Raw genomic sequence first — 57,671 nt, 5'->3', positions numbered from 1 at the left:
CATAGCTTGCGGTCCAGGGCGCCGATTTGGCCCAGGCTGCGAACGCGCCGAACTCCGGATTGGCGCGGGTGAACGCCGTCATCGCCTCAGGCTCCTTCTTGCCGGCCGCAACCAGCAGCTCGTGAAACGCCTCGGGCGTGGAAACCGCAAAGAACGGCGGGTTGATCATCGCCATTCGCCACTCCTCGCCGTCCGCCGCCGATATCTGCAGCCCGATGCCGCGCACGCGCACGGTTGCATCCACCGCGTTCGGATCGGCGGTGCCGAGATTGAAACGACCGAGGACCGGATAGCGGCCCTGCGCGAACACCTTGGCGCGGGAGAGCTCCACACCATTCCCGTTCGCTTCGAACGTGCCGGTGAAGCAGATTCCCTTGGCATGGTTCCGCCGGTGTCCGAGTGGCGGGCCGCTCGGCGGCGTCAATGCCGCGATCATCCGATCCGGCGTGAGACGCCCAGGCGAGAGCCAACCCGCGGAGTATGCGAAGGCCGCGGCGCTACAGCCAAGGACGGCTGCAATCAGGATGAGCGATCCAAGGCTCGAACGCTCCAGTCTGCCTGGCAGTTTCATCAGGTCTCCTTGCAGCACGAAGGATGCCTGGCGATCGAACGCGCAGCTCTCCGCTCGAATGACATCAGTTTCCTAGCGGGGCGACGCCGGCGCGATCTTCCCAAACGCACCGTAAATTTCGCGAAGGCACGGCGGTTCACGTCGTTCTCGGCGGCCATCACGAATCCGTTCCGGCGTTCTGAAAACGGCCGCGAGGTCGCGGTCGAACTTGCCGCCGAGGCTGCGGGCAATCCGGATACAACCGCGCGGAATGGGAAGATCGCCCCGATCCATCAAAGCATGCTGATCCCGCAACAAGTTGCAGAACGTTCCGGAGCACGGGGGATGCGGCGCTCACCGAGGCCGCAACGGCATCCGATTGATCAATCGGATGACGTCCCCGGGGCATCCCACTGCAGCGAGAAGCTACGACGCCGAGAGTTCCGCGATCATTGCTTGCGCGCGTTTCAGGTCCGAAGTCTCGAAACCTTCGGTGAATTTGTCATGCACGGACGCAACAACGCGGCGTGCGTCCTCGGCACGGTTCTGACTCATCCTCAGCCGTGCCAGGCTGATCGCCGTTCGCAGCTCCCAGGACAGCGCGCCCTGCTCCCGCGCCACAAGGAACGCATTGTCGAAGGCCTGCTCGGCGGCGGCAACCGAACGGCATTCGCCCGGATGCAGCAACAACTCGCCCTTGATGCGCCAGAGCTCGGCTGCATACCAGCGCTCGTCCCTCGCCTCGCACCTGGCGAGCGCCTGGTCGGCGGTTGCGAGCCCCTGCGACACCTCGCCGGCCTCACCGAGGCATGCCGCCAGTTCGCCGAGTGGTAGCAGGAAGCGCGGCAGGAAGCGCGCCTCGCCCGCCAGCTCGAGCGCCTTGTGAAGCAGCGGCAATCCGGCGCCGACGTCGCCGTTTCGGACCATCACCACGCCGCGGAATGCACGCGCCCAGATGTTCCACAGCCGGATTGGATGACGTTCGGTGTGCTCGATCAGCATCGTGCAATAGCGCTCCGCCGCGCCGAGATCACCGGCAAGGAAGGTGACCGGGCAGGCGCCCTGGCCCAATATGCTGCAGAATGTCAGAGCGTGACCGCTCACCCGCCCTTCCTCGACATTACGCTCGACGACACTCAATGCCTGATCCGGGCGACCGAGCAGCCACAGAATGCGCGCCTGGAAATAATGCGCCGAAGCTCTCAAATCGAAGCGGAAGCGAATGACCTGCGGCTTCGCAGCGAGGTCCGAGAGGCGCGACAAGGTCCGCTGAATGTGATGATGCGCCAGTTTCTGATCTCCGAGAAAGTGCAGCGACGTGGCGAGCAGCCGGTCGGCCATCATCCGGTCGACGGAATTGCTGCAATCGGCCGCGGCCTCGGCGAAACGGTGTGCGAATTCGAGCGCCTTGCGGAACTCGCCATTGTTGAACTGATCGATGCATAGTCCCCAGAGCGCCCGCAGCAGATAGTCTCTGTCGCCGAGTTGTTCGGCAAGCTGCAGGGCCGCAGCCCAGGCAGGCCCGGCCTCCCGTGCTCTTCCGACGCCATACATCAATGCCCAGCCACGCGCGGCCGACAATTGCATGCGGAGCCGCGCTGCGTTGGCGGCGCTCTCGTCGAGGCTGCCCAAGGCCAGTTCGGTCCGCTCGCGGCATTCGGACAGGAGCGACAATTGGACCCATAGCGGAACCGCCGCTGCGGTCAGCGCCGCTCCGATCCGCGCGTCTCCGCCGGGCGAGAACGCCCAGTCGAGGCACGATCGTACGTTGTCGATGTGCCGGCCATAGAAGGCGAGCCACTCCGACTGCGGCTTCACCTCGCTGTCTGCTTCCGCATTCGCGAAGAAGCCGCAATAGTACTTCGCCTGACGGCGGGCCGCGTCGGCAGCTTCTCCGCCGGCATGAAGCTTTTCCATCGCGTAAGCGCGCGTGGTATCCAGCAGGCGATAGTATGGGCGGTCGCCCCTGATGTCGGCGAGGACGAGCGACTTTGCCACCAGATTGGCGAGCTGCCCGGTGACATCGCCGATGTCCTCGCCGGCGACTGCGATCACCGCTTCGAGCAAGAACTCCCCGGCAAATATGCCGAGCCGCCGCAGCAGGCGGGCCTCAGACTCCGGCAGCAGGTCGTAGCTCCAGTCGAGCGTCGCGCGCAACGTCTGCTGCCTCGGCAGCGCCGTACGCCGGCCGGTCGTCAGGAATCTGAACCTGTCGTCGAGAAGGGCGGCGATCTTCGGCGGACTGAGCATCGCCGCGCGCGCCGCCGCGAACTCGATCGCGAGCGGAATGCCGTCCAGCCGCCGGCAAATGGCGGCGACGGCATCGATGTTCTCGTCGTCGGACGCGAAGCTGGAACCCAAGGCCCTTGCTCGCGTCGTGAACAACTCCATGGCGGCATACGCGGATGCTGCGCCGGGTTCGAGCCGGGTTTGGGGCGGCACGCCGAGGGGAGTGACGCGATAGACATGCTCACCATCGATGCGCAGTGCTTCCCGGCTCGTCGCCATGATGGTGGTCTCGGGACAGCGACTGACGATGGTCTCCGCAACCTGGGCCACGGTGTCGACCACATGCTCGCAATTATCGAGAACCAGCAACAATTTCCTGGCACCGATCGCGCGTGCGATGGATTCAGGCGACATCTCTTCGCCTTCGAGCTTGATGCCGAGCACGCTCGCAACGGCGGAGCAGACGAGCCTGGGATCGGACAGCGCGGCCAGCTCGACCAGCAATCGATCCGCGGCAAAGCCGGCCGGCGGTTTTCTGGCGGCATCCAGCGCAAGCGCCGTCTTGCCGATTCCACCGGGGCCGACGAGGCTCACGACTCGATAGGCCGACATCAGCTCCCACAGATGCGTGGTCGCAGCCGTACGGCCGATGAGATTGAATGACGCGTTGGGGATATTGGTCGACGACAGCTGTGCGGGTGCGGCAGATTGTAGCGGGGCGTCCGTCTGCCTGATCTGCCACACGCCCACCAGGCGATAGCCGCGGCCGACCGTCGTGACGAGCATGTCGCGTCCCGAACCAAGGGCCTTCCGGATCGCCGCAATGTGCACGCGGAGTGCACTCTCCTCGACGAAGACGTCCTGCCACACGCGCTCGGTCAGATCGTTCTTGGTGACCAGTTCGCCCTGGGCCTGCGCCAATTCGGCAAGGATCTCAAAGGCACGCCCTCCCAAGGGAACGGGCGCTCCCATCGAGCGCAACTCCCGTCGGGCAAGATCGACTTCCCATTCCCCGCACACATACACGGGTCGCTGGCCTGGCTCAGCCATCATCGACAGCCCCAAGCGGTTCCTGGATCTCGTGCTCAGCCTACCACCAACCTTTCCAAAAAAAACACCTCGCCCGGAAGCCAATTCCGGCGTCAGCCTACGCTAATCATGCTTCGATGCGAAAATCTCAGCAGCCGCGGCAGATCGATCCTTCAAGCATCTTCTCGAGCCGGGCGTCTTCCTTGTCGATGGTCCTGTCCGTGCCGAGCAACGGCCCGCCGATCGCGCGACCGCCGCTCTCGGACGACGAAAGCGCGGTACCGAGCGAGTTCGTCCCGGGCCTGCCGGCACTCGTACCGAGCGCACCGCCGCTCGCCATCGACATCGACGAGCCGACGCCGCCGCGGGCAAGCGCGGCGCCGGAGAGAGCAAGGCAGGTGACGACGCAGAGAAACGAGATCAGTCTCATGGCTGCACTCCCAATTCTGTATGACCTGAATCGAGAACTGGGCGCCGCGCGCGATTTGACCATGCACGATCGCGCGATCGTTTCTGACATCGGTGACAGGATTCCATGCGACACGCACAAGGTATTCGTCGATAGCCTGGGCACCATGTTCTGCACTCGGCCATCTTCTCGCGAGCGTGATGCACGCGCACGGGTTTTGCTCGCAGGGCGACCTATATATCTCGACATAGAAGACAATTTTCGGAAACGCCACCAGCCGAGCAGCGATCCTCGCCAAGCGACCCTCCGCACGAGACAACAATGGAGAATCGCTATGAGCGCATTCAAGATCCTGATCGCTACGGCACTGATCTCAACAGCAACAATTTCATCGGCTTCCGCCGCCTGGTCCTTCGCCGACCAGGAGCCCGCGGCCTATGCCTCGATGTATCCCGACCGCGACGTGCTGAATGGCGGCGCGTTGACGCCGGCAGGACGTATGGGACTCGAGCGCCCCGGTGGCGCCGCCCCCGTATTTGGCGTGGGCCAAGTTCACGGCTATCACTGGCGCCGATGACAAGGCGGAGCGAGCAGACACGATGCAGCCTGCGGATACAGGCAACCATTGTTCGCGAGCTCGAACGGAGCCCGACAGCGTCATGCGCGCGCAATCGCCATGGATATCGCGCGCATGACTCCGTGCAAAGGCGAAAATCATCGTTCGTTTGATACTGCGGATCGAGAGCACGCATACACATGTCTGGCGAGCGAGCCGAGGCGTTCCCGGCGTCGCTTTGTCAAGGAGACGTACGATGACGACACTGAAACTGCTCTCGGCCGGACTGATCGCCGCGGCGATGGTTGCTTCCCCGGCGATGGCGCGCGAAGGCAATACGAATGCGCGCAGGACGAATGCCGATGCCTACGCATCGGCGCAACGTGTTCCGGTCACCTCAAAGCGCAGCTGCGCGCGGGCTCCGGATGTCGGCGCCTATGCAACTGCCCCGTGGCGCCGTCCGCCGTGCGAGCCCACGTCCGGTTACTGAGCGATAGAGCCGGACGAAGCTCCTTCGGCGCGACGCAATCGCACGCACTGAGTCGAAGCGGATCGTCACAGGGACTCGAGGCTTTCCATCTCACGCAGGAAGGAGGAATGGCAGCTCCTCGTGATGCTGTCATTCCTCCGATTCCGATTCGACAAATGCCCGATCGTTCGCTCTGTCTCCGTCGCCGAACGGGCGATCAAGGACCGCCATCAGGGAAGATTGTCGCGACTTGGCAGGACAATGTCGTACGGCAAAGTCCCCGTAGTCTCGAAACCCGCCGCAGCCGCGTTTCGCCATCGGCTGGGCGTGTCACCGGTGAAGCGCCTGAACGTTGTCGTGAAGTGGGCCTGGCTCTGAAAACCCACCGCGAGCGCGATTTCGACAACCGTCATCTCACAATTCCGCAGCAAATCCTTGGCCCGCCGTATCCGCTGTCGCAGGATGAACTCGTGCGGCCTGCAGCCCGTTGCCGCCCGGAACTGCGCAGCGAAATGCATGCGGCTCAAGCCCGCGGCCGCCGCCAGATCCGCCAGCGCGATCTTTCGGCAGAAATGATTGTCGATGTAGTCGAGCACCCGCTTCAGGCGCCATTTCTGCAGCCCCCGGATCGGCCTCTCACTTCGCTCGCCGGGCTTCGACTGCCCCTCCGACTGCAATGCGAACAGTCTGGCGAGGACCGCAAGCCGCAGCGCGTCGGCACAAAGAGCGGTGTGATCCTCCTGCATTCTCTCGACAGCGAGGAGAGCTTTGGACAGGCTTTGAAGCACAGGATCGTCGGACGACGCATCGTGAAGTCCTGCGCCGGCTCCTTTACGGGTGATGAGCGCCAGCCTCGCAGAGCTTAATCGGATCCCGGACGCGGACTGCGGCGGGATTTGAACGTGCAGCCGGCCACGCGCCGAGTCATGCGGTGGCATCCCGGGATGGCGCTGCGGGTGCGCATCGATGGCAATGACCAAGGCGAGTTGCTCAAAGGCTATTGTACTCGCGTCCCGGACCGCGAGGCCATGATCGCGCGCAACGGCAGCATGACCGACCGCATCCGAGAGCGAAGCGAACGACGCCGGTGCGATGGCAAACGGCAACCCCACTCCTCCTTCATCCGCGATGGTCGTTGCCGGGACGTGTCCATCATTCGGTCGTCGCGAGGGTTGGGGCATGATCACGACTCTTGCTGTGTTACTCGGACTAGAAAGGAGGGCTGCGCAGGCCTGGCGTGCAGGCGACGGAGCTCTTCGATTGCGTCGAGGGTAGCAAGGTGAGAACCGCTCGCCAGTTAAGAGACGCAAAATCAGGAATCTTCAGGTACTCCGGTCTTCACGGAACCGCGCATCGGATTCGCAAGGCGGGGAGCGGCGCGATCGGTCGATCTGATCGCTCGATCAATCCATTGGCGATACCGATCATCTCTCGATGCCGCGAATGCAGCACCTGACGGAGTCCAGAATGATGACGATCTAGGTTGCGCTGCTGTGAAGGTGGGCGGCAAAAGCCCTGAGCTCTTCCTCGGCGATCTCCCACCCTGAGTGAGACAGGGTCGCCGGACCCGAGCAGGCCAGAGCGGCCGGACGAATTCCGAAGCACCCGGCGGGAAGTGGAATCGCGATGCTGCGCAGACCTTCGGCATATTCCGAGAGCGTGCTGACGAACCCACTCTCCCGGGCGTGCCCGATGTCCCACATCAGGGACGACAGCGTGGTGCGGGTGTTGGATGCCAGAGCGACCAGTTTGCCGCGGCACAACTCCTCCACCTCGGCATCGGCAAGCTGCGACAGGATCGCCTTTCCGGCCGCCGTGGCGTGAAGCGGCACCTTCTCTCCCAGCATGCACCGCGACGTCAGCGGCGTCGACCCTTGCCTGCTTGCAATGACAACCATCGCGCCGCATTGCAACGCACCGACATCCGTCGTCAGCCGCGTCGCCGCGCTGAGCTCTTCGACCTTTTGAATGACGACGCCGCGGAGCTCGCTCGCCGCGACGTAGACAGACGCAAGCTGCACCGCGAGCACGCCGATGCAGAAGCGATCGTCGCCGGTCCGCTCGAGCATGCCGATTTCGGTCAGGGACACCAGGAAGCGATGCGTCGTACCGTCGTCCCAACCGAGATGGCGCGCGATATCCTGCAGTCTGTAGACCGTGCATGCAGCACGTCCATCGACGACTTCGGGAATGAAGAGCTGGAGCAAGCTGCCGAGCTTCTGAACGGTTGGAACACGAAATCCCCTGCTCTGCGCTCCTCCGTGATCGCGTTTTCCGTTTCCTTCAGCCGCCCCTTCCACTTTCGTCATCTCCGATCGCCGTCACGAATTCGTGTAGCAAACGATCAGTGCGTCGATGCCTCCATCACGTCATGATGGAACGCCGACTACTGAGAAGGTCTTCTTGACACGCCAACGATGTTCCCTGTACGACACACACGCGCATTCACGCTTTCAAATTCTTGCCAAGGATCGGTGATTTCCGGGTGGGTCCATTGCCTTTCACCGGATCACGGCAGTGAAGCTGATCCACGGACCCCCTATGTCGCCTTCACAGGCTGGTCGAACCTACTCTTTCAAGAACTGGCTCATCGATTGCCAGCGCAGGGAACTGAGGTACGACAACATCGCTGTACCGATCGGAAGCCGCGCATTCGAGATCCTCGAGAGATTGGCGGGTTCCGCCGGCCACCTGGTGACCAAGGATGACCTGATCGTAAGCGTCTGGTCAGGCCTCTCCGTCGAGGAGAACACACTGCAGGTCCATATATCCGCGGTCCGCAAGGCGCTCGGCGCGGATCGCGATCTGCTCAAGACGATCTCCGGCCGCGGATATACTCTCGCGGGGACCTGGCGAAGCGGACAGCCGGATCACTTCGCAGCCACACCGGTATCCATCCCGACAGACTTCTCGTTCGCAAGCAACCTGCCGAACACGCACGCGCCTCTCATCGGCCGCGAGGATTGCCTGAACGAGCTGGCCGACGTGTTGTCCGCGTTCCGGGCCGTGACCCTGGTCGGCCCCGGAGGCATCGGAAAGACGAAGCTTGCGGTCGAGGTCGCGCACCGTGTCGCATCCTCATTCGACTATTCCGTTGCGCTGGTCGAATTCGCGACCTTGCAGGATCCGGCACTCGCGATATCCGCGACCGCCCGCGCCTTGAGGCTCGTCTTGAACGACAAGGAAGTCTCGGCCGCGGGCGTTGCCCAGGCCATCGGCTCGCGCCGTCTGCTGCTCGTCCTCGACAATTGCGAGCACGTCATCGACGTCGCCGCGCAGATCGCGAGTGCCGCGCTTCGCTATTGTCCGAACGTCACCGTTCTCGCAACCAGCCGCGAGGCCCTCCGCATCGAGGGCGAATACGTCGCTGCGATCCCGCCGTTGTCGGTTCCCCGTCTGGACGTGCGCGAGCCGGACCTGCTTCTGCAGGAAAGCGCCGTGCAATTGTTCGTCGCTCGCACGCGGGCGTTGCGCACGAACTTTTCTCCTGATGCGGAGGACCTCGTCAAGATCGCGGCGATCTGCCGCCGGCTCGACGGAATTCCGCTCGCGCTCGAGTTTGCAGCCGCCCGGGCCGCAAATCTCGGGGTGGATACCGTATCGCTTCGCCTCGACAAGCGCTTCGAGCTGCTGAGCGGCGGACGCCGTGATCAGCTGCCCCGGCACCAGACGCTACGCGCGACGCTGGACTGGAGCTACGATCTGTTGTCGCCGGAAGAGCAGCAGCTGCTTTGCCGGCTTGCGATGTTTCCCGCCGGCTTCACACTCGATGCAGCCATCGCCATGGTGGACGAAGACGCAGCGCGGCCTGATGTCATCGAGACCCTGTCCAATCTGGTCGGAAAGTCCCTCGTTTCCCTGGATCCATCCTTCGACGGGCGGTGGCGCCTGCTGGAGAGCACCCGCGCCTACGCGCTGGAGAAGCTGGCGGAGGCAGGGCTGGTCGAGCACGCCGCCCGGCGGCAGGCAGACTTTCTCAGGCAGCTCATACAGCCGCCCCGGGGCAGCCCTGCAGCCTCCGACGACTTCTCCCGGCTCGCTCAAGAGATCGGAAACGTGCATGCGGCGTTGGATTGGGCGTTCTCGCCAAGCGGTGATGCCGCACTCGGGATCGCGCTGACGGCGGGATACGTCCCGGTATGGATGCAGTTGCTGTCCTTCGCGGAATGCTCGACCCGGATCGAGCATGCTCTTGCACATTTCAACCCCGAACTGGCCTGCGATCCCGGGCTCAAGGCGCAGCTCTATGTCGCGCTGGGGTTCGCGCTTCTCAACACGACGGGCTCGGCGGATCGCATGAAGGCGGCACTGAACATCGGGCTCGTCCTCGCCGAGGAGCTGCGCGACCTCGAGCTTCAGCTCAAGGCCGTCTGGACGCTGTGGAGCTACAACCTCAATTCCGGCCAATACGGCGCGGCCAAGGACGTCGGCGAGCGATACCTCGAGATCGCGCTGCGCACCGGAAATGCCGCCAACGAGACGGTGGGCCGGCGCCTGATCGGCGCCGCGACGCACTTTTGCGGCGCGCAGGAGGATGCGCGACGTGAGCTGACCCTGTCTCTGGATCGTTCGGCGCATGGGTTGAAGGACGGCACGAACCAGATGTGGTTCCTGCTGAACCAGAGCGTCCTGGCCAAGGCCATGCTGGCGCGCGTCCTGCTGCTGCAGGGAAAGATTGCTCAAAGCAGATCCCTGGCCGCCGAATGCCTCCAGGAGGCGGAGAGCGAGAACGACAAGCTTGCGATGGCATACGCCTTGCGGAATGCCGTCTGTCCGATTGCATTGATGACGCATGATCTCGATGCGGCCGATCGCGCGATCTCGTCGCTCCTGAAGCTCGTCACGCGCGAGGGCATCGCTTTCTGGGCGAGCTGGACATCGTGCCTGAAGGGGCAGCTGCTCATTCTGCAGGGCGAGCATCGCGACGGAATTGCGCTGCTGCGCGATGGATTGAAAGCGCGGGCCGAGAACGGATGGCTGATGCGCAATCCCGAGTTTCTCGGATCGCTCGCCGAGGGCCTGTTCGCGATCGGCGAGAACGCACAGGCCCTGGCCGCCATAGAGGAAGCCCTGAACATGTCCCGGCAAGGCCGGCAGTTGTGGTGCCTTGCCGATCTGCTGAGGATCAAGGGCGAGGTTCTGCTGGCCGAAAGCACATCCGATACCGCCCGGGCGGAAATGCTGTTCTCGGAAGGACTGTCCGTCGCACGAGAGCAGCAGTGCCGCTTCTACGAGCTGAAGGTTGCGGCGACCTGGGCGAGAATCATGGCAGGGTCGAAACGCCGCCAGGCGGCACTCGACCTCGTCGGTCCGCTCAGCGCCCTGTTCGATCCGGAAGTCGATCTTCCCGCCCTCACCTTCGCGCGTGGCCTTGCCGCTAGACCGGGCATCGCTGCATCGCCCGGCGACCGCCCCCCTTCTCCCACCTGCCACTAGACCTTGCAGCGACGTGGTCAGGGCAACTTGTCCCGCACGTTCGTTCAATTCTCGGGACCGCACGCGATGAGCATCTCCAGACGACAGGTTTTGGGCGGCGTCGGCGCGTCATTATGTTCGCCCGCCATCATCCGCGCCCAGGGCACGCGACCGATCAGGATCGGCGAAATCAACTCCTACAGCAGCGCGCCGGCGTTCACGTTGCCTTATCGCCGCGGCTGGCAGCTGGCGGTCGAGCAAGTGAACGCCGCAGGCGGCCTTCTCGGTCGCGAGCTCCAGATCATCAGCCGGGACGATGAAGGCAAGCCGAGCGTCGCGATTCGTGCCGCGGAGGAGCTCGTGCGCAGGAACGGCGTCGATCTCCTGGCGGGGACATACCTGTCGAATGTCGGATTGGCGATCAGCGACTTCGCGCGGCAGAACCGGATCTTGTTCGTGGCGAGCGAGCCGCTGACGGACGCGCTCGTTTGGGATCGAGGACACCGATATTGTTACCGGCTGCGCCCCTCGACATACATGCTGGCAGCCATGCTGGTGGAAGAGGCGGCGCAACTGAAGGCGACACGATGGGTGACGATCGCGCCGAATTACGAGTATGGACATTCCGCCGTCAAATGGTTCACCGAGCTTCTCAGCCGCCGGCGTCCCGACGTCCAGTTCATCGACAGCCAGTGGCCGCCCCTTGGCGCAATCGATGCAGGGGCGGTCGTGAACGCGCTCGCCCAGCAGAAGCCCGAGGCGATCCTCAACGTGACCTTCGGACCCGACCTTGCGAGGTTCGTCCGTCAGGGCAATGATCGCGGCCTGTTCGAGGGGCGAGACGTCGTATCCTTCACGACCGGCGAGCCCGAATATCTGCATCCCCTCGGACAGGACGCTCCGAAAGGATGGATCGTGACCGGTTATCCCGTAACCGAGCCTCTGGGCGAGGCCAACAATGAGTTCGTTGCCGCCTATTCGGCGAGATATGGCGAGGCTCCGACGATGGGCTCCGTGGTCGGCCATGCCCTTATCAGCTCGATCACGGCGCCGATCGAGCGGCTCGGAAGCCTCGACACCGAAATGATGGCCGACGGCTTTGGCAATGTCGGCTTCACGACGCCGTTCGGGCCGGCGAGCTGGCGTTCGATCGATCACCAGAGCACGATGGGTACGTTCGTCGGCCGCACAGCCCTCAAGGGCGACAAGGGTGTCATGGTCGACTGGACTTACCGGGACGGCGGAACGATGCTTCCATCGGACGCCGAGATTCGCAAATTGCGCCCGTCGGCCTGAAGCGCCTGTAGATCCCTCGCAACTTTTGCGTCGCTTCAGGAATCTTCACGGCAACGACAAGGACATGCGCAGCCGCTTGGCTCATGGTGCGGCCCTGACCATGATGGTGGGGGCCGCAGATGATTCCCGAGCCGGATTCGCATGATCAAACGTCTGGCACGTTGCGCGGCGGACCAGGCGCGGGCGGCTCGGCCCGGCCGGTTCTTGCCGAGTGGCAGTTGCGGCGCATCAGAGAGGCGATCGAATCCACCGATACGCCCTGGACGCTGGAAGCCATGGCAGCGCTGGTCGGCATGAGCCCGGATCGCTTCTGCAAGCGCTTTCGCGCCGCGACGGGATTTCCGCCGCATCGCTGGCTGATGCTGCAACGGATCGAGCGGGCCAAGCAACTGCTGGGCGATGGGAACCTCACATTGACCGACATCGCCTATGCCTGCGGCTATGCGAGCTCCGCACACTTCTCGACGAGCTTCGGACGCGCGACGGGCACGACACCGAGCGAATATCGACGGCTGCACGTCCGCGCATAGTTGCGCAGCCCCGGGAGGCGATTATCGCTGCGCCGCGCACTCCTCAGCAGCCCGGCGGCAAGACCGGCGAAACTCCGGGCGTTGGTGCCGCACCTGTTGCGTTGGCCGGCAGCATCATTGCAGGCGACGTCAGATTCATCGTCATCCCTTCCGCGCAGGCCGACGCGTTGGGGCTGGGTGCGACCGCGGCGTTTGGATCGATGCCCGTGCCGCCGGCGTCGGTGATCGCCTGCGGGATCGTACCGGGCGAGGGTCCGGCCGGCACGTCCGCGATCGAGAGCGGCAAGGATGCAGCGCTCACGACAGTTCCGCCCGGCATTGAGCTGCACGCGGTGGCCGCCGCCGTCCCCGCCGGCGCAGCCGCGGAAACTGTCCCGATCGAGCTGGTGTTTTGCCCGATCGGCGGCGCGATCAGCGCCAAACTGCCTGACGCCGCCAATCCCGTGCTCGATACGGTCGGGGTCGCCGGCACAGGCGTCGGTGACGTCGATGGTGGCGCACAGACGACGACCGTACCCGGCGTCGTCGGATTCAGGGCGAGCGGAACAGGTGCCAGCGTGGTGTCGGGCGCGCCCTGTACAGTCGCTGCGGAAAACGGTCCCGGGCTATTGAGCGGTGACGTGACGATCGCGCCCGGCACGGTCGGAAGGTCCATCGCCGTGCTGCCGGTCGTCGCCACCTGGGCTTTGCTGGCAGAGCAGCCGAGCAACAGGGCAGCGAGCGCCGCGCACGCGATCCGGATCATGTCTGCGCCCCCTGGCTTGCATCCTGCTTGCGAATGGTGACCTTGCTGCCCTCAGTCAGATTGACCGGCGGATTGAGCACAACTTGATCGCCGGGGTGCACGCCTTCACGCACTTCTATCGACGTGCCGAAATCCCGCGCGATCGAGACCTTCTGCAAATGAACGATGCCGTTGCGCACGACCGCGACATGAAGGCCGTTCTGATCGAAGACCAGCGCATCGGCCGCAACCGACACCGACGGCGTCTTGCTCGGAATCGACAGCTCGACCGTGCAGTAGATGCCGGGATTCAAGGCGCCGTCCGGATTGGGGACGTCGATCTCGGTCAGCAGCGTACGACTTCCCGGCTGCAACGCGGTGGCGATGCGTGTGACCTTTCCCGGAAAGGTCCGGCCCGGAATCTCGGGGACGCGAATTTCGGCATCGACGCCCGGCGCCACGCCGAAGGCCTCGTCCTGCGGCACGAAGACCTGGGTCCGGATCACGTTCGAATGCATCAACGTGAACATGAAGGTCGACCCAGCCGAGACGAGGCTGCCGTTATCCACGTTGCGTTGCGTGATCACGCCGTCAAACGGCGCCACCACGCGCTGATAGGCCTTCTCCTGTTGAAGCACGCGAATCTGCGCCTCCTGCGCCGCGATGTTCGACTGCGCCACGTTCACGGCCGCCTGCTGCGCGCGCAGGGTGAGACGGTCATTGTCGCCCTGCTGGGCCGTCAACCAGCCCTGCTTGACCAGATTGCTGTCCCGCGCATTGGTGACGTCGGCAAGCTCCCGGCTCGCCTGCGCCTGCTGCAACGCGGCCTGGTTCTGTGCCAGCGTCGCCTGCGCCTGCGCGATTTGCTGGTCGAGCTCCGGCGCGGTGATCTCCGCAAGGAGATCGCCCTTCTTCACGCGATCGCCGATATCGACGTAGCGCTTCTCGATGTAGCCGCTGGCCCGCGCGAAGATGTTCGCCGCTTCGAATGCCGTCGTAGTCGCCGGCAGCGTGACCTTCATGAGGTCGCCGCTGGCACGGACCGTGGCCACCCGAACCTCCGGAATGGCGGTCCTGGCCTGCTCTGCCGATACAGCAAGATCGCGTGCGGCCTGATAGTGCCGCCAGCCGCCGACGCCGAGGCTACCCGCAAGGAGCAGGAGCACGGCGCCGCCGAGCCAGGCGCCGCCGTGCCGGCGCCGTGGCCGCGCGTCCTTGCCGGGCAGCTCCACGATGCGGCCGCTCTCCGGATCAGGCCGGCCGCTCACGTCGTCGCTATTGGTCCGTACGCGAACATCGCTCATTCCGGTTGCTCCTCGAATACGCCGTGCTGAGCCTTGCCGTCATTGCCCTTGCGCAGCCAGGCGAAGAGATATGGCACGATCAGCAATGTCGTCGGCGTCGCGAACAGCAGTCCGCCGATGACGGCGCGGGCGAGCGCTGCGTTCTGTTCCTCGCCCGGGCCTCCGATCGCCATCGGGATCATGCCCACGATCATCGCGGCGGCCGTCATTAGCACGGGACGGATACGCGTGCGGCCTGCACTTAGCGCAGCCCCGAACGCCGACTGCCCCTTCAGTTGTGCCTCACGCGCGAAGGTCACGAGCAGGATGGAATTGGCCGATGCAACGCCGACCGCCATGATCGCGCCCATCAGCGACGGCACGTTCAGCGTCGTCCCGGTGATGAACAGCATCGTCACGATGCCGCAGAAGGTCGCCGGCAGCGCCATGATGACGACGAAGGGATCGCCGAAATTCTGGTAATTCACGACCATCAGCATGTAGACCAGGATGGCGGCAAACAGCAGCCCGATGCCGAGATCGCGGAACGATTGATGCATGCTCTGGATCTGGCCCAGGACCTGGATCGAATTTCCCGGCTGGAGCTGCTTCTGAAGCGTCGAGGTCACCTTGTCGATCTCGGCCGCGACGCTGCCGAGATCGCGCCCCTGCACGCTCGCATAGACGTCGTACACCGGCTGGACATTGGCCTGGTTCAGATTGGTCGGTACGGTCCCGCGCTTGAAGGTCGCGACATTGCTGAGCAGGCCAGGCACCGTCTGTCCGCTTGCGGCCAGCGAGGCCGACACCGGCGTGTTGCCCAGCGCATTGAGTGAATTGGCGCGGTACTCCGGCGTCTGCACGGCCAGATAATAGGGGATGCCCGACGTCGGATCGGTCCAGAAGTTCGGCGAGACCTGGGCGGACGAGCTGAGGCTGACATTGATGTTGGTCGCCACCGTGCTGGCGTTCAGTCCCAGTTGAGCGGCCCGGGTCCGGTCGATGTCGGCATAGAACGCCGGTGCATCCACCTCCTGCTGGAGATGCGCATCGACGATCCCGGGAATTGCAGCGAGGCTCTTCCGCAGTTCCTGCGCCACCGACAGATTGTTGGCGCCGTAGCCGACGGTCCTGATATCGATCTGCGCCGGCAGGCCGAAATTCAGGATCTGGGTGACGATGTCGGCCGCCTGGAAATAGAAGACGTCTTCGGGGAAGGCCTCCGGCAGGACCTGGCGCAGCTTCTTGACGTAGTCCGCGGTCGGCCTGTGGCCGTCCTTGAGCGATACGAGGATCGTTCCGTCGTTCACCCCGATCGTCGAGCCGTCGGTGAAGGCCAGATTGTAGGGACGCGCGGGCAGTCCGATATTGTCGACGATCAGCCCGCGATCCCGGTCCGGAATGACCTGGCGGATCTTGTCCTCGACCGCCTGGAAGATCGCCTCGGTGCGCTCGATGCGGGTCCCGGCGGGCGCACGAACATGGAGCTGAATCTCACCGCCGTCGATCAGGGGATAGAAGTCCCTGCCCACGTAGACGAACATGACGGCCCCGAGGGCCAGCACCAGCACTGCGGCGACCGGCACGATGCTGCGCCGCCGGAGCAGGGTCATCAAGAGCGCGGAATAGCCGTTGCGCAGACGCTCGAAGCCGCGTTCGAACGCGGCCGAGGCGCGCGAAAACAGCCCGGACGGCCTCTCGCCCTCGCCATGGCGCCGCTCGCCCTTCAGCAGCAGGCCGATCGTGATCGGCGTGAGCGTCCGCGACAGCACGTAGGACGCCAGCATCGCGAACACCACGGCAAGGCCGAGCGGCGTGAACAGGTACTTTGCCGGTCCTTCGAGGAATACGACGGAGGTGAAGACGCAGCTGATCGCGAGCGTGGAGACCAGCGTCGGCACGGCGATCTCGGCCGCACCGTGCAGCGTCGCCTCCGACAGCGGCATCCCCTCCTCGGTCCACAGCCGATGCGTGTTCTCGATCGTCACCGTGGAATCGTCGACCAGGATGCCCACCGCGAGCGCCAGCCCGCCGAGCGTCATCGTGTTGAGGGTCTCGCCCAGGAAATGCAGGACGATGAGCGAGGACAGCATCGCGAGCGGGATGGAGATCAGGACCACGAGCGTCGAGCGCCACGATCCCAGGAAGACCAGGATCATCAGCGCCGTGAGACCCGCGGCGATCGCGCCTTCGCGCAGCACGCCGTCGACCGAATGGGTGACGAAGACCGACTGGTCGAACAGCTCGCTGATCTTCAGCCCGGCAGGAGCCGACGCCCGGATCGACTTCAGGGCATGTTTGACACCGTTGACGACGGCAAGCGTCGAGGCGTTGCCGTTCTTGATCACGCTGAGCAGGACCGAGCGATGGCCGTCCTCGCGCACGATGTTCTGCTGGACCTGCGATCCGTCGCGGACCTGGGCGACGTCCTTCAGCAGGATGGTCGCACCGTTCGCGAACTTGACCGGGATCATGTTGAGATCCTTGATCGAGGCGGGCGTCGCGTTGGTCAGAATGGCGTACTGGGTGCCGCCGATCTTCGCCGTGCCCGTCGGCAGCGTCAGGTTCTGGGTGTTCACCGCATTGACGATGTCGAGCGGCGTCAATCCGCGCGACAGCAGCTTGTTCGGGTCGATATCGACCATGATCTGCCGATATTTGCCGCCCGCAGGCGTCGGCAGCGTCACCCCGGGAACGGGAGCCAGCTGCTGCCGAATCCGGTAGATGCCGAAGTCGTACAATTGCTGCTCGTTCAATTTGTCGGACTCGAGGCTGAGCTGCAGCACCGGCACGCTCGATGCATTGAACTGCACGATGACGGGCGGTTGAATGCCCGGCGGCATCAGGGCGCGGATGGCGTTCGTTGCCGAAACGATCTGCGAGATCGCTAGGTCGAGATTGACGTCCGGCTGGAAGTAGATCTTCTGAACCGACAGGCCGTTGAGCGTCTGCGCCTCGATGTTCTTGATGCCGCTGACATTGGCGCTGATCGAGTACTGGCTGTACGTGCTGACGCGCTGCTCCATCTCCGGCGTCGAGAGGCCGGTATAGCTCCAGATCACCGTGACGACCGGAATGCGGATCTCTGGAAAGATGTCCGTCGGCATCGACCAGACCGCGATGCCGCCGAGGAACAGGATCAGGGCCGCGAGCACGTAGAATGTGTGCGGAAACCGGAGCGCGAAGCGGACAATTCCCATGATGACGAATGCCTGAAGCAGTTTGCGCGAAATCTCTGTTCAGATGGCGGCGACGCGCGACCGTTCAAATGAAAACGCGTTCAGCATCGCTGGCGGTTGGCGCAAGGGATGGTGATTGCGTGGCAAGGATGGCGGCGCGCCGGACCTTGGCAAAGGCGCGAATCTCGATTTGCCGAACGCGTTCGCTGGAGATCGAAAGCTCCCGGGCGAGTTGATCGAGTGTCGGAGGATGCTCCGCGAGCCGCCTCGCCTCCAGCACGCGCCGCTCACGCCCCGTGAGGGCTTTCAGTGCAATGCGCAGGGCGCCGGCCCGGCGCTCCGTCTGATCCTGATCGGCAAGGATGGTCTCGGCGTCGCTCGTCTCGTCCACGAGCATGGCCTCCCACTCGGCACCGTGCTCGTCGTCGCCGACCCGAGCATTCAGCGACAGGTCGCCGCGCAGGCGGCCATCCATCTCGATCACATCACGCGCGGACACTTCGAGCTTGACCGCAATCGCCTCGGCGACTTCGGGCGTGAGCCCCGCCATTGCACCGCCGGCGGTCTTTCTCATCTCGCCGCGGAGCCGGAAAAACAGCTTCTTCTGGGCTGCCGTCGTGCCAATCCGGACCAGCGACCAGGAGCGCAGGATGTAGTCGTGAATGGCGGCCTTGATCCACCATGTCGCATAGGTGGAGAACCGCGAGTTTCGGCCTGGCTCGAACCGCGAGGCGGCGATCACGAGCCCGAGATTGGCCTCGGCCATGAGATCGGCGAACGGCAGGCCGTATCCCCTGTAGCTCCGCGCGACCTTGGCGGCGAGGCGGAGATGGCTCGTGACCAGCGTGTTGGCGGCATCAGCGTCCCGCGTCTCCTGCCAGCGGCGCGCAAGCTGCTGCTCCTCTTCGCGCTCAAGCAGGTCGTAACGGCCGATGATCGTGGAATACGCATTGGCCACACCGGCCGATGTTCGCCGGCCCGGCACGTCCATATCGATCTTGCTCAAACCCGCCTGGCGTGTTGGCATCTCATGCTCCCACATTCGAACCGGCGAACGGAGCGTAAGAGGCCTCCGACTGACGGCGCCAGTAAATTGCACTTAACAAGCCTGAATTCGCTTTCAGAGATCACGCCGTGATTTCCGCTTCGCACGCATCGCGCACGACCCTCGCGGTCACATCGGCGCGAGGCTCGCGTGACGCGCGCGAGCCGGATCGGATGCCGCGGCCTCGCGTGATGTCTCCTCCGCCGGGGCGAAGATCTCCACCCGTCCGCCGGGCGCCGGGTAGATGGTCAGACGGAAGCCGTGCAGCTTGACGATGGCGGCGACGAGGCTCAACCCCAGTCCCACGCCCGGCGTGTTGCGCATCTTGTCGGAGCGGTAGAACCGCCGCAGCACCGCCTCGCGCTCCCCCGCGCCGATGCCGGGCCCGGTATCGCTCACGACGACGCGCGCGGCCTTGTCGTCGGACACCAGCGCGAGCGTCACCCGTCCACCGCGCGGTGTGAACTTGACGGCGTTGTCGACGAGATTGGCGATCGCCTCGAACAGCAGGTCCGGGTCGCCCCGCACCTCCGCCTTGCGATCGATGGCGACGCGAAGCTCGACGTCCTTGTCTTCGGCGATGGGTTCGTAGACGTCGCACACCTGCCGCAGGATCTCGTCAAGCGCGACGTCGCCGAATCCGGCGGTGCGGCTGCTGCTCTCGATCTCGGCAAGCCGCAGCAGCGCGGTGATGATCGCGAGCGCCTGGTCGATGCCGGCAATCGCCTTGTCCACGACGTCCTGAAGGTTCTCCAGCGTGGCCGCGTGCGTGCGGCCGCGCTCCAGCGCCAGGCGGACCCGCGTGAGCGGCGTCCTGAGATCGTGGGCGATGTCGTTGCCGACACCGGCCAGTGCGTTGATCGTCGTCTCCATCTCGTCGAGCATGCCGTTGACGATCCCCGCCAGCCGCGCAAACGGGTCATCCGTATTGGTCTGCGGCAGCCGCTCGCGCAGATCGCCGGCCACGATGCGTTGAACATGCCGGTTCACCTGCTCGACGCGGCGCTGGGCGCGGATGCTGAGCCAGGCCCCAGCCAGCAGGCAGAGGCAGAAGGCCGGCAGCAGGCCGAGCAGCAGCGCCTGCCCGACGACGATGGATATCTCGCGCGTCTCATCGACGTTCCGCCCCATCACCAGGATATGGCCGTCGCCGAGCCGCCTGCCGGCAGCCTTGACGACGGCATCGTGAGCGGCCTGCGGCGCGATCCGGGCGAGCCGCACGTTCTGCACCGGCTCGCCGAGATCGAGATGCGGCGGCAATCGCGCGATGTTGCCGGCAAGCCGGGTGCCTGTTCCATCGAACAGGCCGGCATACTGCACGCCCCTGGAATCCTGCTTGAGATGATCGGAGATCGCGTCATTGAGCCGGCCGGGCGGCAGCTCGGCCAGGAAGTTGAGCTGCGTTGCGATCATGCGGTCGGATCGCATGATCAGGTAGTCGTCGATCTTCCAGTAGATGAAGGCGAACAGAGCGGCGACGAACAGCGCCATCGCCGCCGCCACCGCCGCGGCCCAGAGGAAGGTGTTCGAACGGATGAACTCGATCTGGCGCATGATCCGCCGGCCTGTCAGCGAACGCGCAGGATGAATCCCGAGCCGCGAACGTTGTGGATGAGCTGGGTTTCGCCGGGGCCATCGACCTTGTGACGGAGGCGGCCCATGTGCACGTCGATGAGGTTGGTGGTCGCCGGGACGAATTTGTAGTTCCAGACCTCTTCGAGCAGCATCGCGCGCGTCAGCAGCTGATCGCTTCGTCGCATCATGTATTCGAGCAGGCGGAATTCGCGCGGCAGCAGGTCGATCTCGCGCTCGCCGCGCCGTGCGGTCCGCTCGATCAAATCGAGCTCTAGCGGGCCGGCATGCAGCGTCGTCTCCCGGTCGTCGCTCGGACGGCGCAGCAGCGCCTCCACCCGGGCGACGAGCTCGACCAGCGCGAACGGCTTGGTGAGATAGTCGTCTCCACCGACGCGCAAGCCGCGCACCCTGTCATCGACCGCGCCGAGCGCGCTCAGCACCAGCACCGGCGTCCTCACCTGATCCTTGCGCAGGGCCTCGATGACGGTGAGCCCGTCCATTCCGGGCAGCATGCGATCGACGATCAGGGCATCGGGCGAGGATTCGCGCGCGCGGTCGAGACCGCCGATACCGTCGGGCGCCCATCGTACCTCGAACCCACGCTCGGTGAGCTCGGACACGATCGCGTCGGCGGTCTCGGTGTCGTCCTCGATCAGGAGAATCCGCGTCATTGTGCTGGTCCCACGTACTGCGAGACGTTGAGGCCGGCGGCGAGGCACGGGGTCGCTGGTCCGCGACGACATGTTCAATACCCCTCCGGGCCGAACATGCGGGGCAGCACCGTCATGCGACGCGCCGCCGGCTCGTATTGCAGATAATCCCGTGCGGGACCGCGCACCATTAAATAGCGTGTCAAGGACGGACGTGCGGCCGCTGCCGGCGACGGCGCGCGCGCGACCGGATGTACCGTCGCCGTGATCATCTCTCATCTCCAAGCAGCAGGACGCTCCTACAGATATGCCCTTTGGGAGCCCGTTGTTACGCGCCGGCACCGCGAACATTGCCTGTTTGCACGATCGTGCTTGCCGGCAACGCCGCCATCACGGGCCGTTGAAGGCGGGTGAGCAATTCGTGCGTTTGGTTCACGCCCAATCGTACGCACCTTCCTCTCAGGCCGGCCTTGGACTGCCTGCTGTCACACAAGGAGAATCCCAATGACCACTCTCAAGCTGTTGTCGACCGGACTGATCGCAGTCGCCATGCTCGGGGGACCCGTCATGGCGCGCACCAGCCATGCGGTCACGCATCCATCCGCCATGCAAGCCGATCCGGTCGCATCGGAGGGGGTCGTCTATCAGGGCGGCCGCGCCTGCGTTCCGGCACCTCGTGTCGGCGCGTTCGCGACGGCGCCGTGGACCGGCAACAATGTTCCCTGTGAGCCGGGCACCGGCAGCTTCTGATCACGGCGACCTCGCGGCCGGGCGGGCGCCTCGCCCGGCCGTTCGCCGTTCAACGATGCGGGCGGGCCCGATCTCGGGCCCGCCATTGCTTTGCGAAGCGGGCCGGCGATGCGCCGGATCATCTCGTCGATGCGCAAGCGTTGCTCCTGACATCGAATTCAGTGGGACTGCCACGCGAGCTTCCTATCTTCTTTCACGTAGGGCTTGCCGACGGCACGAGGCGCAAGCGAACACATCGGCCGCCGCGCATCCGGACACGAAAGGAGTCCCTCATGAAACGAGCATTGATGATCCTGGCGACAGCGGCGCTTGCCTCCGCTCTGGCTGTCGGAACGGCCGAGGCGCATGGCGGCGGTGGCGGCGGCCACGGCGGCGGCTTCGGCGGCGGAGGCCATATGGGCTTTGGCGGCGGCGGGCATTTCGGCGGCATGGGACATGCCGGCGGATTCGGCGGCGGACACTTCGGCGGCGAGCATCTCGGGTTCGGCGGCCATGTCGGTGGCCTGCGCCAGCACGCGTTTCACAGCTTCGGCCACCACCACGCCGGATATGGATTCTACGGCGCCGATCCGGATTGTTATGACTGGTACGCCTATCATCCCTACCAGCCGCTGCCGCTGAGCTGCAGCTAGGCACTCATGCACGGTGTCGATCGGTCCGGGCCACACAATGTCGAAGTGCCGGCCGATCGCACCGCGCTGGTTCGAATGCGCGGGCGTCGCGACGCGTTGCGAGGCAACACGGCTTCGCATTCTCGCGGCCCATTTCGCCCGAGCTTTGCCTGGTCACTCCACCCTCTTCAAACCAAGAGGGCGCAGGGAAGACCGGGTGCTGACCTCGCACCCGCGGTCCGCTGCGCGAAGATGTAGCGCAAAGGAACCGCACAGCAGCATACAGGTGGTGCCAATCACTCGGCCTTCCCTGCGCGATGGTCGGACGGCTTATGCCGCGCTCTCCCGGGAGCCGAGTTCGTTCTGGCCTCCCTCACTCCCGCGAAATTCACCGGCACCGCGCCGGTTGACGCGATCACCGCCTCCGCAAGAGCTTGACCGTAGCAACGACGGCCAGGACCACACGGTTTTTCCGTACGCGCGGCCCGCCATTTCGCCGCAGTATTCCCAGCTCCGTCGACGGAGCCGAAAACTTACAGACGAGACGAACCTGTCAGCGCCGTTCGTCCACGCGAAGCCCTGGGCACGGAGAGCAATCCGCCCTGCCCTGGCCATTCGCGCCCGACGCTGCTGCGTCCACCGCAAACCCGGCTCGCGAAAATGACGACCACACAATCGCCCCTCAAGGATGAGCCGGGATGGGCGACACATACGACAAATCCGAATTCCGGTAAAGCGAAATATTTTTGCGGGGGAGGGTTGACGGAATGGAGGGTGTTTTGCCCGACAGGCAAGGCAACGGCTCGTAGCCCGGCCCCAATCGACACCGAGACTCCGAATTTCGCTGCGCCAATTTAGGCGCAATCATCGAGACTGGAGCTGGGTCACGGTTATCGAGGCAGCCGTCTCATGCAGGCGTAAGCTGAGCCTGAATTGAAAGGTGTAATGCGGCGGTAATCTCGCCCGCCGACTGTTTGCTTCCTTTCAAGTTGCTGACAGAGTTATGATGACAGGCGCAGATCGATGCGGTGAGGAGAGTCGGGGTACTCCGGTTGGGTTTTGGCTGATCGCTTCCATGACAGGGGGCCTGATTGGTGTGGTCGCGGGACATCGCATATCGCCGCTCACCGCCGCGATAGCCGGCTGCCTTATCGGATCTTTGCTTGGATGGTGGCTGCGGTACGAATGCAGCTTGCTTGAGGATGATGAATGAGGGATCGGTTCGTTGACAGCACCGCTTGGTCCGACAGGCGCGCCTGGGAGAACTGGCGAAGTCGCAGCCATGTTGCGGGTATGGTGCTCACCGGCACACCGTTCTTGTTGTCCGGGATGATCGTCGGCCTTTTCCTGAGCGGGCAGTTCACGAGTGCAGGTCTGGCCTACGTGAGTCTTATCGTGTCCGGTGCTTTCGGATTTTGGCTCTGCGGTCTTTCAACGCCGCTGAGGACGCACGACCCAAGAAGATAGATCCCTCCGATGCACGCAAGACTCCGACCGTGCAAATTGGAGGCCGATCTGTGCACGACGGCGCCTCACTCGCCGATATCGTGACTCGAGCTGCAGCCAACAGGGCGTCAATGGAGGCGCCTGGATCGCAAAGACGTTCCGACAACTGCCCCGGATGCGCTCGTTAATGCGTCGCCGGGGATCGCGCAGCTCGATTCTGGATCAGACGCAGGAGCGTTCCATCCAGATCTATCAAGGCGCCCATTCGTCCACCCCCATCCTGCTCTTCGGGCGGATGAAGGCGGGGATAGCCGCTTCCCTTCTCTTCTAAGCCGGCCGACTTGCACAGCTCGTAGAACTCTGAAAGCTCATCGAGCCTCAGACAGCAGCTGAACCAGCTGGCCAGAGGGTCCAGGCCAGGATGCGCAAAGAACTCCAGCACCACCCGACCGCGATTCAGAATCATCCACTCATCGTCTCGGTACGCAAGGGTAAAGCCGAGCCGCCGATAGAATTCCTGCGTGCGATCGAAGCTGCGTGAGGGTAGATTGGGAATGGCGAGGTCGTTCATTCAGATCACTCTGGGTTTGACGCGCATATCAATCGCTGCGAGGCGCAGCGGGCGGCCTGCCGGCAGATTTTTTCGACCCCTTATCGCCTGGATCGTTGGCCGTGAGCCCAAATGAGCGCGGCCAACCTGACGCGATCCGGCCCGGAAACAATAGACGGCGCCAGTCGAGCCCCACTGCAGGCCGCTCGGAAGTGCGGGGCTGGCGTCACTCGCCGAACGGCCTGCATCTGGCGATGCGCGCAGAGCAGACTAGCGCGACCGCCGAACCTGCCCGGATCGAATGTCAATTTCGTCGTCGCACATTACGGATAGATTACGGAGCTCGCGATCGTATGGGAATTCAGGCACCGGACGATGGACGGCCTCGTCGTCGGTCTGGGTCTATCTGTGGTGCGCGCTATCGCGAAGGCCCATAACGGCCTGGCCACATACAAGGCATCTGCGACCGGCGGCTCAATTTTTGAGATTATTCTGCCTCTCAATGGCGTCAACGATGCCGCGATCCCGGTCGATGCAGCCTGATAGCGGCCAGAGAATAGCATTCAGCCTTTGACGGGTCTCATTGCGCGAACAACCACACCCTCCGGGAGCGAAGATCGACGGAGATCACGTAATACGTCTGCAATCGACATTCGCCAGTCAAGGGGACGGTCTCGTTTCGACAGGGGCGAGAGGGTGTTCTGGCATTCGATGCGGCTCCCCTCTTTGGGCTCCTGGCATTGAGGTAGCGAATAGGGCTCTGGCGCGAGCCGCCTCGGTTCGTTCGCAAACCCCATGATCCAGCCTGCAATGTCAGAGGGTTCTTCTTTGGTTAACGAACGGTCGCATGGAGTTGGATGACGGAGGCAAAGAATGGCCTATTTTCGAAGCCTGTGGCGCGCAGCTCGGCGACAGGCCGACCGGGAGCCAGCCCAGCCGACAGATGGCGGTAATCCTATTGTAATGTTACAGTCATCCTCCAGTGCGCCAGGATCGCCGGAGGAGTTTCTATTGCGACTACTTGTCATCGAGGACGATGAACAGCTGGGACCTTGGTTGAAATCTGAGCTGGCCGGCGCCCTGGGTGGTGCAGATCTCGTCACAACGCTTGACGAGGCTTTGGCGGCGATCTCAGTGCGTCAATTCGACTTGATTGTGGTCGACAGACGTTTACCCGACGGCGACGGCGTCGAGCTGCTTGCGCGACTGAAGCAGTTGCAACCGCGGCCCGGAGTGCTCGTTCTGACGGCGCTTGACGATCCAAACGACATAGCGCGCGCGCTTGACGCCGGAGCTGACGATTATTTGGCCAAGCCTTTCGAACCGATCGAGCTGATCGCGCGCGCCAAGGCGGTCATCCGTCGGCTTCAATTGGATCAAAGAGGCAGGGTAACGGTTGCCAACCTGATGTTCGATTCCACGTCAAGGATGGCTTATGTCGACGGTGAGCCACTCCTCATCCCACGGCGCGAGCTTGCCTTGCTGGAAGCGCTCGCGCGAAGATCCGGGCAGGTCGTTTTGCGGGACACGCTGGAAGCAGCCGCCTACAGCTTTGACGACGAAATCCAGTCGAACGCAATCGATGCGCACATCTCACGATTGCGAAAACGCTTGCGCGACAATGGTTGTTTAGCGAGCATCAAGCCATTGCGTGGACTGGGCTACCTCTTGTGCGACACCAGATGAACCGCATCCGCGGCTCGATCACGCTCATCGCAGCAGCGCTTTTGAGCGTTGTGATCGCCGTTGTCCTAACATGTGTGTTGATCCTGCAGTTCAGTCTTTTGGACGACGACGGCATCTTCGCACATTCAGACGCTGCGACGGCAATCAAGGCCGCGATTGGTCGCGACCAACGCGGAGAGTTGATCATCGATGAGAATAGTACGAAGGCAGCCAAGGTGACGCCAACGCTCCTCGAGTTCAAACGCATGTTTTCGGGCTTTTGGTACGTCATCTCCGATGGCCGGAGCGTGATCGAGTACGGACCAGTGCCTAGACGTGTCTTGGCAGGCTTGGCTAACGAGCAGAAGAAGTCGTCGTTTTCCGAATATGCAGTGAACGATACATCGATGCGGCGCTCCCTTTCGGCGGTGGTTGACCAAACGGATGCCGGCGAGATTCTGATCGAGGTCGGCGGAGCCGCCTATAGTCAGTGGCAGATGTTTATTGCCACGCTCCAGGATACTTCATACATAAGGATACCTATCCTCATCGTGCTCGTTGGCACAATTCTAGCTGCAATCGTCATTGTGCCAATGTTGATCGCGCGCCCCGTGCGCCGCGTCGCGGTCGCAGCCGAATTGATCGACGGAACGCGCGAGGGTGTCCGCTTGCCCGAGAACAGCGCCCCGTTAGAGCTCGTCCCGATGGTCAGCGCTTTCAACCGGGCGCTCGGGCGCATTGATGCGACCACCTCGGCACAGCGTCGCTTTCTGTCCAACGCAGCGCACGAATTGCGCACGCCGTTGGCACGGGCGCGGACACGGCTGGAGGGAGTCGATGACAAAGCACTGAAAGCAGCGCTCGTATCCGACCTGCAATCGCTGTCTTCGATCATAACTATGCTCCTGCAACTGGCGCGTCTATCCTCGGCGCCGGCCCAGGAAACGGAAATCGATCTCGTCGCAACAGCGAAGCGAATCGCCGCAGAACATGCGCCCAGCGCCTTGGACTCCGGCGTTGAGATCGAATTCTCGGCTCCGGGCGGGTCCATCAAGACCTACGGATCCGACCAGGCGATCAGGATTGCGCTCGCCAATATCATTCGCAATGCGCTGCGGCATTCCCGGGAAGGTCAGCAGGTTTTAGTGGAGGTGGAGGCTCCAGCGACGGTGCGCGTGATCGACCGCGGCCCAGGAATCGCACCAGGCGACCGATCTGCGGTATTTCAACCTTTCGTACGCGGCCGTCAGGATGGCGATGGCACGGGACTTGGTCTGGCAATTGTCGCGCAAGTGATGGCTTTGCACAAAGGGCTGGTGGAGATTGACGATACGCCTGGCGGCGGCGCCACGATCGTCCTGAGATTTCCACCGGTTGAAGTGTCGTCAAATCCGGCTCGCCACTGCGAGCACGAAAAAGCACCCACCTAATCTGGCCGCATCGACATAGCCGGCGATTGGACTTGAGGGTGCAGCGCACCCCCGGCACGCTGCGCGGTCTGGAATTTCGGTCGCACTGACTCGATGGCGTCCCACTCATCGTCGACGAACTTGTGGCGCGTGTTAGCGACTTTGAGCTGCGTCGTTTTCATGCGCCAAAGTCGTCACTCGCAGGCATGCCACGGATGACCGTTGCGGCAAACGTGCGCAGCAGGGACTGCGTAATGTTATGGCAATGCTCCAGGCCCAGCGTCCCAGTATGACTAACGTCGTCCTCCGACAAAAGGAACTGATATGAAGAAGCCAGCATTGATGGGAGCCGCGGCCCTGATCGCTATGATCTCGTTGTCGCCAACACGCGCACACGCAGGCGATGGCGCAATCGCGGCGGGCATCATTGGCGGCCTCGCAGTCGGCGCACTCGCGGGGAGCGCGATCGCGAATCCGCATCGGGCCCCTGTCTATGTCTATGATGGCGCCCCGGTCTATCGGCCGAGGGTTCGCGTCTACAGATATTACGAAGCGCCCTATTACTCCGGGTACGATCATGATTCGGACTATGGCTACTCGTCGGGGTATCGTGACGGCTACAATGACGCAGCGTCGGACTGGTGAGGCTGAGGACGCCGTCGCGAATGGCGCCCCTGCGGCCGACCATCGCCATCGGATCTGACGATCACTGGGTCGTCAGTGCCTCCGCCGTGTAGCCCCGCCCCCCTGAGGATCTACCTCCTCGGTCAGGATCAGGCATGTTGGCGAAAGGAGGCAAACCTGCATATCCACCAGGAACTGTTCATGCCGCGCCCCCGGCGGGGCACACCTATGAGCATCGCCGGAGGGTAGGAGCAGCGATTACATGTCCACGGTCATCGACAGGAGATAGGTGCGCGGCGCTCCCAGGTAGAACGTTCCGAATGAAGCCACGCTGGACCAGTAACTCTCACCGGTCACATTCTGGATGTTGGCGCGGAAAATCGTGTTCTTGCCGTTGATGGTCGTCGTGTAACGAGCACCGAGATCGAGCCGCGTCCAATCCGGGATCGGCTGCTTGTTCGCGGAATCGACGAACTGCCTGCCCGTGTAGATGACTGCCCCATTCAAGGTGAGCCCCCTCATCCACGGGAGATCCCATTCGGCTCCAAGATTGGCCTGAACGTTCGGAACGCCGATCGGCGTGTTGCCCACGTTCGCCGCGACGGCGGTCTTCGTCAGGGTGCCATCCAGCAGCGAAATGCCTCCGAGGACACGAACATCGGGCATGAGTTCGCCGAAGACGTTGAATTCGAGCCCACGCACCTGCGTTTCGGCGGTCGCCGCGAAGCGCCCGGCCGACAGTTCGCCGCTCGCCTTCGATATTTCGAAAGCGCTGAAGGTGGTTGCGACCCGCCCGAAGTCCACCTTGATGCCGGCCTCGTACTGCTTGGCGATGTAGGGCGAAAGCACTTCGCCGGAATTGGAAACACCCGACTGCGTCGGCGCGATATCGCCCCGGCTCAGGCCTTCGATATAGTTCGCATACAGGGAGACGTTTTCCAGGGGCCGGACCACGAGGCCGGCGACGGGCGTGGTCGCGCTCTTGTCGTAGGAGTTCAACGGCGTCCCGACATTGGAGACATAGTTGTTCACCTCGATACCCTGGCGACGGACACCCAAAGTCAGCAACACACGCTCGTCGAGCACGGACAAGGTGTCGGCAATCGAGAGCCCCGTGAGCTGACTGTCCGAGAGCCGAGGGCGCCCGGGGATCTCATTTGCGAACTGTGTTGGCGCTACCGTCGGACTATAGATGTTCGACGCGACCGGGCTGCCATTGGTGAGCCGCCGGTACAGCTCGTCGTGATAGACCGAGGCCTGGACGGCGACGGCATGATGGACGAATCCGGTATCGAAGCGGGCGCGGACGCCGCCATCATACGTGTGCCGATCGATGCTGAGCCCAAAGAATTGCGGCGTCGAGGTGGTGTTGCCGCTGGCGCTGGTGATCGTCGGGAGACCGAAGAACCGCTCGACGTTGGTCCGCGATCCGCCGACATCGGCGAACAGTGTAACCCGATCGCTTACATCATATTCGTTGCGCCACAGGACAGACTGATCGTTGATGCGCGACCATTCCCAGGGTTGCGTCACGTTCAGCCGGGCGTCCGGTGCCTTTGGTACTTGCAGGCCGGGGGCCATGAGGAATGGACGTGACGGAGCGTCGAAGCGATCGGTTTGGGCGATGAGGTAGAGCCAGGACCTGTACCGTTCGCCCTGATAGTCGAGGGCCAGCGATCCGACGCCCGTCGTCTCGGACTGGCGGTCAATCGGCGTGTCGCCGTCGCGGAGACTACCACTGGCTCGCACGCCCCATTCTCTGCCGTCGCCGTAACGCCGCGCAACATCCCAGTGGCCGCCAAATCGTGCGGTCGAACCGTAGCTCGCAGTTAGGCGGGTCAAGTCCTCTTCCGCGCGCTTAGGCACGACATTAATGACGCCGCCAACGCCACCGTTTGGCGCAATTCCGGAGAGCGCGGCCGAGGGACCCTTCAGTACTTCGATGCGTTCGACGTAGTCTGTGAAGATGCGGTATGTCGGCGCGATCCCGTAAAGGCCCTCGAAGGCGAACTCACCGTTGTTGCCTTCATTGATCGGGAAACCACGAATGTTGAATGAGTCCACCACACCGCCCGTTGGGTGGGAACTTCGCACCGAAGGATCGAGGATCAAGGCATCCGCACCCGTCGCCGCCTGCTGATCCCGGATCAATTTGTCCGTGTAACTCGTCACGTTGAACGGTGACTTCATTGTGTCGGAGTTTCCGAGCAGTCCCAGCCGCGCGCCTCGCGCAACCTGGCCGCCTGCAAAGGCAGGCGCAACACCCGACCGCGACGGCTGCGATTGCGCCGTGACGGTTTCCGGTTGCGGAGCGCGAGGCGCCGCGGTGCGGCGTGGAGCTGATCGGACCCGGGCCGCATTTCGATTGATCGGTGCGCGGCGGAGCGACTGCTGCGTCGGAGCATCGACGGTGACGGGCGGAAGGGAGGTGGCGTCTTGCGGCGTTTGGGATCGAGCAGGCGATTCGAACCACGCCAGCAACGCCACTCCACCCAGCAGTTTCGCACCCAAGCGAACCACCGTCCCAACCTCGCCCGCACGTCGCATTTCCAGAAAGTCCCTCAACGGCAGCACTTCGCCCAACGTGAAATAGCTCCACGCTCGGCCTGCAACGACCTATGGATCGAAGATCGAATCTCCGCGTCCGCGCTCGGCCGACACTCATCGCCCGCGCTTCAGCTCCTCTGCAGACTCACATTCGGGTCAATTGCCTACGTTATTATCGGCAACGTCCGATCGCTCTTCATCTGCATCGCTTCCTTAAAAAGACGCCATCGCGACCGCAACTCAAATGCGTGCGCCACGACTTAGAATCTCTCGATCATCTACGACTCGAGTCAGCGGGCTCGCCACGAACGCAGTCAAACTGGATGCGACAAAATGCGCCAGATGCTCGGCATCAAATTGAATAGTCGGCCGCTCGACTTATGAAGCGCGCTGCGTCGGACGAGCGACGGCGATCCCTGGCTAGCTGTGCCCTGCGGTTGACGAGTACGGCAGCATGCGGACGAGAATCTTGTCACGGCGAACCAGGTGATGAAACAGGGCCGCAGCAATGTGCAGGCCGACGACAGGCCAGGCGATCCATTTTCCGACGAGATGATGAATGGCGTCGACAGGCGGCTCGAACGCTTCCCAGCCGATCCCGCAGGTGACCTCGATCCAGGCGAACAGCGCCGTTTCACGAAAATTCGGTACCTTGAACAGCCCAAAATCGGTATCGGCATCCGTGCCGATATAGCCGGTGAGTGGCATCAGGATCATCAGTCCGTAAAGCCCCCAATGCGCCGCCTGCGCAATTCGCTTCTCGAGCTGCGAAGTCTGCGCCTCCTCCGGCTGTACGTTCAGCAGCCGCCAGTACAGACGCGGGACAACCAAGACACCGACGAATATCCCGAGCACCCAATGGATGTTGAGCACCGGCAATGAGTCCGGCGAGCTGTCGTCCAAAAACCAGATGACGTAGTAGACGACGACATAAGCACCGATGAAAGCGGCGGCGACAGTCCAATGCAGGAATTTGGCCAAAGCGCCGAATTCCTGCTTCGTGTTCTTCCATTGCATTGCGCGATCTCCTTGCGGCCCGCCGTCTTCTTACGCCATCGCGTCGATCGCTCGAACCGACCCGCCGACGCGCGCTCTTCTACGCGGTCAGGGTCGCGAATGGTAAACCTGCGTCGAAGCAGCAGACGTGGCGTCCCATTTCGCCATGCCGTCGGCAGTTTGGGCGCTGGCCTGATGGGGCGCGGCGTTCGCCTAGATTGTGAATGAACCTGAACCTTTTGCTGGAGAGTACGCTGGGCGCCATGTCTGACGAGCAGGTAGAGGCGCACCTCTGACGCACTTGCGATACGGAGGCGCTGTCCAAGCAGTCCGCGATTTGTCGTTCAACAACGACGTTCGAACGCTCGAGGGGCGGGAATACTTCCCGACCATCGAGGGACTTCTTCCCTAAGATTGCGATGGTGTCGGCTCAGCGGTTGTCCTCTGCTGTGCGTGAGCGAGCATCGACACCGCACCGTTTAGAATGGAGTCAAATCGCGCGCCTCGGCGGAAGCCGCGTAATGTTACGATAATGTATCGGTAATGGTTGGACCGCACCGTTGGGCATCGGGGGCGGATTCAATGCGGGTTTTGGTAGTTGAGGACGACCCAAAGCTGGGACCCTGGCTATGTGATGTCCTTGCCGATGTGTTCGGTTCATCCGACATCGTGAGAACGCTGGATGAGGCGCGAGCAGCCGTGGCTGTTCGGCCCTTTGACCTCGTCGTCATCGACCGTGGCCTTCCCGACGGCGACGGACTCGGTCTTCTGACGGACTTGAGGCGTCAGCAGCCAAGCCCTGCGACGTTGGTCCTCACGGCACTCGATGAGCCGGCCAAGGTCGCCCGCGCACTCGACGAGGGGGCGGACGATTACATGTCCAAGCCTTTCTCGCCGGTCAAGCTGATCGCGCGTGCGAGAGCCGTCCTTCGTCGTCTGCTCCTGGACAAGGGCGCGATCGTTACAATCGCCAATATGAGCTACGACATCGTCAACCGTGCGGTATGCGTCGATCGGAAGCCCATCATGGTACCAAGGCGTGAGCTGGCAATTCTGGAGGCCATGGTGCGCCGCGTCGGCTGGGTTGTTGAGCGCTCGACCCTGGAGCTCGCTGCCTACGGCTTCGAAGACGAGATTCAATCCAACGCAATCGAAGCTCATGTCTCTCGCCTGCGCCGGCGTCTTCGTGAAGCCAGGTGCAATGTGACGATTCGGCCGATCCGTGGCCTTGGCTATGTGTTGAATGACGAATAGCGGCGCGAATTGGTTCGGCTTAAGCCGCATTTTTCGCTCGATCACGTTGACGGCAGCAACGTTGATCGGCGTTGTGACGACCATCATGTTGGTATGTGCCGCGGCTTTGTTGATCCGCTTGGGTGGCGACGACGATGGCACGTGGGCCGCCGCCAACGTGGCCAACACTTTGGCCGCAGCTGCAGCACGAAACGACCAGGGGCAATTGATCATCACGCAAACGCCGAAGCTGCAGGAGATCATTAGCGAATTCCCGTCGTTCTGGTATGTCGTATCCGACCAGACATCGGAAGTATCCGCCGGACCGGTACCCATATGGCGACCGCGAAAATCCGAATCGCAACGCAACGGAACGAGTTTTCTTGCATTTGCGATTGATGGCGACACGAGAAAGCTCAAGAGGATCACCGCCTCGAGAAATACGCCTGTCGGAGAGATCTGGATTGAAACGGGCGGCGTGGCTTACACCGCCAGACAACTCGTGCTTGGGACCCTCACCGAGGCGACGATCGTCGTGCTTCCAATCCTTCTCCTGCTGATGACAACCGCGCTGGCGGCCCTCGTCTTCGTTCCGGCGCTGATCGCTCGTCCAGTCCGCGCGGTTGCGGCGGCGGCGGAAACCATCGATGGCGTACCCGATGGTCGCCGCCTGCCCGAGGAGAACGCGCCGACGGAATTGTTGCCACTGGTTCTGGCGTTCAATCGCGCGCTCGCGCGCATCGACAACGCATCGAAGCTGCAACGGAATTTCTTGTCGAATGCCGCCCACGAGCTTCGAACACCGCTCACCAATGCACGTACCGCGCTCGAACAAATCCCGGACGCCGCACTCCGCGCCAGGGTCGTTGCAGAAAACGAAAAGTTGTCGGCGATTGTCACGATGTTGCTCCAACTCGCACGCATTTCCATGGAGCCAGCCGAGTTGACCAAAGTCGACCTTGTCGCGCTCACGCGACGAATCGCAGCTGAACATGTGCCGATGGCCTTGAAGAACGGCAGCAGCATCGTATTCACAGAACCTGGACATCCTGTTTCGGCCTTAGGCTCCGAGACCGCAGTTGCAATCGCGCTTTCGAATCTGATCCGAAATGCCATACATCACGCGGAATCTGATCGGCCCATCCTCATCGAAGTGAGTGAACCCGCGCGCATTTGCGTCATCGATCACGGCCCCGGCCTCGGATTGTTCAAGCCCGACGCTTCGTTTGAACCATTCAAACGCGGCAATACAGCAGCGCAAGGCATGGGACTTGGTCTCTCGATCGTCTCTCAAGTCATGACCACCCATAACGGCGGCATTCGGGTGCAAGAGACGCCAGGTGGCGGGACGACCGTCGAACTGAATTTCCCGGCAATGCGTGATCCTCCCGAACTCTGAGGGCGGAACTGTCCAAAGGAATCCAGGCGCGACCTGCCATCCATGGATAGGGCCTGCCTAGACGACCGGCCCATCGATGTCAGCGCCGTGGGGTTTGGCGTAACCGTCATCAGTATTCATTTTCAGATTTTGCCTGGCTATACGGAGAGGAGCCTGGCTTGGGCACTTCGCGCGGCTCGATGGTCCGCCAGAACGACCGTTCGTGCACGACACACGAAGAGCTGTTGCCCCTGCATCGACGGACGGCTCAACCTGGAGCCGGGCGCGACGCGCGTCAAAGTGCTGCAACGACGGAAAAGCCGTGTTCTGCCGCGTCGAGTGCCGCGGCGATGTCCGCTTCGCTATGGGCGGCGCAGAGAAACATATTGTGCTTGGGATGGAAGTACACGCCCCGCGCAAGCATCGCGTTACAAAAGGCAAAGCCCTTCCGGCAATCCGGATCGTCGTCGAACAGAAGAGTGGGCATTTGAACAGGGCCTGATTGACGAATTGACAGGCCGAACTGACGCGAACGCGTTTCGAGGCCCTCACGGAGTAATTGCCCGAGGCGCGCCAACCGCGCCGGCACATCGTCCCTGCGCACGACCTTCAATGTCGCCACGGCGGCTGCCATCGCGACGGCGCCGGCCCAGAATGATCCGGTGACAAAGACCTGGGACGCGGCGTCGCGGAGCCGATTGGCTCCGGTGACAGCCGCCAAGGCGTAGCCATTCGCGATTGCCTTGCTCCAGGCGGACAGGTCGGGGCGGACACCCAACCCTTCCCAGCTGCCCGCGGCATTCAGGCGGAAGCCTGCGCGGACCTCATCGATGATCAGCGCCGCGCCCCTGCCGTCACAGATGCGGCGCGCCGCGCGCGCGAACTCTGCGGTCGGAAGCTGCTGGTCGAACCCAAAGTCGTGCCGGAACGCCGAGACCAGGATGCCGGCGAGATCATCACCAGCGGTCTTTGCCGCAGCCTCGAGACTCTCGACGTCATTGAAAGTGAAATAGACGAGATGCGCGCGATCCTCCGCGGCCACACCGAGCAGCGAGGGTGAGCACCACGGCACAGCCCCATGATAAGCCCCCTTGGCGACGAGGATCTTTCGTCGGCCCGTCGCGGCCCTCGCGATGGTGACGCACGTGGTCGTCGCATCGGTGCCGTTCTTCTGGAACTGGGTCCAATCGGCATGGCCGACCATATCCACCACGAGCTCGGCCAACTCGACCATGACTTCGGCCGGGCCGTTCAGGCAGTCGCCGTCACGTCGCTGGCGCTCGGCGGCTTCCTCCACTTCGGGATGGTGATGGCCGAGCAGATTGGGGCCCCAGCTACACATGAAGTCGACATAGCGGTTGCCGTCGACGTCCCAGAGCACCCCGCCCTCGCCCCGGCGGAAGAATTGCGGATAGGCGTCCGGCAGCTTGGCCGCATGGAGATGGCCCCACATCCCGCTTGGTACGACCTTGTTCGCGCGTTCGCGCAGCGCTGCGTCCCGTGTTCGGCTCAGTTCCGGCATGACGGCCTCTCCTCGGCTTTCGAGATGATATATCATATATTGCGCGGCATATTGCAAGCGGCGGTCATCTCGGTGTGTGCAAAGGACGTCTTAAGGACGGAGCGCGGGGCGCTTTCGCGTCGATCAGCACATCGGCGGATAGTTTGGGCCCGGCGGCCTATATTATATATAAAGTGGATTCGAGTGGTTGGCGGGTCGGCCTGCGCCGGCCGCGCCTTGAGGGACCGAAATGAGCGACGTCGAACAGAAGCCCGGCGAGAGCGGCGTTGGCCCCGTCGCGCGCGATAGCCTGACGAGCCTCGTCTACAACAATCTGCGCCAGGCGCTGATGGAGGGCCGGTTCTGGCCGGGCCACCGCTTCAAGATCCGCGACCTCGCGGCAACCATGAACGTCTCGGAGACGCCAATTCGCGAGGCCCTGATGCAGCTCGTGCGCGGGCGCGCTCTCGAAATGCAGGCGGGGCGCTCGATCATGGTCGCCCACATGACGGCCAAGCAGTATATCGAGCTCAGGACCGTCCGGCTGTTTCTCGAAGGCCTCGCCGCGGAACACGCCACGACGCGCATTTCCGAAGCCGGCATCGACAAGATGGAGGCGATCCATCACGAGCTGATCAGCGCTGAAAAAGAGCACCGGTGGTCCGACGCGGTTCGTGCCAACTGGCAATTCCACCGCGGCCTGTACGACGGATCGGGCCTTCCGGAGGTGCTCGCCATTCTCGACGACATCTGGATGCGCAACGGTCCGTTGTTGAATTTCCACTACCCCCATGCGCCGCCGATCTATCCGAACGAGCATCAGCACTTGTCCGTGCTCAACTATTTGCGACAACGCCGTCCCGACAAGGTGCGGGAAGCGATTCAGGCCGACATGATGGAGGGCGGCCAGAATCTCGTGCGTCTCCTGGAAAAACATGGCGGCACGCGCAACATGACGCCGGGAGAGGATTGATCTCAGCTACGCTTCCTTTCGCGCGCCGCCTTCACGGCGGCAGTTCGGCGACGGCGCTTCCCAGTCCGCCGATGATGGAGTGGTTCTCGGCCGTCACGACCAGCGGCATCCGGCGCGCCAGTTCCGCAAGGTCCGGATCGCGCGTGGCCTGCCCGATCATGCCTTCGCCTCGTGCGTCGACGACGTGAACCGGTCGAGAATGTTGCGGGTGATCTTCTGCGTGAACGGGTCGCCGCGCTTCAGCCCCATCACCCATTCGCAGGTCGCGGCGGTCAGAACCTCGCCCTTGCCGCGGGTCATGTGCACCATCATGCCCGAGCCGTATTTGTAGCGGGCCAATCCCTCCGGCGTGATCTCACCGGTGATGCATTCCACCAGGCCTTCGTGATCGCTGCTGCGCACATAGTAGCGAAAGCCTTCGCCTTCCGGCTCGTCCTCGGCGAGGACGGCAGGCGCCATGGCCAGGATCTGGATGGTCTCGGGTTGCCCGGCGGCGGGAACGGGGAACGGAAGCCCGTTGCGGAAAGTGTAGTCGAGCCCGTCGACCTCATAGGCAAAGATGTGCTGCTTGTCGCCGAAGATGTCCGCGTAATGCAGCCCGGTGCCGGCGAAGACCCAATGCTCGGGGCGGTAGACCGTAAAACCCCTCTGGCCGTTCGGCGCAAAGCCTCCCCAGGACGCATAGAGGCCGTGGGCTCCGTTCACGCCCACCGTCGAGGCGCCGGGCCAACGCACGTTGCGGTCTTCCCAGGCCGACGTCATGAGATGCGCCTGGCCGGTGCCGACGATCGGGTCCTTGTGGATCGCCTTGAACTTGTGACAGATCTGCCGCTTGCCGTTTTCTTCGAGCCGTATCTGCCACAGGAAGTTGGCACCGAAACGCGCAAGCCGCCCGCCGCCCTCGACATGGCGCTCGATCGCCTCGCGCATCTCCCATGTCCAGTACTCGTCATGACCGATGATGGTCACGCAAGGGTAGGCATCGAGCAGTTCGGGCCGGTAGTGGAGATCGGTCTGGGTGATCACATCGAGGGCATAGCCTTCCTTCTCCGCCCACAGCACGAAATGGCGGTCGTACTGGGCCCAGCCCGAGGCCGCGTAGTACTGGCCAAACCCGTTGGCGAAAGCCCACTCCTTCATCGGATAGCGTGGCGCATCTCCCATCTCGGGCGCAGGATCGGCGCAGATACGCGGCGCGCCGGCAGGCAGCCAGACCATGCCACGGGTCCACGGCCGCTCGAGTGACAACACCGGCGACGGCTCATCGCGGTTCGGACCTTCGACACCGAAATAGTGATTGGCGCCGCCGAAATCGTTGTAGGCGGTCCAGGTGCCCGTGGGCAGGATCATCAGGATCTTCGCGCGCCTCGTTGCTTCCGTCGGGCGCACGACGAAGAAGTGATGCTGGACGAAGCGGCCGCCATTCGCCCGTTCGCAGGACGAGATCACGCGATGAAATCCGGAGCGTAGATCGGACGGCAGCTTCCACCGGTGCGAGACCGGCCAGTTGCAGCCATAGCGGTAGGCGTCCGGCGGCGTGGGCGCGAACGCACCATCCAATGCTTCGACCTCGTGCACCATCTCGGGGGCGAGGCCATCGCGATAGATCTGCAGCCGCCAGGTCTTCGCCGTCGCGCTGGAGTGGAATGCAACCTCCTCTCCCGGGTCGTACGACATCGCATCGGTATAGGTGTAGACCTCCGGCACGTCAGGGTCTTCGCGCGGCGCCTCGTACCAGGGCTGGCTGGCCCAATGCTCGTCCGCATGCATCGGGCGCACCTTGCGAGGCGCGACGTTGACGGCTCCCAATTCCGGAGCCTGGAAATGGCGTTTGTCAGTCATGGGATTCCCCTCTGCTCGAGGCCGTATCCGCGCGCTAGTCCTGGGCGGGGATGACGAACGGCGCCGGATCACGGAACCGGTTCACGACGTTCAGGGTGATTGCGCTGATGTTGTTGTCGTAGTTGTTGTGGCCCAGCGACATGCCGAAGGTGATCGAACCGGTCGCGAACACCGCCCCGCCATTGGCGGTCTCGAAGAATACCATGTCGGCACGGACCAGGGCGTTCTGGGTACCGTCCAGTCCGTCGACCACGGTGCGAAACTCTTCCGGCGTCGGCAACGCGCCAGCGCCGAGGCCCTCGGAGGTCGCGATCCGCAACGCGTGCGGCGGCGTTCCCAGTTCGAGATCGTAGCGGTCGATCTCGCTGCCGACCGCACCATTGTAGCGAAAGCCGAAGTCGCCGAGCTTGCCGTCGCGGGCAACACCCTCGAAGATGAAGGCGGCGCGCGCGTCCTCACTCTCGACCGTGCGCAGATAGTAGCCGCATGTGTCGTTGATCATCGCCGAGAAGCCGACGCCGACGAGCTTCTGCGGCGCAAAGCCCGAGTGCCGCCACAGCGAGCCAGGCTCGCCGGTGCCAGCAAGGTGAACTTCACCCGGCTCAGACTCCTAGGTCCGCGTCCCGGCCATGCCGCGTCGAACCTCCAGCGCCGCGGACGCAGCCGGATGAAAGCCGCAGCGCCAATAAAATGCGTTACCGCCCATCGAGATGTGCCGCCCGCCAGCGTTCTGATACGCCATGATCGCGTTCATCATGTTGAAGCTGAAATATTCCGGATGGGTCGGCGTCATCATCACCCGATAGGGTGCAAGGGCCCGCGCGCCTTCGCGGTCGAGTTCGACATCCGTGATCAGATCGTAGTCGATCCCCTTCTCCTCGAGCCAGTCGAGGATGTGGGTGTCGTTGATCAGATTGAACCAGTAGCCGCGCGGCCGCATATTGAGGATAGGCCGCAGCCAGGAGCTATAGGCGCGCCCCGAGCCGTCGACATGACAGTCGTAGGTCGACTGACCGATCTCCGGGTTCTCCTGCATGAAGACGTCGTCCTGCGGCAACCACAGAACATGCTCCATCAGGGTTTCGAAATGGACCTGATAGAGACGCAGCGCGCTGTTGGCGTATGCCAGATAGGTCGCGACCGACGCGACGATCACGAGATCGGCACGCCTGGACGTCCTGCCGGGCGTCACGAAGAAGGTCACGTAGCTTTCGCAGTCCACCTCTGGAGCATCGCCAGCCGGCGTCAGGCGAAGTGCATAGACGCCGGAGCGCCACCCGGCTGGCACATCGAGGGTGCATGTCGTCTGCCACCCGCAATCGTAGATGTCGTCGCTGTGGAAGTGGATCGCGGCATATTCGCGCGGCGAGAGCCGCCAGTCATGAACGCTGCCCGACCAGTGAAAGCCGGTGACGCCCCTGCGAGGTAACTGGCGGAGGCTGCCATGCAGGCAGTTCGGCGAGAGGTCCTTGACGGACAGGCTCGAGATTCCCTCCGAGAAGTCCCAGAAGGCGACGAGACCAGCATGCGTCGCGCCGGTCCGCGGCTGGCAGTCGAATGTGCGCAGCGCCTCCGCGTCCAGCGGACGGGCGAAAATCCGCGGCGCCTCGATCTTGCCGTCGAAATGAGAGGTGTATTGCCGCTCGTCGTTCCGATGATGGGCTGCGATCAGGAACGGCAGTCCGGAGTCGAGCGCAAGCGCTTGCGGCAGAACGAACGATTTCGAACGCGCGACGACCGGCCGAACGCCGTCCGCAGGAACGACGACCGACAATGTCGCCGATCGCTGCGCGAGGTCGAGCGCGCACGATACGAACGCCCAGACGCGCTGACGCAGCTTCACGTCGAGAGTGAAGCGGGCCGCCACACCGGTCGACTGGCCGAGCACCAGAACTGGACGTCCCTGCTCGTCGAGCTCGAGCGCATAACCGCGCGCTGAGGCCTCGCACCAATTTCCCATGACGGCCTTGGCGTTGTCGGCGATGCGCGTCGGATGGACGTAGGCTCCGAAGCACCAGTGATGGCCGGCAGGAACCAGTACCCCGTCATGCTCGATGATCGCGTTGGACCCCGGACGGATCGGTTGATCGCGACAGGCATGCTCGCCGTCGATATTGCTCGCCATCACCTCGCGCTTGAAGCCCGGACCATTGGCATCAACATCGCCGCAGCGCAGCCTGAGCACCTCGATCTTCACCTTGGGCCGCTTGCTGCTCAGCTGAAAGGAGACGCTCTCGCCGGCCGGAACGCTGATGCGGTTCGGATAGCCGAGATATTCATTCGTCTTATAGATCACCCGAAACCTCCGCAGGCAGCGTCACGCCGGTCATTTCCTTCCAGCGGAGCTTGAAGACATGCCACTCGGCTTCGGCGAGCGACGTAAAGATCCGATCGTCGACAAAGGGCATCGGGTCGCCCCGCCGCGCGGGAATACGCGACAACCGCCACGCCTTGCCGGGCTCGAGCACGATGAGGACGAGCCGCCCCTCCGGCCGGCCCCACCGCATCCGTGCCAGTAGCTTGCGCAGCTCCGGACTGTGCACACCGAGCGGGCTCGCGCGGAACTCCTCCACGAGATCGAGCCTGCCCGGATCGATGACGTAGCGCAGTGCATTGGGGTCACTGGTGTGATCCATGGTCATCCTCGTCGTGCTGGCCGCAAGGCCGATGGGCTCGCTGTGCCGACTATCGGGTCAGCCAGGCCATCCAGCGCTCGCGCAGCTCGTTGCGGCGCTCGCCGATCCAGGCGAAGTCGGGCTTGACCAGCTTGGCGTAGTTCTCCGCCGAGGTAGCGTAGAGATTGCGCTCTTCCGGCTTCATCAATTCGATGGCCGATTTGCTGGCGGTTGCGTAGTTGACCGCGCGCATGAACGGCACGTGGGCGTCGGAGTTCGCGTAGAAATAATCGAGATAGGCCATGGCGGCGTTGAGATCAGGGGCGCCCTTGAGAACGGCCATGTAGCCGGTATCGCGAATGGCCTGATCCCAGGACATGGCGACCGGCGCCCCTTCCTTCACGACGGCGAGCGCACGACCCGAATAGCTCATGGCCATGACCACTTCACGGCTGCGCATGATCTGCTGCACCTGATCGCCCGTCTTCCACCAGACCGAGACATTCGGACGAATCTCGTTCAATTTCTTGTAGGCGCGATCGAGATCGAGCGGGAAGAGCTGCTCCGGCTTGACGCCGTCAGCGAGCAGCGCGGCCGCGGGAACCCACCAATCGCTGTCGCCGGTGTCGGGCAGGCCGCGCGGCCCGGGGAATTGCTTGACGTCCCAGAAGTCGGCCCATGTCTTCGGCGCCTTGTCCTTGAACGCATCCGTATTGTAGGTGATCAGCATGCCGCCGGTGGTGCGGGCGACGCCATAGGGTTGGCAAGCATCGGAGACACCGAACTTCTGGACGCTCGGCAGCTTCGCACAATCGATCTTCTCGAGCATGTCGGCGCGCCCGACCAGGTCTGGACCGGTGGCCGTGACGATATCGAACTCGATCTTGCCGGTTCGCTGCATCGCCTTGGCACGCGCCCACTGGTCGGGGACCTCGATCGCGACCGGGACGACCTCGACGTTCTTCGCCTTGTTGAAGGGCTCGTAGAAGTACTTCGCCAGCGTGTTGCCCATCAGGCCACCCGTCGTGGCAATCACGAGCTGGTCTTCGAGCTTTTGAGCGGCAGCCGGCAATGTTACGGAAAGGGTGGAGATCAGAGCAAGAAGTGCTGAGGTTCGCTTCCAGGTCTTCTTCGACATCGACGTTCTCCTCTTGGGGCTTTCACCCGGCGCTTGACTGGGTCTTGCTTCGCGACCTGAGGGCATGGCCCCCGAGCAAGATCGCGATGGACAGGACGATAAGCAGCGTCGCGATCGCGGGAATGACCGGCGTCAGGTTCTGCTCGATGTCCTCGAACATCCGGCGCGGCAGCGTCTTCTGGCGTATGCCGGACAGGAAGAACGACACGACGGGTTCGTCGAAGGAGATGATGAAGGCAAACAGTGCACCGCTCGCGAGACTCGGCAGGACCAGCGGCAGCGTCACGAAACGAAAGGCCTGAAACCGCGTCGCACCACAGCTCATTGCCGCCGCTTCGAGATTGGCGTCGACCTTGCCCAGCGCCGCCGCCATCGTGAACACGACGAACGGCAGTGTCAGGACCGTATGTGCGAGCACGAAGCCGGCAACGGTTCCGGAGAGACCGATCGTCTGGAAAAACAGATAGAGACCGACGGCGAGCGCGATGTGCGGCACGATGATCGGCCCGATCAAGAGTATCTGGAACATGGTCACGAGCCGACTGCGACCTCGCACCATGGCGTAGGTAGCCGCGGTTCCGATCAGTGAAGCGCAGATTGCAGTCAGAAACGCCACCTGCACGCTGAGCCAGGTGGCCGCGCGCCATTGCCTGCTGTCGAAATACTCGGCGTACCATTTCAGGGTGAAACCCGTCGGCGGGAAAGCCAGGTAGTCGTTCTGGCTGAACGACATTGGAATGACGATGACCAGCGGCACGATGATGAACGCCAGGACTGCATAGACATAGGCGCCCAGTACGAGGGACCCTCGATCGGTCGGCGGTTTCACGAGGCGCCCCCCATCAGCCGGTCGAAACGCAACGTCTTGCTGAACACGATCGCCAGCAACGTCACGAAGGCCGTCAGCACCCCCACCAGTGCGGCGGCGAAGGGCCAGTCCAGGACCTCGCGGATCTGCTTTGACACGAGGGTCGAGATCATCATCTCCTGCGGCGAGCCGAGAAGTGCGGGCGTGATGAAAAATCCGAGCGCGGTGAGAAACACCAGCAGCGAGCCTGAAACGACGCCAGGCAGGCTCAATGGAAGGATGACTTCGAGAAAGGTGCGCAGGCGCGACGCGCCGAGCACGGCAGCCGCCCGCGCATAATCGTTCGGAATGCTGCGCAAGGCGCCGTAGATCGGCAGGATCATGAACGGCAGCAGCACGTGGGTCATGGCGATGACCACCGCACTCTGGGTATAGAGCAGCTTGAACGGCTCCGAGGTCAGGCCGAGGGCCATCAGCGCCGAGTTGATCAGTCCGTTGCGCTGGAACAGGAAAGACCAGGCAGCGGTGCGCACCAATACGCTGGACCAGAGCGGCAGGATCACGCAGACCGCGACAAAGGCGGCGAGCGCGCCCCTCGCCCGGCTCATATAGTAGGCCACTGGAAAGCCGAGAACCACGGACAGGGCTGTCACCAGCGCGGCGGTCCAGAGCGTGCGCATCAGGACGCGCGCATGAACCGGGTTGTCGATGACGCGGGCATAGTTGTCCAGGGTCGGATGCGGCTCGATGAAGCTGATCACGAGGAGCTGCGCGATCGGATAGATGAAGACGAAGGCGATGACGGCGAAGAACGGCAGCAGCAACAGCAGTGTCGACAGGCCGCTCAGCCTGCGGCCATCGGAATGCCAGAACCGCGATCGCACCGCCTTCGTCATCGCCGAGTTCCTCGGTAAAGCAGGATCGCCTCTCCGGGAACGGTGAAAGTGGCAACGTCGCCGGGAGCCAGCGCGTCGAGCTGCGAGGCACCGGGGATCCGCGCGCGGAGCTCGGTGCCATCCGGCAGGCGGCCGATCAAGAGCATGGCTGCCCCCGCATAGACGATGTCGCTCAGTGTGACCTTGACGACCTGACCCGCAGCACCGGTGCCGAGCCGTAGCCGCTCGGGCCTCACGGCCATCACCGCCGCTTCCCCGACTGTCGCCGCATCGACCGCTGCGGTCGGCGGCAGTTGCCACGTCTCCCCCCATGGCAGCCTCACCGAGACGAGGTCGCCGACGCTTTCGACGGTGACGTCGACGAAATTCATCTCGCCGACGAATCCGGCGGTGAAGAGATTGGCGGGTCTTTCGTAGAGCTCGCGTGCCGGCCCGATCTGCTGGATCTTGCCGTCCTTCAGCACGGCGATCCGATCCGCCATGGTCAGGGCCTCACTCTGGTCGTGAGTGACGAAGATGACGGTAATGCCGAGCTCGGCATGCAGACGCTTGATCTCGAGCTGCATGTCCTCACGCAGATTCTTGTCGAGTGCGCTGAGCGGCTCGTCCATCAGCAGAACGCGCGGCTGATAGACAATCGCGCGCGCCAGAGCCACACGCTGCTGCTGGCCACCTGAGAGCTCGTTGGGACGGCGGCTTCCGTAACCGCCCAGACGCACCGTCGCGAGCGCGGCCTCGGCGCGCGCATGACGCTCGGCCTTCGGCAGCCCACGCATCTTCAGGGGAAAGGCGACGTTGTCGAGAATCGTCATATGCGGGAACAGCGTGTAGTTCTGGAAGACCATCCCCAGGTTGCGCCTGTTCGAGGGCACGTAGGTAAGGTCTTCGGAATCCACCTGGATGGTCCCGCTGGTCGGAAACTCGAAGCCGGCAACGCTCATCAGGATGGTGGTCTTGCCGGAGCCGGATGGTCCGAGCAAAGCGATGAACTCGCCGGCGGCGATATCGAGATTCACGCCGTCGACGGCGAAAACCGGGCCGAAGCGCTTCTCCAGGCGGCTGATGCGGATAGACGCTCCCGCTGCCGCTGATGTGGTCGATGCAGGCTTCACGAAGATCTCGTTCCCCATCTTTCCGTCCGGTACGCCCCAAGAGGACAATGCCCCCATGGTTTATGCCGGGGACTTCGGTCCGCGACCATTCTCGATATAATATTTGATATATCAGGCTAACGCGCAATAAAGCGCGCGACAAGGGCCATTTGCGCGTCGAGCATCGGCTTTCCGCCGACGGTTCTCGCGCCCTGAGCGGCGGCCCGCGCCAGAAGCCGGGTCACCTCGGGGGTGACGATAATGTCGCTGACGGCGGTGTCCGGCCCCACCCCCTCGATATCCAGCGGCAGCGGATCATCCGCCTTCATGCCGAGCGACGTCGTGTTGACGACGAGATCGAAGGCGCGCGCCTCCGCGCGCCCGGCGCTGACCTTCGTCTCCGGGTAACGCTGCGACACCGCCTCGGCGAGCGCATGCGCCTTCGCTCCATCCCGGTTCATGATGGTCAGTTCGCGCACGCCGGCCTCAGCCAGACCGAAGGCGGTTGCACGCCCGGCACCGCCTGCTCCGACCTGCAGCACTTTCCGGCCGCGCACGGCAATCTGATGCTGTGCGAGGCTGGCCACAAAACCCCGCGCGTCAAGATTGTCACCGATGAGGCGTCCGTCCACTGTTCGCTTGACGAAATTGACGGCGCCGATGAGCGCCGCCGCGGGTGTCGTCTCATCCAGATGCTCGATCACACATGTCTTGTGCGGGATCGTGACACCAAAGCCGACCACATTGCGCATGCGCCTGATGCTCGCGAGAACGGCTCCCAGATCGGCCGGCAACACATGGAGCGGCGACGCCGCCACGTCATCGCCGATCGACTGAAAATAGGCGTTCAAGACGGCGCTTGCGCGAACATGATCGATCGGGTCCGCCAACACGAACATGATCTTGGTCTTGCCGGTGATCTCCACAACAACGCTCCTCGATCAGGCCGGCAAAGGCGCCCGGCCGTAGCTGGTATAACGCTCGATAACGCGAGCCATCTCATCGTCGGGAAGGATTGCAGGCTTACCGGCCTGACAGGCCAGCAGATATTGCCTGGCGAGAGTCTCGAGTTTCACGGTGAGATCGAACGCCCCTTGCAGGCTCGTGCCCGTCGCGATCATGCCGTGATTGGCCAACAGACAAGCCTTGCGCTCGCTGAGCGCGGCAACCGCGCCATCTGCGAGAGCTCGCGTTCCAAACGTCGCATACGGAGCGCACGGCACATCGTTTCCACCGAAACTGGCGACCATATAGTGGAAAGCGGGTATCGGCTTTGCGAGGCAGGACAGCGCGACACAGCAATCGGCATGCGTGTGCACGATCGCATTCACGTGCGGATAGGCGTTCATGATAGCCAGATGCATGTGCCATTCGCTCGACGGCAAGCCGCCATCGCGTACGGTGCCATCGCGCCTCAGCCGCACGAGCCGATCGGGCGTCGTATTGCCGCTGTTGCCGCCCGTCGGCGTGATGAGAATGTCTTCGCCGATGCGGCAGCTCACATTGCCGCTGCTGCCATGGTTGAAGCCCCTGACTTCGAGCTTCATCACGAAATCCAGCAGGGATTGTCTCAGCTCAAGCTCGTTCAATTTATCTTCTCCGGATGCAGCATGGACTCCAGCGTCGTCATGAACAGGTCGACCGGGCCGAGCTTGCCGGACTTGAGGCAAAGGGCAATCGGATCCGCCCCATCGGTGGTGGCCGTACCGATACCCGGACCGCCATACGGGCCAACCCGCAAGCTACGAATGCCGAGGTGATCAACGATCGACCCCGAGGTCTCGCCACCTGCAACGACGAAGCGACGAACTCCGGCGGCACGAAGCGAAACAGCGAGCCGGCCGAGGATGGTCTCGGCAAGTTGCGCAGCGCCTTCGCGCCCATATCGTTCCTGGACCAATTTGACGATCTCGGGCGATTCCGAGGTCGAGATGGCGACAGGCCCGTCCTTCAGCCGCGGTCGCGCCCAGTCGAGCGCCGATCCGACCGCCGACTCGACATCATCGGCAGCCAGGAGGTTCATCCGGAACACCGGACGGAATTTTTCGAATTCGGCAAGTTGCTCGAGCGTGCGTTCCGCGCAACTGCCGGCGAGAACCACTCCGCTCCCATTCACCGCAGGCAAGCGCGCCTGGTTGCCCGTCGGCGCGACGAGTCCCTGCGCTCTCCAGATCGCCGGGTAATGCTGAACGATCGTTGCGTTGCCCGTCATCAGCTTCCAGTCGGAAGTCAATGCGGCGAGCACATCGAGATCGCGATCGTAGATCGCATCCGTAATGAAGTAGCGAACACCCTGGCCGGTCGCGGATGCGATCGCCCGCTCCAGATCCGCAGGGCCCGCACTGACCAAAGGATGAGCGAGAAGGCCGACCCTGGTCGGCGTCTGTCTCTGCAACACGCGAACGAGGTCGGGATCGGTCATCGGCGTCAGCGGATCGTTCCGCTTCGGCGAGTCCGAGATCAACTCGGTCCCGAGAAAGAGATGGCCGTTGTAGACGGTGCGGCGAAGCGAGGGAGAGGCGGGGCAAAACGCAGTGTGGTCCGCGCCAGTGAGCCGCATCAGCATATCCGCGACGGGGCCGATATTGCCGCGGTCGGTGGAATCGAAAGTCGCGCAATATTTGAAGAATATCTGACGTGTGCCACGCGCGAGCAGAGCCCGCGCTGCCTTCTCGTTCCTGGCAACGGCCTCGCCAGCCGGGATGACGCGCGTCTTCTGCGCGACCACGATGGCTGGGACGTCGCCAAGGGTCGCAACAAGATCAGGGTCCGAGACGAATGCGCAGTCGATACCGGCCGCGATGAGCATGGCGGCGGTCTCCATGCCGCCGGTCAGATCGTCCGCCACCACCCCAAGAACTGGTTTCATGATGCCCAATGCAGGAGACTTCACCTACGTCCTGCATTTTGATACATGATATATCAAATATTGCAACAAGACTTCTGCCGAGGATGCGGCTCAGCTTCGGTCGCCGGTGCATGGTCCAGCCACTGCACAACATGACGTGGACAATGAACCCGCTCATCGATGCGGCCAAAACGTCGTTTGGGTGCAGGATTACGCCCGCGGCGCGGAGCCAACGAAACTGGCTCGGCTCGAAGCAAGCTGAGCTCGCGGCGGCTTGGTAGCCGGGTCGGCCACCGCCATCAGCAGTACAAAATCGCAGATTGTCGTGGGAAATCGTAGCTATGGCAGCGGAGGTCGATCCTTCATTCCCCCTGAGGCGAGCTGTCCGAATTCGTAATCTCGATCGGCCGACTTCCGCCGACATATCAAAGAGGAGCTCGGGGGGAGTGATGGTAGCGGGAGAGGGACTCGAACCCCCGACCCCAGGATTATGATTCCCGTGCTCTAACCAGCTGAGCTACCCCGCCACAGGGATCGCGGCGGCGAATAAGGCCGATCTCGCGAACGCGCGGCATATAAAGAAGGGGGCGGCGGGAAGTCAATCCGCGTTTGCTAAAAGCTTCCGCCTTCGCCGAGGCTTCGGCGGGACAAGCCGGCGGGAAACGACGGTTTTTCGCCAGATTCGTGGAATTTCCGGCACCAGACTCGCGGAGAGTCCCCTCACCCGGATCGCATCTGCGATGCGCTCCGGCCTCTCCCCGCAGGCGGGGAGAGATCAAGGAGGAAACCAGCCTATTTCGGCCTTACATTCGGGTCGCCGCCGGGGCTGCCGGGGGGCGGGATGACCGGGGTGTTGGCGCCGGAGTCGGGGGCCGGCGCGTGCATGTCGGGGTCGACGCCGGCGGGCGGGCAGAGCACGCCGTCGGATTTGGCCAGCTTGTCGCCGAGCGGTTCCCGGGACTGGCCGGTGGTGGTGCCGTCGGCCTGACGGTTCGGGCGGTCCTGCGGGGTGCAGTTGGCCGCATGCTGCGGGGACGGCGGCGCGGTCTGTTGCGGCGGCGTCGCAGGTAGCGGCGGGGCCTGCGCGATCGCGCTGCCTGAGGCAGCGATCAGGAGGCCCGCCAATATGATGTTCGATCTCGTGCGCATGGGATGAAAACGCGCCGGCCTTGGCGCGTGTTCCCGCGGCGCGATCACGATTTGCGGTAGCGGATCAGCGAGAAATGCCCCATCGGGGGCATCGGGCGGCGCTCGGTGAGCGTGACGCCGCCGTGTTTGGCGGCCCAGTTGACGAGCCGGGCCCACGGGAATTCCGGGCGCCAGCCGAGGCGGCGGGCGATGGGGGCGAAGGCGAGCTCGGAGAGCTTGCGAAGACCCTTCTCGGCGCCGATGTGGTTGACGAGGATCAGCTCGCCGCCCGGCTTGAGCACGCGGACGAACTCGTCGAGCGTTCCTTCGGGATCGGGCACAGCGGTGATGACATATTGCGCCACAACCGCGTCGAAGAGGTTTGCGGGGAAGGCAAGGTTCTTCGCGTCCATCACCGAGAGCACTTCGACATTGGAGAGGCGCAAGCTCCGCACGCGCGCCTGCGCCTTGCGCAGCATCGGCTCGGAGATGTCCACGCCGCAGATCTTCGTGGTGCGCGCGTAGTCGGAGAGCGAAAGACCCGTGCCGACGCCGACGTCGAGGATGCGGCCGCCGATGCGGTCGGCCTCCGCAATGGTCGACTGCCGTCCCGCGTCGAAGACCTTGCCGAACACGAGATCATAGACCGGCGCCCAGCGGCCATAGGCCTTCTCGACCCCGGCCCGCGAGATGTCTGCTGCCATGCCCCCTGCCCTTACGCGAATTCTTAGAATGTAATGAACATTGGTGAGATCGATGCCAACCCCGACGTTGGTGCACCTCCCCCGCTTGCGGGGGAGGTCGACGCGCGCGCGAGCGCGGCGGGTGAGGGCTTTATCCTCTCGCGAGATATCGCGTGCGGAAAGAGCCCTCTCCCCAACCCTTTCCCGCAGGCGGGAGAGGGGCGCACTTCCGGTGTCGCGTGAGTGCGGTCCGATCTCATGATGATTAGCCGCGCACGGCTTCCGCGAGCGGGCGTGACGTGTGGCCTGCGACCTTCGCCGCGGCGCTCTGAATAAAACCGCCGCCGAGCACGCGGGCCTGGCCCGAGGGCGCGTCGTAGAACACGCAGGCCTGGCCGGGCGAGACGCCCTCTTCGCCGGCGACGAGCTCGACCTCGTAATGACCATTGCCGCCGCGCAGCCAGGCCGGCTGCGGCGAGCGGGTCGAGCGCACGCGCACGAACATCTCTAAGCCGTTGCCGATCGCGCGGTCGATGTCGCCGCCGCCGATCCAGTTGACGTCGCGCAAGCTGATGCTGTGCATCTTCAACGCATCGCGCGGGCCGACGACGACGCGGCGATTGGCGGCGTCGAGCCGCACCACGAACAGCGGCGAGCCGGAGGCGATGCCGAGGCCGCGGCGCTGGCCGACGGTGAAATTGGCGATGCCGTGATGCTGGCCGAGCACGCGGCCGTCGAGATCGACGATGTCGCCGGGGTCCATCGCGTTCGGCCGCAGGCGGGTGATGATGTCGGTGTAGCGGCCCGTCGGCACGAAGCAGATGTCCTGGCTGTCGTGCTTGTCGGCAACGCTGAGGCCGAAGCGGCGGGCGAGCTCGCGCGTCTCGGGCTTGGTCATGTCGCCGAGCGGGAAGCGCAGGAAGTCGAGCTGCTCCTGCGTGGTCGCGAATAGGAAATAGCTCTGGTCACGGTCGGCGTCGGCCGCGCAGACCAGCGCGCGCGAGCCGTCGTCGCGCCGGCGCGAGGCGACGTAATGGCCGGTGGCGAGCGCTTGCGCCCCTAACTCGCGGGCGGTCTTCAGGAGGTCGCGGAATTTGACGCTGCGGTTGCACTCGATGCACGGCACCGGCGTTTCGCCTAGCGCGTAAGAGTCGGCGAAATTGTCGATGACGGACTCGCGAAAACGGTCCTCGTAGTCGAGCACGTAATGGGGAATGCCGAGCTTGGCCGCGACGTCGCGGGCGTCATGGATGTCCTGGCCGGCGCAGCAGGCGCCCTTGCGTTGGGTGGCCGCGCCGTGGTCGTAGAGCTGGAGCGTGATGCCGACGACGTCGTAGCCTTCAGCCTTCAGCAGCGCAGCCGTCGTCGAGGAATCGACGCCGCCCGACATGGCGACAACGACTCTGGTGTCCTCGGGACGGCCTTCGAGATCCAGACTGTTGAGCATGGGTTCTTAAGCTGTGACGGCGGCGTTCGGCGATCCGCGATTTGCCTTTGACCGGGGCATGAACGGTCCCGGGGAACTTTGGTTCCCGCGGGGCGCGACTTGCCCGGTCGAAAGCGGCTGTGAGCTGCCTCTTTAATATAGGCCGCACTCCGGTGAAGCAATCACGCCGGCCTCGAGGTTAGGGCAATTCTTGCCGGGGCGGCAGAAATGGCGGGGCTTTTGCGCTCCTCGCAGCCGGGACACCGATCTGACAATACATTGATTTCATTACATAAAGTCGCCATTCAGGAGGCTGGCCCGCTCCTTGCTACCCCTCTGCCGAAGATGTTTCCGAGAGGTCGCCTGTGGTCGGTGTTTCGTCAGATCTAGCTGCCAGCGTCCAGGTTTCGAGCGCGCAACAGAAGCCTGCGCGCTCGCAAGGGCACAAGGACACGTCCCCGAGCGACTCCTTCGGCTCGCTGGTCGATAGCAACACCCAGGCGATCAGCAACAACGCGCCGGCCCAGGACACCGCGCCGCGCCGGACCGATTCCGCCTCGTCGTCCTCCGCCTCCGACCGCAGCTCGCGCGACGCCGCGTCCACAGACTCCTCCGCGCAAAGCAAGGCCAGCGACGACACCGACACCTCCGCGCCCGCGAAGAGCGAGGCCACGGACGATCAGGTCAAGGATCCCGCCAAGACGGGCAAGACCAAGGACAAGCTAGAAGCCTCCGACGCCAAATCGGCCGACAAATCCGAGGAGACCAAGGGCGACAAGACCGACGGCAGCGACAGCCTCGCCGGCGCCGTCGATGCCGCAACCGCGGCGCAAGTCGACGCGACGCAGCCCGCTCTGCCCGATCCGAACGCGGTCGTCGTCGCCGCGCCCGTGGTGCCGGTCGATCCGAATGCGGCCGCAAGCCAGGCCAGCGATGCCGCCGCCTCGCCGCTGACGATCGCCGCTGCCGGCATCGCCGCCAGCGCTTCCACCGCGGCGCAGATCGCCGGCACCAAGACCGATACCGCAACGCCCGGCGACAAGAGCGCCAAGACCGCCGGCGCGAAAGTCGATGCCGACACCTCGGCGACGCTGGCCGATGCCGCGACCGGCGCGACTGACGGCACCGAGGGCACCGCGACGGAGGCCAAGACCAATGGCGGGCTGATCGCCGCAGTGGACCAGGGCACGCCAAAGACCTCTTTCAAGGCTGCCGCGACCGCCGCCGGCGCAAGCGACGTCTCCAATATCGGCCAGGACGCGGGCAAGGCGAACGCTGCGCTCACGCCGGCAAATGCGACAGCCACCAACGCCGCGCATCCGCAAGCCGCCAAGCCGCAGGCCGATGGCAGCGCAACCGACGCGAAGGCCGACGTGAAGGCCGGCTCGACCGACGCGGCGCCCGCGGCGACGAACACGCACGCGCATGCAGGCGCTCAGGCTGTCGCGGCGCAGGTCGACACGAGCGCGCAGGCCGCCTCCGCGGTGCAGGCCCCGCTGACCACGACGACCTCGGCCGCGACCGCCTCGACCGCAACGTTGACCGCGACCGCGGCGACCTCCGCGGCGGTGCCGATCAATGCCGTCCCGATCGAGATCGCCGCCGCCGCGCGTGCCGGAAAAACGCGCTTCGACATCAGCCTCGATCCGGTCGACTTGGGCCGTATCGACGTCCGCATCAATGTCGACCGCAATGGCCAAGTGACCTCGCATCTGACGGTCGAGAAGCCGGAGACGCTGCAGATGCTGCGGCAGGACGCGCCTCAATTGCAGCGCGCGCTCGACGATGCCGGCTTCAAAACCGGCAGCAACGGGCTGTCCTTCAGCTTGCGCGACCAGAATTCGTCCGGCCAGCAGTCCGGCCAGAACAACGACAATGGCGGCAATGCCCGCCGGCTGATCATCAGCGAGGACGACAGCGTTCCCGCAGCGCCCGTGGGGCGCGGCTATGGCCGCATGCTCGGATCGAGCAGCGGCGTCGACATCAGAGTGTGAGGAGTATTCGCCAATGACCACCACGAATGCCGCCACCGCCCCCTCCGTCGTCTCCGGCACGACCGACATCCCGAAATCGTCCACATCGAACTCGCTGAGCTCGAGCACGGGATCGACGCTCGCCGGCAATTTCCAGACCTTCCTGACACTGCTGACGACGCAGCTGCAGAACCAGAACCCGCTCGATCCGCTCGACACCAACCAGTTCACCCAGCAGCTGGTGCAGTTCGCCGGCGTCGAGCAGCAGCTCAAGACCAACGACTCGCTGGCCCAGCTCGTCACCCTGCAGCAGACCACGCAGGCGACCCAGGCGCTGGGCTTCGTCGGCAAGACCGCCCTGGTCGACGGCTCGACCGCGACCATGAAGAACTCGTCGGCGACCTGGCATCTCAACGTGCCGTCCGATTCCACCGTCGACATCACCGTCGCCAATGCCAGCGGCCAGACCGTGTTCACCGGCAAATACACCGCCTCCGCCGGCACCGACATTCCCTTCACCTGGAACGGCATGGGCAATGACGGCACGCAATGGCCCGACGGCAAGTACACGATCTCGGCCACGGGCAAGGACGTCGCGAACAACACTGTCGGCATCGCCGCGCAGGTGCAGGGCACGGTGTCGTCGGTCGACCTGACGCAGTCGCCGCCGCTGCTCACCATCGACGGCGCCAGCTACACGCTGAGCCAGGTGAAGAGCATTATTGCGACGAGCAATTGAGGGTGAGCGCGCGAGCCGCATATTCGGTGTCGTCCCGGCCTAGTGCGCAATTGCGCACGGGGGCCGGGACCCATAACCACAGGCAGAAGTTTGGCGAAGACCAGTGGTTAGGAAGTCAATTTCCGGTACTGCTACCTGCGTCTGATTGATAGATCACGCGGTATAGGTCCCGGCCCCCGTGCGCAATTGCGCACTAGGCCGGGACGACAGTTAGGGGCCTCGCGACACCACCGCAGCCCCAGTTCGTTAGTAAAGTATTTACCTTCTGCCCGCCTGGCCGGCCCGAACCATGCTGTTTCGCCCGCCAGGCCGGCCGCGTTCCCGCAAGTTTCAACGAGAATTGTATTGAAGCCTTAGGCTTAGCGGATTTTTAAGCCGCGGGGGTTACGGTTACTGCGTGAGTTCAGTGGTTGAGAGTTTGTGAGTACGCCATGACAGAACCCCATCGCCCGAGGGTAAAATACGTCATCGGGCCGGACGGCAGTCCGCTGACGATCGCAGATCTGCCCGCACCCGGCACCAAACGCTGGGTCATCCGCCGCAAGGCCGAGGTCGTCGCCGCTGTGCGTGGCGGACTTCTCTCCCTCGAGGAGGCCTGCAGCCGTTATACCCTGACGGTCGACGAATTCCTCTCCTGGCAGTTTTCCATCGACCAGCACGGTCTGGCGGGTCTTCGCACCACCCGCATCCAGCAATATCGCCAGTAAGCGATCCGGAAATCTGCGGCTTTTGACGAAAATCGGCCTCGCCCAGCGAGGCCGATTTTTTTCATGTTTGCTTTTGGGGCGACTTTTGTCCGACCTCTTAACCTTCGTTAACCATATCGAAACCATCCCCTAGGCAATAATTGCCCAGTCGGCCGCTCGGTAGCGGATCGAAGCTTCGGGGCGGTTGCTTGCAAGGTCTTGCGGACTTCTTAAAAAGTATCGGTGCCGCCCGGTTCGGGGCGATGATCGCGGTCACCGCCGCGCTCATCGGCTTCTTCGCGTTCGTCATCATGCGGGTCACGACGCCGCAGATGACGACGCTGTTCACGGACCTCAGCGTCGAAGATTCCTCCAGTATTATCAAGGACCTCGAACGCCAGGGCATCCAGTTCGAGATCCGCAATGAGGGCTCCATCATCATGGTGCCCAAGGACAAGGTCACGCGCCTGCGGATGAAGCTCGCCGAGGGCGGCCTGCCCAAGGGCGGCGGCGTCGGCTACGAGGTGTTCGACAAGTCGGACGCGCTCGGCACCACCTCCTTCGTCCAGAACATCAATCATCTGCGCGCGCTGGAAGGCGAGCTCGCCCGCACCATCCGCGCCATCGACCGCATCCAGGCCGCCCGCGTCCACCTCGTGCTGCCGGAGCGCCCGCTGTTCGCCCGCGAGGCGCCGGAGCCGTCGGCCTCGATCGTGGTCCGCGTGCGCGGCTCGCTCGAAGCCCAGCAGATCCGCGCCATCCGCCACCTCGTCGCCTCCGCCGTCAACGGGCTGAAGCCGCAGCGCGTCTCGATCGTCGACGAGGCCGGCCAGCTGCTCGCCGACGGCGCCCAGACCGATCCGGAGCAGGCGCTCGGCGACGAACGCCGCACCGCCTTCGAGAAGCGGATGCGCAAGCAGGTCGAGGACATCGTCTCCTCGGTGGTCGGCTCGGGCCGCGCCCGCGTCCAGCTCTCCGCCGATTTCGACTTCAACAAGATCACCCAGACCTCGGACAAGTTCGACCCCGAGGGCCGCGTGCTGCGCTCGAGCCAGACCCGCGAAGAAAGCAGCATGACCGCCGACAACAACGGCCAGGTCACCGTCAACAACGAGCTGCCCGGCAACCAGCAGAACAACGGCGTCGCGGCCAAGGACCAGAGCAAGAAGACCGAGGAGACCAACAATTACGAGATCTCCCGCACCACCAAGACCGAGGTGACCGAGGCCGGCCGGGTCAACCGCATCTCGGTCGCGGTGCTGGTCGACGGCATCTACACCAAGAACGACAAGGGCGAGCTCGCCTACACGGACCGCACCAAGGAGCAGCTCGACCGCATCGCCACCCTGGTGCGTTCGGCGATCGGCTTCGACCAGAAGCGTGGCGACCAGGTCGAGGTCGTCAATTTGCGCTTCGCCGACGCCCCCTCCACCGCACCGATCGGTGAACCCTCAGGCTTCCTCGGCATGCTGCAGTTCACCAAGGACGACGTCATGTACTTCTTCGAGCTCGGCGTGATGATGCTGCTCGGCCTCGTCGTGATGTTCATGGTGATCCGCCCGCTGGTCAAGCGCATCCTCGCCTCCGACGAGGTCGCCGCGGCCATCACCGGCGTCCTCTCCGGCCCCGCCGCCTCGGAAGAGGCAGCGCCCGCCGGCCCTGCGCTCCTGCCGGGCGGCGCCGCCAGCGCGATTGACGTCGCTACCATCCAGGGCCAGGTCCACGCCCAGTCCGTTCATCGCGTCGGCGAGCTCGCCGAGCGCAACCCCAACGAAACCGTCGCCATCATCCGCCAGTGGCTCACCGAGCCAACCAAGTAACCGCCAAGTGAATCAAGAAGTGATCTGACATGGCCGCCTCCTTGCAAAACGCCAACTCCAACGACATCACCAGCGTGATCTCCACGCTCGGCCAGCGTGCCGGCAGCCGCACGGGCAAGGCCGAAACGGTGGCGGGACCGAAGCGCGCCGCGATCCTGATGCTGGCGCTCGGCGAGCAATATGGCGGCAAGATCTGGTCGCTGCTCGACGACGACGAGGTGCGACAGCTCTCGCTGGAGATGTCGACGCTCGGCACCGTTGAGGTCGACACCGTCGAGGACATGCTGCTCGAGTTCGTCTCGCGCATGTCGGCCTCCGGCGCGCTGATGGGCAATTTCGACGCCACCGAGCGGCTGCTCCAGCAATATCTGGCGCCCGAGCGCGTCAACGGCATCATGGACGAGATCCGCGGCCCCGCGGGGCGCAACATGTGGGAGAAGCTCTCCAACGTGCAGGAAGAGGTCCTCGCCAATTATCTGAAGAACGAATATCCGCAGACCATCGCGGTGGTACTGTCGAAGCTGAAGCCGGAGCACGCCGCCCGCGTGCTCGGCATCTTCCCCGAGGAACTCGCACTCGACGTCGTCAACCGCATGCTGAAGATGGAGGCGGTGCAGAAGGAGGTGATTGAGAGCGTGGAGAAGACGCTGCGCACCGAGTTCATGTCCAACCTGTCGCAGACCCGCCGGCGCGACGCCCACGAGGTGATGGCCGAGATCTTCAACAATTTCGACCGCCAGACCGAAACCCGCTTCATCACCTCGCTGGAAGAGGAGAACCGGGAATCGGCCGAGCGCATCAAGGCACTGATGTTCACCTTCGACGACCTCGTGAAGCTGGATTCCGGCTCGGCCCAGACTTTGATGCGCAACGTCGACAAGGACAAGCTCGGCGTCGCACTCAAGAGCGCCAACGAAGACGTCCGCAACTTCTTCTTCGGCAACATGTCCTCGCGCGCGGCCAAGATGCTCCAGGACGACATGGCGGCAATGGGCCCGGTCCGCCTGCGCGACGTCGACGAGGCCCAGGCGCTGCTGGTCAACCTCGCCAAGGACCTCGCCGCCAAGGGCGAGATCATGCTGACCAAGAACCGCGCCGACGACGAGCTGGTGTACTGATGGCCGCTCCGGCAAAATTCCTGTTCGATACCGATTTCGCGGCGCCCGAGCGGACGACGCGCGAGAAGCCTGCGACCGCCGCCGAGATCGCCCAGAAGATCGCGGAAGCCGAGGCGCGCGCCTATCAGGACGGTTTTGCCGCCGGCCAGCGCGAGGCCAAGGCCGAGAGCGACCGCCGCGTCGCGCTCGCCATGGAGGAGATCAACATCGCGATCCGGGGCATCGCATCCGGCATCGG

Annotated in this window: 48 protein-coding genes, 1 tRNA gene and 2 pseudogenes (2 of these 51 running past the window's edge); 21 read left to right on the top strand and 30 right to left on the bottom strand. The window is 63.7% G+C overall.

Going from position 1 to position 57,671, the window contains the following annotated elements; translation table 11 throughout:
- The 3 genes from IQ16_RS12370 to IQ16_RS12360 form a co-directional block, all read right to left on the bottom strand.
- Positions 1-571, bottom strand: partial view of a catalase family peroxidase gene (locus IQ16_RS12370; protein ID WP_018641402.1) — the 5' portion only. The gene continues 482 nt to the left of window position 1, outside the view; the window shows 571 of its 1,053 coding nt (coding positions 1-571); its start codon is at positions 569-571; the stop codon falls past the left edge of the window.
- Between the two features lie 405 nt (positions 572-976).
- Positions 977-3,751, bottom strand: coding sequence for an ATP-binding protein (locus tag IQ16_RS12365; RefSeq protein ID WP_244635641.1), 2,775 nt, complete (start codon positions 3,749-3,751; stop codon positions 977-979).
- Positions 3,752-3,956: 205 nt separating this feature from the next.
- On the bottom strand, positions 3,957-4,238 hold the full coding sequence (locus tag IQ16_RS12360; protein WP_018641404.1) for a hypothetical protein: 282 nt from the start codon (positions 4,236-4,238) through the stop codon (positions 3,957-3,959).
- On the opposite strand from IQ16_RS12360, the gene IQ16_RS46525 reads away from it, so the two are divergent.
- Complete coding sequence (locus IQ16_RS46525; protein WP_244635638.1) at positions 4,237-4,794, top strand: hypothetical protein; 558 nt, start codon at positions 4,237-4,239, stop codon at positions 4,792-4,794. The two genes, IQ16_RS12360 and IQ16_RS46525, sit on opposite strands and share 2 nt — an antisense overlap.
- A 235-nt stretch (positions 4,795-5,029) precedes the next feature.
- Positions 5,030-5,263 (top strand): hypothetical protein, encoded by a 234-nt coding sequence (locus tag IQ16_RS12350; RefSeq protein ID WP_018641406.1) that lies wholly within the window; start codon positions 5,030-5,032, stop codon positions 5,261-5,263.
- A gap of 209 nt (positions 5,264-5,472) precedes the next feature.
- Here the strand turns inward: IQ16_RS12350 and IQ16_RS12345 are convergent, their stop codons facing one another.
- Together IQ16_RS12345 and IQ16_RS12340 are read right to left on the bottom strand one after the other, a co-directional pair.
- Positions 5,473-6,354 carry an AraC family transcriptional regulator gene (locus tag IQ16_RS12345; RefSeq protein WP_018641407.1) on the bottom strand — a complete coding sequence of 294 codons (882 nt, stop codon included), beginning with the start codon at positions 6,352-6,354 and terminating at the stop codon, positions 5,473-5,475.
- 366 nt (positions 6,355-6,720) lie between these two features.
- Entirely contained in the window at positions 6,721-7,449 is a 729-nt protein-coding gene (locus tag IQ16_RS12340) for an IclR family transcriptional regulator (RefSeq protein WP_018641408.1), read from the bottom strand.
- 334 nt (positions 7,450-7,783) lie between these two features.
- On the opposite strand from IQ16_RS12340, the pseudogene IQ16_RS47800 reads away from it, so the two are divergent.
- The 4 genes and pseudogenes from IQ16_RS47800 to IQ16_RS12320 all read left to right on the top strand — a co-directional run.
- A pseudogene (locus tag IQ16_RS47800) lies at positions 7,784-9,160 on the top strand (ATP-binding protein); the annotation flags it as partial.
- A gap of 1,584 nt (positions 9,161-10,744) precedes the next feature.
- Positions 10,745-11,953 carry an ABC transporter substrate-binding protein gene (locus tag IQ16_RS12330; RefSeq protein WP_026311751.1) on the top strand — a complete coding sequence of 403 codons (1,209 nt, stop codon included), beginning with the start codon at positions 10,745-10,747 and terminating at the stop codon, positions 11,951-11,953.
- Positions 11,954-12,072: 119 nt separating this feature from the next.
- Positions 12,073-12,483 (top strand): helix-turn-helix domain-containing protein, encoded by a 411-nt coding sequence (locus tag IQ16_RS12325; protein ID WP_020607798.1) that lies wholly within the window; start codon positions 12,073-12,075, stop codon positions 12,481-12,483.
- A gap of 101 nt (positions 12,484-12,584) precedes the next feature.
- The gene (locus IQ16_RS12320) at positions 12,585-13,268 is read left to right on the top strand and encodes a hypothetical protein (RefSeq protein WP_018641412.1); all 684 of its coding nucleotides are present in this window, start codon (positions 12,585-12,587) and stop codon (positions 13,266-13,268) included.
- Here the strand turns inward: IQ16_RS12320 and IQ16_RS12315 are convergent.
- The 6 genes from IQ16_RS12315 to IQ16_RS45105 all read right to left on the bottom strand — a co-directional run bounded on the left by IQ16_RS12315 (position 13,225) and on the right by IQ16_RS45105 (position 21,211).
- A complete protein-coding gene (locus IQ16_RS12315; RefSeq protein ID WP_018641413.1) occupies positions 13,225-14,511 on the bottom strand; it encodes an efflux RND transporter periplasmic adaptor subunit in 1,287 nt (428 codons plus the stop codon). The genes IQ16_RS12320 and IQ16_RS12315 overlap by 44 nt on opposite strands.
- Positions 14,508-17,690 (bottom strand): efflux RND transporter permease subunit, encoded by a 3,183-nt coding sequence (locus IQ16_RS12310; RefSeq protein WP_018641414.1) that lies wholly within the window; start codon positions 17,688-17,690, stop codon positions 14,508-14,510. The genes IQ16_RS12315 and IQ16_RS12310 overlap by 4 nt, the downstream gene beginning before the upstream one ends.
- Positions 17,691-17,754: 64 nt before the next feature.
- Positions 17,755-18,660, bottom strand: a complete 906-nt coding sequence (gene rpoH, locus IQ16_RS12305; protein WP_051122948.1) for an RNA polymerase sigma factor RpoH — start codon at positions 18,658-18,660, stop codon at positions 17,755-17,757.
- Between the two features lie 183 nt (positions 18,661-18,843).
- Positions 18,844-20,268, bottom strand: coding sequence for a sensor histidine kinase (locus IQ16_RS12300; protein WP_018641416.1), 1,425 nt, complete (start codon positions 20,266-20,268; stop codon positions 18,844-18,846).
- Positions 20,269-20,282: 14 nt separating this feature from the next.
- Positions 20,283-20,960 carry a response regulator transcription factor gene (locus tag IQ16_RS12295; protein ID WP_018641417.1) on the bottom strand — a complete coding sequence of 226 codons (678 nt, stop codon included), beginning with the start codon at positions 20,958-20,960 and terminating at the stop codon, positions 20,283-20,285.
- A gap of 74 nt (positions 20,961-21,034) precedes the next feature.
- A complete protein-coding gene (locus tag IQ16_RS45105; protein WP_018641418.1) occupies positions 21,035-21,211 on the bottom strand; it encodes a hypothetical protein in 177 nt (58 codons plus the stop codon).
- A 232-nt stretch (positions 21,212-21,443) separates the two neighbouring features.
- Between IQ16_RS45105 and IQ16_RS12290 the strand changes: the two genes are divergently transcribed.
- A complete protein-coding gene (locus tag IQ16_RS12290) occupies positions 21,444-21,689 on the top strand; it encodes a hypothetical protein (RefSeq protein ID WP_018641419.1) in 246 nt (81 codons plus the stop codon).
- 272 nt (positions 21,690-21,961) lie between these two features.
- On the top strand, positions 21,962-22,321 hold the full coding sequence (locus IQ16_RS45595; RefSeq protein ID WP_018641420.1) for a hypothetical protein: 360 nt from the start codon (positions 21,962-21,964) through the stop codon (positions 22,319-22,321).
- A gap of 1,609 nt (positions 22,322-23,930) precedes the next feature.
- On the opposite strand, the gene ble is transcribed toward IQ16_RS45595, so the two are convergent.
- The gene (ble, locus tag IQ16_RS12265; RefSeq protein ID WP_018641422.1) at positions 23,931-24,317 is read right to left on the bottom strand and encodes a BLMT family bleomycin binding protein; all 387 of its coding nucleotides are present in this window, start codon (positions 24,315-24,317) and stop codon (positions 23,931-23,933) included.
- A 354-nt stretch (positions 24,318-24,671) separates the two neighbouring features.
- On the opposite strand from ble, the gene IQ16_RS12260 reads away from it, so the two are divergent.
- The 4 genes from IQ16_RS12260 to IQ16_RS12245 all read left to right on the top strand — a co-directional run bounded on the left by IQ16_RS12260 (position 24,672) and on the right by IQ16_RS12245 (position 28,015).
- Entirely contained in the window at positions 24,672-24,839 is a 168-nt protein-coding gene (locus IQ16_RS12260) for a hypothetical protein (protein WP_018641423.1), read from the top strand.
- 468 nt (positions 24,840-25,307) lie between these two features.
- A complete protein-coding gene (locus IQ16_RS12255; RefSeq protein WP_018641425.1) occupies positions 25,308-25,982 on the top strand; it encodes a response regulator transcription factor in 675 nt (224 codons plus the stop codon).
- Complete coding sequence (locus IQ16_RS12250) at positions 25,979-27,391, top strand: sensor histidine kinase (protein ID WP_018641426.1); 1,413 nt, start codon at positions 25,979-25,981, stop codon at positions 27,389-27,391. The genes IQ16_RS12255 and IQ16_RS12250 overlap by 4 nt, the downstream gene beginning before the upstream one ends.
- Before the next feature lie 303 nt (positions 27,392-27,694).
- The gene (locus tag IQ16_RS12245; RefSeq protein ID WP_026311752.1) at positions 27,695-28,015 is read left to right on the top strand and encodes a hypothetical protein; all 321 of its coding nucleotides are present in this window, start codon (positions 27,695-27,697) and stop codon (positions 28,013-28,015) included.
- 237 nt (positions 28,016-28,252) lie between these two features.
- On the opposite strand, the gene IQ16_RS12240 is transcribed toward IQ16_RS12245, so the two are convergent.
- The gene (locus IQ16_RS12240; protein ID WP_018641430.1) at positions 28,253-30,577 is read right to left on the bottom strand and encodes a TonB-dependent receptor; all 2,325 of its coding nucleotides are present in this window, start codon (positions 30,575-30,577) and stop codon (positions 28,253-28,255) included.
- A 384-nt stretch (positions 30,578-30,961) separates the two neighbouring features.
- Entirely contained in the window at positions 30,962-31,558 is a 597-nt protein-coding gene (locus IQ16_RS12235; RefSeq protein ID WP_018641431.1) for a cytochrome b, read from the bottom strand.
- A 561-nt stretch (positions 31,559-32,119) separates the two neighbouring features.
- On the opposite strand from IQ16_RS12235, the gene IQ16_RS12230 reads away from it, so the two are divergent.
- Together IQ16_RS12230 and IQ16_RS12225 are read left to right on the top strand one after the other, a co-directional pair.
- Complete coding sequence (locus tag IQ16_RS12230; protein WP_018641432.1) at positions 32,120-32,791, top strand: response regulator; 672 nt, start codon at positions 32,120-32,122, stop codon at positions 32,789-32,791.
- Positions 32,781-34,169 (top strand): sensor histidine kinase, encoded by a 1,389-nt coding sequence (locus IQ16_RS12225; RefSeq protein ID WP_018641433.1) that lies wholly within the window; start codon positions 32,781-32,783, stop codon positions 34,167-34,169. The genes IQ16_RS12230 and IQ16_RS12225 overlap by 11 nt, the downstream gene beginning before the upstream one ends.
- Before the next feature lie 274 nt (positions 34,170-34,443).
- On the opposite strand, the gene IQ16_RS12220 is transcribed toward IQ16_RS12225, so the two are convergent.
- On the bottom strand, positions 34,444-35,670 hold the full coding sequence (locus IQ16_RS12220) for an aminotransferase class III-fold pyridoxal phosphate-dependent enzyme (RefSeq protein WP_018641434.1): 1,227 nt from the start codon (positions 35,668-35,670) through the stop codon (positions 34,444-34,446).
- 229 nt (positions 35,671-35,899) lie between these two features.
- Between IQ16_RS12220 and IQ16_RS12215 the strand changes: the two genes are divergently transcribed.
- A complete protein-coding gene (locus IQ16_RS12215; protein ID WP_018641435.1) occupies positions 35,900-36,622 on the top strand; it encodes a GntR family transcriptional regulator in 723 nt (240 codons plus the stop codon).
- 31 nt (positions 36,623-36,653) lie between these two features.
- Here IQ16_RS12215 and IQ16_RS47270 read toward each other — a convergent pair whose 3' ends face one another.
- The 15 genes and pseudogenes from IQ16_RS47270 to mnmA form a co-directional block, all read right to left on the bottom strand.
- The gene (locus tag IQ16_RS47270) at positions 36,654-36,782 is read right to left on the bottom strand and encodes a hypothetical protein (RefSeq protein ID WP_018641436.1); all 129 of its coding nucleotides are present in this window, start codon (positions 36,780-36,782) and stop codon (positions 36,654-36,656) included.
- Complete coding sequence (locus IQ16_RS12210) at positions 36,779-38,464, bottom strand: N,N-dimethylformamidase beta subunit family domain-containing protein (RefSeq protein WP_026311754.1); 1,686 nt, start codon at positions 38,462-38,464, stop codon at positions 36,779-36,781. Before IQ16_RS12210 ends, IQ16_RS47270 begins: the two co-directional genes overlap by 4 nt.
- Positions 38,465-38,498: 34 nt before the next feature.
- A pseudogene (locus tag IQ16_RS47490) lies at positions 38,499-40,424 on the bottom strand (N,N-dimethylformamidase beta subunit family domain-containing protein).
- A 325-nt stretch (positions 40,425-40,749) separates the two neighbouring features.
- On the bottom strand, positions 40,750-41,100 hold the full coding sequence (locus IQ16_RS12200) for a N,N-dimethylformamidase alpha subunit family protein (RefSeq protein ID WP_063710342.1): 351 nt from the start codon (positions 41,098-41,100) through the stop codon (positions 40,750-40,752).
- Positions 41,101-41,149: 49 nt separating this feature from the next.
- Complete coding sequence (locus IQ16_RS12195) at positions 41,150-42,217, bottom strand: extracellular solute-binding protein (RefSeq protein ID WP_026311755.1); 1,068 nt, start codon at positions 42,215-42,217, stop codon at positions 41,150-41,152.
- A gap of 22 nt (positions 42,218-42,239) precedes the next feature.
- On the bottom strand, positions 42,240-43,046 hold the full coding sequence (locus IQ16_RS12190; RefSeq protein WP_018641444.1) for an ABC transporter permease: 807 nt from the start codon (positions 43,044-43,046) through the stop codon (positions 42,240-42,242).
- Entirely contained in the window at positions 43,043-43,921 is an 879-nt protein-coding gene (locus IQ16_RS12185; RefSeq protein WP_018641446.1) for an ABC transporter permease, read from the bottom strand. Before IQ16_RS12185 ends, IQ16_RS12190 begins: the two co-directional genes overlap by 4 nt.
- Complete coding sequence (locus IQ16_RS12180) at positions 43,918-45,051, bottom strand: ABC transporter ATP-binding protein (protein ID WP_018641448.1); 1,134 nt, start codon at positions 45,049-45,051, stop codon at positions 43,918-43,920. The genes IQ16_RS12185 and IQ16_RS12180 overlap by 4 nt, the downstream gene beginning before the upstream one ends.
- 98 nt (positions 45,052-45,149) lie before the next feature.
- The gene (locus IQ16_RS12175) at positions 45,150-45,938 is read right to left on the bottom strand and encodes a shikimate dehydrogenase family protein (protein ID WP_018641450.1); all 789 of its coding nucleotides are present in this window, start codon (positions 45,936-45,938) and stop codon (positions 45,150-45,152) included.
- Between the two features lie 15 nt (positions 45,939-45,953).
- A complete protein-coding gene (locus IQ16_RS12170; RefSeq protein ID WP_018641452.1) occupies positions 45,954-46,601 on the bottom strand; it encodes a class II aldolase/adducin family protein in 648 nt (215 codons plus the stop codon).
- The gene (otnK, locus tag IQ16_RS12165; protein ID WP_035665955.1) at positions 46,598-47,881 is read right to left on the bottom strand and encodes a 3-oxo-tetronate kinase; all 1,284 of its coding nucleotides are present in this window, start codon (positions 47,879-47,881) and stop codon (positions 46,598-46,600) included. Before otnK ends, IQ16_RS12170 begins: the two co-directional genes overlap by 4 nt.
- Positions 47,882-48,310: 429 nt before the next feature.
- A tRNA-Met gene (locus IQ16_RS12160) sits at positions 48,311-48,387 on the bottom strand.
- 265 nt (positions 48,388-48,652) lie between these two features.
- Positions 48,653-49,009: a hypothetical protein gene (locus IQ16_RS12155; protein WP_020607803.1), complete on the bottom strand. Its 357-nt coding sequence runs from the start codon at positions 49,007-49,009 to the stop codon at positions 48,653-48,655.
- Positions 49,010-49,053: 44 nt separating this feature from the next.
- Positions 49,054-49,692 carry a class I SAM-dependent methyltransferase gene (locus IQ16_RS12150; RefSeq protein ID WP_018641458.1) on the bottom strand — a complete coding sequence of 213 codons (639 nt, stop codon included), beginning with the start codon at positions 49,690-49,692 and terminating at the stop codon, positions 49,054-49,056.
- A gap of 244 nt (positions 49,693-49,936) precedes the next feature.
- Positions 49,937-51,118: a tRNA 2-thiouridine(34) synthase MnmA gene (mnmA, locus tag IQ16_RS12145; protein ID WP_018641461.1), complete on the bottom strand. Its 1,182-nt coding sequence runs from the start codon at positions 51,116-51,118 to the stop codon at positions 49,937-49,939.
- A 344-nt stretch (positions 51,119-51,462) separates the two neighbouring features.
- On the opposite strand from mnmA, the gene IQ16_RS12140 reads away from it, so the two are divergent.
- The 6 genes from IQ16_RS12140 to IQ16_RS12115 all read left to right on the top strand — a co-directional run.
- Positions 51,463-53,091, top strand: coding sequence for a flagellar hook-length control protein FliK (locus tag IQ16_RS12140; RefSeq protein WP_018641462.1), 1,629 nt, complete (start codon positions 51,463-51,465; stop codon positions 53,089-53,091).
- Between the two features lie 13 nt (positions 53,092-53,104).
- On the top strand, positions 53,105-53,809 hold the full coding sequence (locus tag IQ16_RS12135; RefSeq protein ID WP_018641463.1) for a flagellar hook assembly protein FlgD: 705 nt from the start codon (positions 53,105-53,107) through the stop codon (positions 53,807-53,809).
- A 431-nt stretch (positions 53,810-54,240) separates the two neighbouring features.
- Complete coding sequence (sciP, locus tag IQ16_RS12130; RefSeq protein ID WP_002714638.1) at positions 54,241-54,516, top strand: CtrA inhibitor SciP; 276 nt, start codon at positions 54,241-54,243, stop codon at positions 54,514-54,516.
- 188 nt (positions 54,517-54,704) lie between these two features.
- Positions 54,705-56,315 (top strand): flagellar basal-body MS-ring/collar protein FliF, encoded by a 1,611-nt coding sequence (fliF, locus tag IQ16_RS12125; protein WP_018641464.1) that lies wholly within the window; start codon positions 54,705-54,707, stop codon positions 56,313-56,315.
- A gap of 29 nt (positions 56,316-56,344) precedes the next feature.
- Positions 56,345-57,433, top strand: a complete 1,089-nt coding sequence (gene fliG, locus IQ16_RS12120) for a flagellar motor switch protein FliG (RefSeq protein WP_018641465.1) — start codon at positions 56,345-56,347, stop codon at positions 57,431-57,433.
- Positions 57,433-57,671, top strand: the beginning of a protein-coding gene (locus tag IQ16_RS12115; protein WP_018641466.1) for a FliH/SctL family protein. It continues 385 nt past the right edge of the window; only the first 239 of its 624 coding nucleotides appear in the window; it begins with the start codon at positions 57,433-57,435; the stop codon falls past the right edge of the window. The genes fliG and IQ16_RS12115 overlap by 1 nt, the downstream gene beginning before the upstream one ends.

This window comes from Bradyrhizobium huanghuaihaiense, from assembly GCF_007830635.1.
GTDB lineage: Bacteria > Pseudomonadota > Alphaproteobacteria > Rhizobiales > Xanthobacteraceae > Bradyrhizobium > Bradyrhizobium huanghuaihaiense.
The sequence above is the reverse complement of the archived record's forward strand: the minus strand, read 5'-3'. Positions and strand labels throughout refer to the sequence as shown.

What these genes read in the sequence shown, in the direction of transcription:
- IQ16_RS12315 (WP_018641413.1), bottom strand. Translation starts at nt 14,511, where the DNA reads ATGAGCGATGTTCGCGTACGGACCAATAGCGACGACGTGAGCGGCCGG.
- IQ16_RS45595 (WP_018641420.1), top strand. Translation starts at nt 21,962, where the DNA reads ATGAAACGAGCATTGATGATCCTGGCGACAGCGGCGCTTGCCTCCGCT.
- IQ16_RS46525 (WP_244635638.1), top strand. Translation starts at nt 4,237, where the DNA reads ATGGCTGCACTCCCAATTCTGTATGACCTGAATCGAGAACTGGGCGCC.
- IQ16_RS12185 (WP_018641446.1), bottom strand. Translation starts at nt 43,921, where the DNA reads ATGACGAAGGCGGTGCGATCGCGGTTCTGGCATTCCGATGGCCGCAGG.
- IQ16_RS12180 (WP_018641448.1), bottom strand. Translation starts at nt 45,051, where the DNA reads ATGGGGAACGAGATCTTCGTGAAGCCTGCATCGACCACATCAGCGGCA.
- IQ16_RS12135 (WP_018641463.1), top strand. Translation starts at nt 53,105, where the DNA reads ATGACCACCACGAATGCCGCCACCGCCCCCTCCGTCGTCTCCGGCACG.
- IQ16_RS12350 (WP_018641406.1), top strand. Translation starts at nt 5,030, where the DNA reads ATGACGACACTGAAACTGCTCTCGGCCGGACTGATCGCCGCGGCGATG.
- IQ16_RS47270 (WP_018641436.1), bottom strand. Translation starts at nt 36,782, where the DNA reads ATGATCGGGCAGGCCACGCGCGATCCGGACCTTGCGGAACTGGCGCGC.
- fliG (WP_018641465.1), top strand. Translation starts at nt 56,345, where the DNA reads ATGGCCGCCTCCTTGCAAAACGCCAACTCCAACGACATCACCAGCGTG.
- IQ16_RS12210 (WP_026311754.1), bottom strand. Translation starts at nt 38,464, where the DNA reads ATGACTGACAAACGCCATTTCCAGGCTCCGGAATTGGGAGCCGTCAAC.
- sciP (WP_002714638.1), top strand. Translation starts at nt 54,241, where the DNA reads ATGACAGAACCCCATCGCCCGAGGGTAAAATACGTCATCGGGCCGGAC.
- IQ16_RS12250 (WP_018641426.1), top strand. Translation starts at nt 25,979, where the DNA reads ATGAACCGCATCCGCGGCTCGATCACGCTCATCGCAGCAGCGCTTTTG.
- IQ16_RS12235 (WP_018641431.1), bottom strand. Translation starts at nt 31,558, where the DNA reads ATGCAATGGAAGAACACGAAGCAGGAATTCGGCGCTTTGGCCAAATTC.
- otnK (WP_035665955.1), bottom strand. Translation starts at nt 47,881, where the DNA reads ATGAAACCAGTTCTTGGGGTGGTGGCGGACGATCTGACCGGCGGCATG.
- IQ16_RS12260 (WP_018641423.1), top strand. Translation starts at nt 24,672, where the DNA reads ATGGACGGCCTCGTCGTCGGTCTGGGTCTATCTGTGGTGCGCGCTATC.
- IQ16_RS45105 (WP_018641418.1), bottom strand. Translation starts at nt 21,211, where the DNA reads ATGATCACGGCGACGGTACATCCGGTCGCGCGCGCGCCGTCGCCGGCA.
- IQ16_RS12360 (WP_018641404.1), bottom strand. Translation starts at nt 4,238, where the DNA reads ATGAGACTGATCTCGTTTCTCTGCGTCGTCACCTGCCTTGCTCTCTCC.
- IQ16_RS12230 (WP_018641432.1), top strand. Translation starts at nt 32,120, where the DNA reads ATGCGGGTTTTGGTAGTTGAGGACGACCCAAAGCTGGGACCCTGGCTA.
- IQ16_RS12325 (WP_020607798.1), top strand. Translation starts at nt 12,073, where the DNA reads ATGATTCCCGAGCCGGATTCGCATGATCAAACGTCTGGCACGTTGCGC.
- mnmA (WP_018641461.1), bottom strand. Translation starts at nt 51,118, where the DNA reads ATGCTCAACAGTCTGGATCTCGAAGGCCGTCCCGAGGACACCAGAGTC.
- IQ16_RS12195 (WP_026311755.1), bottom strand. Translation starts at nt 42,217, where the DNA reads ATGTCGAAGAAGACCTGGAAGCGAACCTCAGCACTTCTTGCTCTGATC.
- IQ16_RS12365 (WP_244635641.1), bottom strand. Translation starts at nt 3,751, where the DNA reads ATGGGAGCGCCCGTTCCCTTGGGAGGGCGTGCCTTTGAGATCCTTGCC.
- IQ16_RS12215 (WP_018641435.1), top strand. Translation starts at nt 35,900, where the DNA reads ATGAGCGACGTCGAACAGAAGCCCGGCGAGAGCGGCGTTGGCCCCGTC.
- IQ16_RS12300 (WP_018641416.1), bottom strand. Translation starts at nt 20,268, where the DNA reads ATGCGCCAGATCGAGTTCATCCGTTCGAACACCTTCCTCTGGGCCGCG.
- IQ16_RS12310 (WP_018641414.1), bottom strand. Translation starts at nt 17,690, where the DNA reads ATGGGAATTGTCCGCTTCGCGCTCCGGTTTCCGCACACATTCTACGTG.
- IQ16_RS12220 (WP_018641434.1), bottom strand. Translation starts at nt 35,670, where the DNA reads ATGCCGGAACTGAGCCGAACACGGGACGCAGCGCTGCGCGAACGCGCG.
- IQ16_RS12245 (WP_026311752.1), top strand. Translation starts at nt 27,695, where the DNA reads ATGAAGAAGCCAGCATTGATGGGAGCCGCGGCCCTGATCGCTATGATC.
- IQ16_RS12330 (WP_026311751.1), top strand. Translation starts at nt 10,745, where the DNA reads ATGAGCATCTCCAGACGACAGGTTTTGGGCGGCGTCGGCGCGTCATTA.
- IQ16_RS12290 (WP_018641419.1), top strand. Translation starts at nt 21,444, where the DNA reads ATGACCACTCTCAAGCTGTTGTCGACCGGACTGATCGCAGTCGCCATG.
- rpoH (WP_051122948.1), bottom strand. Translation starts at nt 18,660, where the DNA reads ATGGACGTGCCGGGCCGGCGAACATCGGCCGGTGTGGCCAATGCGTAT.
- IQ16_RS12225 (WP_018641433.1), top strand. Translation starts at nt 32,781, where the DNA reads ATGACGAATAGCGGCGCGAATTGGTTCGGCTTAAGCCGCATTTTTCGC.
- IQ16_RS12295 (WP_018641417.1), bottom strand. Translation starts at nt 20,960, where the DNA reads ATGACGCGGATTCTCCTGATCGAGGACGACACCGAGACCGCCGACGCG.
- IQ16_RS12200 (WP_063710342.1), bottom strand. Translation starts at nt 41,100, where the DNA reads ATGGATCACACCAGTGACCCCAATGCACTGCGCTACGTCATCGATCCG.
- IQ16_RS12150 (WP_018641458.1), bottom strand. Translation starts at nt 49,692, where the DNA reads ATGGCAGCAGACATCTCGCGGGCCGGGGTCGAGAAGGCCTATGGCCGC.
- ble (WP_018641422.1), bottom strand. Translation starts at nt 24,317, where the DNA reads ATGAACGACCTCGCCATTCCCAATCTACCCTCACGCAGCTTCGATCGC.
- IQ16_RS12155 (WP_020607803.1), bottom strand. Translation starts at nt 49,009, where the DNA reads ATGCGCACGAGATCGAACATCATATTGGCGGGCCTCCTGATCGCTGCC.